Source organism: Curtobacterium sp. Arg-1, from assembly GCF_025643395.1.
GTDB classification, from domain to species: Bacteria; Actinomycetota; Actinomycetes; order Actinomycetales; family Microbacteriaceae; genus Curtobacterium; species Curtobacterium poinsettiae.
The window spans coordinates 2,956,892-3,012,352 of record NZ_CP095731.1; the positions used below are offsets into that span (position 1 = coordinate 2,956,892).

Consider the following 55,461-nt stretch of genomic DNA (forward strand, 5'->3'; position numbering starts at 1 on the left):
CGCGCCAACGCCCACCTCGGTTCCTCGCCCTTCGACGACCTGGTCTCCCTGCGGGTCGACGGCGTGGTGCTCGCCGCCGAGGGCTTCCCCGACGTCGTCGTCCCCGCGGACACCCCGGTCGTGGTCGCCGGTGCGCGTGAGGACGTCCCAGGCGGACTCGACGTGGTCGCCTCCGACGAAGCCGCCGGCGGACGGCTGGCAGCGGATCACCTGATCGGGCTGGGTCACCGCCGCATCGTCCACGTCACCGGCTCGGGAGGCCCGGCTGCGCTCCGCCGGGACGCCACCGTCGCGCAGCTGGTCACGTCCGGCATCGAGCCGCTGGTCTCCGGCTCCGGCCCCACCTCGGAAGCCACCGGCTACGAGGGCACGCGGCTCGCACTCCGGGAGCACCCCGACCTGACCGCGGTGTTCGCCGCGAACGACGTCATGGCGATGGGTGCGATCGCCGCCGTGCAGGAAGCCGGACTCCGCGTGCCGCAGGACGTCTCGGTGATCGGCAACGACGAGACCCCGCTCGCCGCGTCACCCCTGCTGCGCCTGACGACGGTCGACCCGCACAACGACGAGGTCGGGCGCCTGGCGGCTGCGCGGTTGGTGGAGCGGATCGGCGCGGCTGCGGGAGCCCCGGCGGGTCCCATCCGGACGCTCGTGCCACCGACGCTCGTGGTGCGGTCGACGACGGGGCCGCCGCGCGCCTGATCGCGCTCGAGCCGCGGAACCTGGTTCCGGCGGGGTCGACCGCCGTGCGGGGCGCCCGGGAACGACGAAACCCCGGTCCGATCGGACCGGGGTTTCGTCATGCTGTTCGTACAGTGCGGAGACGGAGGGATTTGAACCCTCGGTCCCCTCAAAGGGGACTCCACCTTAGCAGGGTGGTGCACTCGGCCGGACTATGCGACGTCTCCAAGCACTCTCGCGAGCGCTCCGACCACCATACAGGAGGACCGCGCCACTCTCGACCCGACGCACGCCCGCGCGTGGCTCGGGCCGGATAGCGCGGTCCCCCGAAGTGGGGACACATCGGGGTTGTCGGGGCGTACCCCACTGCATAGCATCGTCGGGACGCGGCAATCACGTTCCGGGGTTCGCCCCCGTCGTCGCGACACAGCACCCGACGTCGTTCTCCGCGCGGGCCCGGCGCGCCCGATCGCGTGGTGCCCGACGGGGAGCGACTTCCCCGGGGGCGCGGCGCACCACCGCGCCCCCGTTCCTGCGCTCGGGGGCAGGCAGCTACCGAGCCGAGACCCGTCCCCGCGGACAGTCCACGGGCGTTGAAGGCCGCAAAGAGTCCGCCCGACCGAGACTCGGGGCCAGCGAGGGCCCGCCCCGCGCCTCAGTACCCGAACGCCTTGGAGCAGGTCTGCTGGTCGGCTGACTGGCCCTCGAGTCCGTCGATGGTCTCGGGCGTCGCCGAGGGGGTGCGGGGCGCAGCCGACGACGGTGCTGCCGGGGTCGCGGGGGTCGCGGGCTTCGGCGCAGCCTCCGGAGACGACGGTGCAGCGGTCGGCTGCGCCGGACCCGTCTGCGTCGGACTCGTCTCCGACCCGATGCCCGTGCTGTCCGCCCCGAGCGAGAACGACTGGTCGGCCTTGATCTTCGCGAACAGCTGGTCGGCCAGGTACGTCGTCGGCTGGACCTTCCCGGCGTAGACCCCGGTGCCGCCCGTGGTGCCCGGGTACTGCACGAAGTTCACCTGCGCCAGCGGCAGGTCGCGGAGCGCCAGACCCATCTGCACCATCGTCCCGATGTCGTTCAGGCTCTGGGACAGCTGCATGTTCGACGCCGCCGCCCGGGCCAGCTTGTACAGGCGGGCGGGCGAACCGAGGGTGTCGTTCGACTTCACGGTGCGGAGCAGCGACGACAGGAACACCTGCTGGCTCGAGATCCGGGCGAGGTCCGACCCATCGCCCACGCTGTGCCGGGTGCGCAGGAACGCCAGGGCATCGTCACCCTGCAGCGTCGAGGTGCCGGCGGGCAGGTTCAGCCCCGTGTACGAGTCGGTGATCGGCTGGGCGACGCAGACCGGCACGCCGCCGATCGCGTTCGACATCTCGATGACACCCTTGAACGACACCGCCGCCGAGTACTGGATGTCGAGCCCGGTCAGCCCGGCGACCGTCTGGGTGACGCAGTTCAGGCCGCCCTCGCCGAACGAGGTGTTGATCGGCTGCGCCGCCATCGCCGGGGCGGTGCCCGTGCCGTCGGTCTTCTTGCAGGCCGGGATCGGTGTGACGAGGTCACGCGGGATGCTCACCGCGGTGGCGTTGGTGTGGTCCGCCGAGACGTGCAGCAGGATGTTGACGTCGTTGAGGGTCGCGTCGCGCTCCCCGAACGCAGCGCTCTGGTCGGGGTCGTTGTCGGTGCCGACGACGAGCATGTTGAAGCCGCCCTTGAAGGCGCTGAGGGGCTTGGGACCACCCTTCGCCTGCGGCGCGGGCTGGCCCTGGATCTCCACCCCGTCACCGAGGTCGTCCGTGACCTGCTTCGCCGCGATCGCCGTGACCGAGACCGAGCTCACGAGCGCCACCGCGACGACGGCGGAGACCGTCTTGGCCACGGTCGCGAAGGGGCTCGAGCGCCGGAGACGTCCGTGCCGTGCGATCCCGGACGCTCGGTTCAAGCGGTGGGATCGGTCGCGGACGTCGTTCACGGGCACTCCTGTCGTCGGTGGACACGCCGGGGACGGCAACCGGTCAAGGCTGCCACGACGTTTCCTGACGATCCGGTGCGAGGCGCACCGGCGATGCTCGGTGAACGGCATCGCGACCAGCGGATCCGCGGCGGTCGGCACGGACCTGAACGGATCCGCAGCCGACGCCGCGTCAGGCCGACACCACCACCCGGAAGCGGTCCGGCAGGGCGATCAGGGCGGTCGAGAGTTCGAGGAGTGCGGCGGCGCAGTCGTCGAGGGCATCGCGGCCGGCGGCGTCCACCGCTCGCTCCACGATCTCGACCCGTCGGCGCCGGTCGACCACGGCGTCGATCCCGTTCGCCAGGGCGACGTCATCGGTGAAGAACATGTCGAGCACGATGCGCTGCGACAGCAACCAGTCGCCGCTCACCGACGATCCGCGGCGCCGCAGGTACCAGGACCCGAGCTCGACGAAGGCACCGGCCTCGGTCCAGCACTCGCGGAGCCACGCCTTGTCGAACCGGCCCTGGTAGCCGACGGCGCTCGACGGAGGATCGGCGAGCATGGTCTGCGCGATCCGGAGGCGCTCGGTCATCTGGTCGACCGACCAGTGCGAGATCACGACCCCGACGTACCGCTGGACGGTCGCCAGCTGGAGCGATTCGAGGGTCACGAGGGCTTCGCGCACAGGCGTCCGCGACACCCGCATGTCCGATGCCAGGGTGTCGAGCCGCAGCCGCTGCCCACGGCGGTACTCGCCCCGCAGGACGTTGTCGAGCAGGCGCAGGAACACCGCGTCGCGCAGCAGGCTGCGGCGCAGGCCGTGGGGATCGAGGTCGCCGGCCGCGGCGCGCATCGGGGTGTGCTCCATCACCCCAGGGTCACGCACGGGCGGAGCCCCCGGGGAGCGGGCGGCCGCTGTCGTGGATGATCGTCGCCGGTGTCGGACTGTGGAGGAGTGCCATGCAGGCACAGTGACAGCGCTGCGGCGGCGGCGCTAAACACTCTGCATACAGAATGTCAGGCCGCCGCCACCGTGCTCACTTCCGGTCGGACTTCGCGTCCCCGGTGAGCACCGAGAGCGGTTGGGTGACGTCCTCCAGCCCCTTCCGCGCGGCGTCGACCCCGAAGATCAGGGCCACCACGCCGCCACCGATCATCACCGCGGATCCGAGCAGGTACCCCCAGAACAGCGGCTCCCGCGACGACCCGTCCCCGATGAAGGCACCGTAGATGGCCGGGGCGACCGCACCGAAGATCTGCGCCAGGGCGAAGAAGTACGAGATGGCCTGCGACCGCAGCTCGAGCGGGAAGATCTCGCTGACCGTCAGGTACGCACTCGACGCACCGGCCGAGGCGAAGAAGAACGAGACGCACCAGAAGGCGACCTGCACCGTGGCCGAGATCGCGTCGGCCCGGAACAGGAACGCCGACGTGGCGAGCACGAGCCCGGACACCAGGTACGTCAGGAAGATCATCTGGCGACGACCCCAGGTGTCGAAGAAGCGCCCGAGGATGATCGGCCCGAGCAGGTTGCCGATCGCGAACGGGAAGAAGTAGACCGCCGTCTCCGCTGTCTTCAGGCCGAAGAAGTTCGTCAGCACGAGCGCGTAGGTGAAGAAGATCGCGTTGTACAGGAACGCCTGCGTGATCATCATCGTCGCGCCGACGAGCGTCCGCGTCGGGTACTGCTTCAGCAGCACGCGCGCGATGGTGAGGAACCCGACGCGGTCGGTCGGTGTGACCGTCATCGCCTTCGACTGGTCGACCTCGGGCAGCGGCTTGCCGGTCGCCTGCTCCACCGACGCCTCGATGCGGGAGACGGTGGCCTCGGCTTCTTCCTGACGTCCGTGCGTCATCAGCCACCGCGGACTCTCCGGGATGTGCCGGCGCAGGAAGATGATCGCGATGCCGAGCACCGGGCCGAGGAAGAACCCGATGCGCCAGCCGATGTCCTCGGCGAAGTACGACGTGTCGAGCAGGTAGATGTTCGCGAAGGCGCCGAGTGCCGCGCCACCCCAGTACGTGCCGTTGATGGCGATGTCGACGTGCCCGCGGTACTTCGCGGGGATGAGTTCGTCGATCGCGGAGTTGATCGCCGCGTACTCGCCACCGATGCCCAACCCCGCCACGAACCGGAAGGCCGCCAGGAACCAGAAGTCCTGCGCGAGGCCCGCGATGCCGGAACCGATCAGGTAGATGGCCAGCGTCAGGATGAACAGCTTGCGGCGGCCCAGCCGGTCGGACATCCGCCCGAACACCAGGGCGCCGACGACCTGCCCGACCAGGTAGATCGTGCCGAGCAACGTCACCTGTTGCGTCGACAGGTTCAGGTCGGCCTGGAACCCGGCGTTCGAGACGATCTGGATCTCGAGACCGTCGAGGATCCAGGACACGCCGAGTCCGACGACGACGCTCCAGTGGAACCGGGTCCACGGCAAGCGGTCCATCCTGGCGGGCACCAGGCTCTTGATGGTTGCGTTCGCGCTGCTCACGAAAGGGGACCGTACGCCGAGATCGCCGATGTGGTTCAGATGCGGTACGAGCAACCGGGGGCGGAGCCGGATCCCCCTACTTCGAATCCGGCTCCGTCGCCGGGATCTCAATGATCGCAAGTGCGATGGAAACCCACAAGCGGACGGACGGGAGGCCCGTGGCGGGGCCCGCCACGGGCCTCCCGTCCGACAAGGCGTAACGTCCAGAACGTGACCCGACCTGACATCCGCACGGTCGGCGAGCTCCGCACCTCTGGTCACGTCCAGAAGACGGTCCGCGCCGAGATCCGCGACAACCTGCTCACCGCCCTGCGCCAGGGTACCGATCCGTGGCCCGGCCTGCACGGCTTCGAGACCACCGTCATCCCCCAGCTCGAACGCGCCCTGATCGCCGGGCACGACGTCGTCCTGCTCGGCGAGCGCGGCCAGGGCAAGACCCGCCTGCTCCGCACCCTGCAGGGCCTGCTCGACGAGTGGACGCCGGTCATCACCGGCTCCGAGCTCGGCGAGCACCCGTACGAACCGATCACGACGGCGAGCATCCGACGTGCCGACGAGCTCGGTGACGCCCTGCCGATCAGCTGGCGGCACCGCGACGACCGCTACGTCGAGAAGCTCGCGACGCCGGACACGAGCGTCGCCGACCTGATCGGCGACGTCGACCCGATGAAGGTCGCCGAGGGTCGCAGCCTGGGCGACCCGGAGACCATCCACTTCGGGCTGGTCCCGCGCGGCCACCGCGGCATCGTCGCGATCAACGAACTGCCCGACCTGGCCGAACGCATCCAGGTCGCGATGCTCAACGTGATGGAGGAACGCGACGTCCAGATCCGCGGCTACGTGCTGCGGCTGCCGCTCGACGTGCTCGTCGTGGCGAGTGCGAACCCCGAGGACTACACGAACCGCGGCCGGATCATCACACCGCTGAAGGACCGCTTCGGCGCCGAGATCCGCACGCACTACCCGATCGAGCTCGACGACGAGATCGCCGTCATCCGGCAGGAGGCGCAGCTGACGGCCGAGGTGCCCGACGCGCTGATCGAGATCCTCGCCCGCTTCACCCGGGCGCTCCGTTCGTCGAGCGCCGTCGACCAGCGCAGCGGCGTGAGCGCCCGGTTCGCGATCGCGGGTGCCGAGACGGTGTCCGCCGCCGCCGTGCACCGCGCAGCACGCCAGAGCGAGGACGAGGCGGTCGCCCGCCCGATCGACCTCGAGACCGCGGTGGACGTCCTCGGCGGCAAGATCGAGTTCGAGAACGGCGAAGAGGACCGGGCCGACGAGGTCCTCGAGCACCTGCTCCGCACCGCGACCGCCGAGACCGTGCGCGCCCGGTTCAGGGGTCTCGACTTCGCGGTGCTCGTGGACGCGCTCGACGGCGGCACGATGGTGACCACGGGCGAGCAGGTCAGCGCCCGGGCGTTCCTCGAGGGGCTGCCGTCGATCGGCGAGTCCGACCTGTACGACCAGGTGTGCGACCGGATGGGTGCCACGAACGACGGCGAACGCGCCGGCGCGATCGAGCTCGCCCTCGAGGGCCTGTTCCTCGCCCGACGCATCAGCAAGGAGTCCGGCGGGGGCGAAGCCGTCTATGGCTAGGCAGAACCGACGCCTGACGCGCGACACCCGCTACGGGGCCTACACCGACGGGCCGGACCCGCTCGCGGCCCCGGTCGACCTGGCCGAGGCGCTCGACGCCATCGGGCAGGACGTGATGGGCGGCACGTCGCCCGAGCGTGCGATGCGGGAGTTCCTGCGACGCGGTGGCCGGACGCAGCGCGGCCTCGACGACCTGGCCCGCCGGGTGGCCGAGCGGCGCCGTGAACTGACGAGCCGGAACAACCTCGACGGCACCCTGCAGCAGGTCCGCGAACTGCTCGGCCAGGCGCTCCGTGCCGAACGCGGCGAACTCGCCCGCAACGTCGACCTCGACGACGGCGACCGGGCGCTGGCCGAACTGCAGCTCGACAGCCTGTCGCCCTCCCCCGCCGCCGCGGTGCAGGAGCTCGGCGGCTACGACTGGACGAGCCCCGAGGCCCGGCAGAAGTACGACGAGATCAAGGACCTGCTCGGCCGCGAGGTGCTCGACCAGCGCTTCGCCGGCATGAAGCAGGCGCTCGAGGGCGCCACCGACCAGGACCGGGCCGCGGTCAGCGCGATGATGCAGGACCTCAACGCCCTGCTCGAGGCGCACGCCCGCGGTGAGGACACCCAGCAGCAGTTCGACGACTTCATGGACCAGCACGGCGAGTACTTCCCGTCGGACCCCGCGAACGTCGACGAGCTGCTCGACGACCTGGCAGCCCGCGCGGCCGCGGCGCAGCGCATGCGGAACTCGATGACCCAGGAGCAGCGGGACGAACTCGACTCCCTCGCCCAGCAGGCGTTCGGCTCCCCGGACCTGATGGGGCAGCTGTCCCAGCTCGACGGGAACCTGCGGTCCCTGCGGCCCGGCGAGGACTGGGGCGGGTCGGAGCGCATGGACGGCGAGCAGGGCCTCGGGCTCGGCGACGGCACCGGGGTGTTCCAGGACATCGCAGACCTCGACGCGCTCGCCGACCAGCTCGCCCAGTCCGGCCCCGGCTCGGAACTCGACGACCTGGACCTCGACGCGCTGTCCCGGCAGCTGGGCGACGAAGCGGCGGTCGACGCGAAGACCCTGCAGCGGCTCGAACAGGCGCTCCGGAACTCGGGGGCGATGCGCCGCGGTGCCGACGGGCAGCTCCGGCTGACCCCGAAGGCGATGCGGCAGCTCGGCAAGAGCCTGCTCAAGGACGTCGCCCAGCGGATGTCCGGTCGCCAGGGCGCCAGGGACCTCCGTCGCTCGGGCGCCGCGGGTGAACCGTCAGGGGCGTCACGGCAGTGGGCGTTCGGCGACACCGAGCCGTGGGACATCCCCCGCACGATCACGAACGCCGTGGTGCGGACGGCGGCCAGCGGTCGGCAGGGAGCCGGCGTGCACCTGAGCATCGACGACGTCGAGGTGCAGGAGACCGAGGCCCGCACCCAGGCCTGCGTCGCGCTGCTCGTCGACACGTCGTTCTCGATGGCGATGGAGGACCGCTGGGTCCCGATGAAGCGCACGGCCCTGGCGCTCCACACCCTGGTGTCGACCCGGTTCCGCGGCGACGACCTGCAGCTCATCGCCTTCGGTCGCGAGGCCGAGGTGATGGACGTCGAACAGCTCGTCGGTCTCGACGCGATGTGGGACAAGGGCACGAACCTGCACCACGCCCTGCTGCTCGCCAACCGGCACTTCCGCAAGCACCCCACGGCCCAACCGGTGCTCCTCATCGTCACGGACGGCGAGCCGACCTCGCACCTCGAGCCGAACGGGCAGGTCTGGTTCGACTACCCGCCCGACCCGGTGACGATCGCGTTGACCGTCCGGGAGCTCGAGAACGCCGGACGCCTCGGCGCCCAGACGACGTTCTTCCGGCTCGGCGAGGACCCGGGGCTCGCCCGGTTCATCGACGCGATGGCGAAGCGGGTGGACGGCAGCGTCGTGGCGCCGGAGAACGACGACCTCGGGGTCGCCGTGGTCGGCTCGTACCTCGGCTCGCGTCGCGGGGCCGGCGGCGCGCTCTTCCGCGACGACTGGGGGCTCTGAAGCCAGCCCCGGACAGCCGGGAGGCCCGTGGCGAGACCGCCACGGGCCTCCAGTCCGTACCTGGGTGCGTCTAGAACAGCGGCCAGGGCACGGCGGGGCCGTGACCCGGCGGCGGCGGGAAGATCCCGACGGCGCGCAGGGCCGCGCAGCGCGCCCGGAGCGTGTCGATCTCCTCGTCCGTCAGGTGCTCGGCGAGCTCGTCGCCGAGCCCGCCGCGCAGGGCTTCGGACACGCGGTCGAGGCCCTCGAGCTCGTCCGGCCCGAGGGGCTCGCCGATCCAACCCCACAGGACCGTCCGGAGCTTGTGCTCGACGTGGAAGGTGAGCCCGTGGTCCACGCCGAAGCGGTGGCCGTCGGGCATCGCGAGCACGTGCCCGCCCTTGCGGTCGGCGTTGTTCACGACGACGTCGAAGACGGCCATCCGGCGCAGGGCCTCGGAGTCCTCGTGCACGAGCGTGACGGGCTGGTCGCGCTCGTCGATGGCCTCGAGCACGGGCAGCCAGGGCGAACCGTCCGCCTCGGCGAGTTCGGGTGCCACCAGGTCGACGGCGTCCTGCTCGGGGTCGACGTCCTGCCAGCGCTGCACCATGCCGGGGCCGAACGGACCGTCGCCCATCCACGTGGGCGGGACGACGCCCCAGCCGAACGCCTCGGAGACCAGGTGTGCGGCGATCTCGCGGCCGGCGAGCGTGCCGTCCGGGAAGTCCCACAGCGGGCGCTCGCCCTCGACGGGCTTGTAGACGACGGTCGCGCCGTCGAGGTCGGCGAGGAAGGTGGCGTTGGACGCCTCACGGATGCGCGCCCGGACGGAGAGCGATCCGTCGCTCATGCGTCGCCGGGCGGACGACCGGCGGCGACGACCTCACGCGTGCGCTCGACGAATGCCCGGGCGGTGCCGACCGGGATCTTCACCTGGAACAGCTCGGCGGGTTCGGGGATCTCCACGACGGCCTCGATCTCGACGCCGTCCTCGCTCTCCTCGGACACGATCTCGACCTCGTCGTCGATCGGGTACGCCTCGATGACGACCTGGGCGGTGGACGGGTCGAAGCCCAAGCTCAGCGCTCCGGCGCGGAACTCGGCCTCGACCGGCTGGTCGAGGGGCTCCGGGTCGCGGAGTTCGGCGGGCACGGACGGCGGCACGCTGAAGCGGTTGTCGTCGACGGTCGCGACCTCGTCGAGGAGCTCGTCGATCTTGTCGGCGAGCACGGAGGTCTGCTCCTTCTCGAGCGCGACGCTGGTGACGCGTCGACCGGAGCGGGCCTGGATGTAGAAGGCGCGCTCACCCGGACGGCCGATGGTGCCGACGACGAGGCGGTCCGGCCAGTCGAAGCCGTGGACGATGGTGGGCATACCCGCATTGTAGGAGCGCTCGGCTCCGCCCGTTCAGGGTCGCGCAGGTCAGCCGGGCGCGTCGGGGGCCGGACGCCCGGTGCCGGTGTGCGCATCGGGTTCCGGATGTCCTGCGCCGCCGCCGACCGCGGCCTCCCCGCTGGGAGCCGGGGCGGTGCGCAGCCAGGACAGGTCGCCCGACTCGGTGTTCGTCGCGACGACCTCGGGGCGGTGCTCGCCGTACCGCACGACCGACACCGAGGCCGGCCCGACGCCGATGCGCTGGAACAGGTCCAGGTGCATGCCGAACGCGTCGGCCAGGACGCTCTTGATGATGTCGCCGTGGCTCACCGCGACCCAGACCGCGCCGGGTCCGTGCTCCGCCTCGACCTCGGCGTCGATGCGCCGGACGGCCGCGACGGCACGGGACTGCATCGTCTGCATGGACTCGCCGCCGGGGAACACGACGGCGCTCGGGTTCGCCTGCACCGTGCGCCAGAGGGGCTCCTTCGCCAGGTCGGCGAGCTTCCGGCCCTGCCACTGCCCGTAGTCGGCCTCGGTGATGGCCCGCTCGATCAGCAGATCGGACGCGCCGGACTGCCGGTCGGGCTGGCGGCCGGGCTGCCGGCCGGGCTGCCGGTCGAGGATCGCGCGGGCGGTCTGTCGGCAGCGCTCGAGCGGACTCGACACCACGGCGACCACGGGCACCGCGGCGATGCGCTCCGCGGTCCGCTCGGCCTGGGTCCGCCCGACGGCGTCGAGTCGCACGCCGGCGGTGCGTCCGGCCAGGACGCCGGTGGCGTTCGCGGTGGTGCGTCCGTGACGGACGAGGAGGACGGTCGCCATGCGCCCGATCCTAGGCGCGCGGACGTGCTGCCCTCGACGCGTTGCCCGTCAGAAGCGGCGCGGCGGCCCGCTGGTCGGTAGCGTCTGGCGCATGCCGTTCTTCCGCGACGCTCCGCGCCCGACCACCCCAGCCCCGCCGTCCAGGGTCCAGGCCGCATGGTCCGACTCCGCCGGGCACTTCGCGACCCGGTGCCTGCAGCTGATCATCGTCGTGGTGGTCGTCGCCGGGGTCGTCTGGGCGAGCAACATCCTGAGCGTCGTCACGATCCCCGTGCTCCTCGCGCTCATCATCGCGTCGGCGATGCACCCGGTCGTGTCGTGGCTGCGCAAGCACCGCGTGCCGTCGGTGCTCGCCACCCTCGCCGTCCTGATCGGCGTGCTCGCGATCCTGGGCCTGATCGGCTGGCTCATCGTCGTCGCGGTCGAGAACCAGTGGTCGCAGCTGCAGAAGTCGGCGGTCGACGGCTTCCAGCAGCTGCAGGAGTTCGCGAAGAACCTGCCGTTCTCGATCTCCGACAAGCAGATCGACGACGCGGTCGCGTCGGCGTCCGACTTCGTCACGAGCGCCCAGTTCGGCTCCGGTGCGCTGGCGGGTGCGTCGGCCACCGCGAACTTCCTGACCGGGCTCGTGCTGATGATCGTCGTGCTGTTCTTCTTCCTGAAGGACGGCCCGAGCATCTGGGAGTTCCTGCTCCGTCCCTTCACCGGTGAGCGCTACGCCCGTGCACGTCGTGTCGGTGACCGGGTCGTCTCGACCCTCGGCGGCTACGTCCGCGGCACCGCCACCGTCGCCGCGGTGGACGCGATCGGCATCGGGGTCAGCATCGCGATCCTCGGCGTGCCCCTGGCCCTGCCGTTGGCCGTCGTCGTCTTCATCACGGCGTTCATCCCGATCGTCGGTGCGACCGCTGCCGGCATCCTCGCCGCCCTCGTCGCGCTCGTCGCGCTCGGCCCGGTGCAGGCACTCATCGTGATCGGCATCGTGGTGCTGGTGAACCAGCTCGAGGGCAACCTGCTGCAGCCCGTCCTGATGGGGCGGACCCTCAAGCTGCACGGCCTCGTCATCCTGATCGGCCTGACCGCCGGCACCGTGCTCGCCGGCATCACGGGCGCGATCATCTCGGTGCCGCTGATCGCCGCGGCATGGGGCGCCATCCTGGTGTGGGACGGCCCGAACACCCCGGCTCGACCCTGGCGGAAGAAGCGCAACGAGGACGTCACCGCGCACGAGCTGCCGCAGGGCTGATCCGCGGCGCCGATCCGTGGGGCGCGTTGCGGACATCCACTTCGCGCAACGGCCTGCCACCCAGCAGTATGGAGGAGTGCTCGTCTCCATCGTCTACATGAGTCGTGCCGTCGTGCCCTTCGACGACCAGGCCATGGCGGTGCTGCTCGCTGAGTCCCGGCTGCGGAACGAAGCGCTCGGGGTCTCCGGGCTCCTGCTCGCCAAGGGTGGCCGGTTCATGCAGCTGCTCGAGGGGCCGGCGTGGAGCGTGCAGGACCGGTACGACGTCATCGCGAAGGACCGGCGGCACGGTGAGGTCAAGTCGCTCGTGCGCGAGGACATCGAGCGCCGGCGCTTCGACGGCTGGTCGATGGCGTACCGAGCACTCGACGACTCCGACATCCGGTCAGAAGCGGGCTTCAGTCCCTTCCTCTCCGGCACGATGGACTTCCCGCGCTCGTTCGACCGGACCAGTGCGGCCTGGCTGCTGAAGTGGTTCCGCGACCGCGAGCTGCACGACCTCTGACCCGTCGGCTGCGCCGCGCCGCCCGGCCAACGCACCGTGCGGGCTTCGCCACCCGGTGCGAGCTTGCCCGCACCGTGCGCACCGCCGGACGGGAGGCCCGTGGCCGGCCCGCACCGCGCCTCCCGGCCGCCGCACCGTGCGCCCACCGCCACCCGGTGCGAGCTTGCCCACACCGTGCGCGCTTACCGCGCCGCACCACGCCACCAACCCCGCACCCAGTCACCACACACGCACCGTGCACACCGCCGAACCGGAGGCCCGTGGCCGACCCGCACCGCGCCTCCCGGCCACCGCACCGTGCGCTCACCGCCACCCGGTGCGAGCTTGCCCGCACCGTGCGCGCTCACAGCGCCGCACCACGCAACCAACCCCGCACCCAGTCACCACACACGCACCGTGCACACCGCCGGACGGGAGGCCCGTGGCGGGCCCGCACCGCGCCTCCCGGCCGCCGCACCGTGCGGGCTTCGCCACCCGGTGCGAGCTTGCCCGCCCCGTGCGCGCTCACAGCGCCGCACCACGCAACCAACCCCGCACCCAGTCACCACACACGCACCGTGCGCCGCCGAACCGGAGGCCCGTGGCCGGCCCGCACCGCGCCTCCCGGCCGCCGCACCGTGCGCCCACCGCCACCCGGTGCGAGCTTGCCCACACCGTGCGCGCTTACCGCGCCGCACCACGCCACCAACCCCGCACCCAGTCACCACACACGCACCGTGCGCACCGCCGAACCGGAGGCCCGTGGCCGACCCGCACCGCGCGCGATCAGGTGAGGGCGAGCAGGTTGTTCACCTGCTCGTTCACCCCGGTCAGCGTCGAGATCGGCTTGCCGTTCGCGTAGACGTCGTCGAAGGCGGGCTGCAGCAGGGCCTGCACGTCGGCGGGGTTCTTCGTGACCGGGAACAGGAACGTCGTTTCCTCCTCGACCTGCCGGGTGAACGCGGAGACGTCCAGGCCGCGCTTCCGGAACGACGCCACGGCAGCCTCGGTGCCCGCGGGACGAGCGGGGAACACGATCCCGCTCCGACCGACGATCCGCTGCGCCTCGTCGCTGCCCAGGAACGCCACCCACTTCGCCGCGGCCTCGGGGTCCTTCGCCTGCTTCGTGATCGAGTCGCCGAGCCCGTTGAACATCGACGCGCGGTGTCCCGCCGGACCGATCGGGGTCGGGGCGACGGCGACGTCGAGGTCGTCCATGCCGAGGTACGAGCCGATCATCCACGAGCCGTTGAACGACAGCGCGCACTTGCCGGCGCCGAGCTGGACCTCGGGCCCGGTCGTGGTGGAGAACACCCCGTACTTCGCCATGTAGCCCTTCTCGGCCAGCCGGTAGTACCAGGCGAGGGTGTCCTGCACGACCCGCTCGTCGTAGCGGAACTTGTCGCCCCAGGGGTTCTCGTTCGTGTAGAACCAGTCGACCGACCCGGTGAACGGCGACCACTGGGTCTGTCCGAAGCCGTCGCCGCCCGACCCGTTCGACGAGATGCCGTAGACGGCGACGTCGTCCTTGTCGAAGCCGTCCTCGTCGCCGCGTCGGCCCTTGGAGTCCACCGTCAGCCGGGCGAGCATCCGCTCGAACGTGCCGCCGTCGTCCGGGTTCCACTCGAGCGACCCGAGTTCCTCAGCGGAGACCCCGGCCTTCGCCATCGCCTTCTTGTCGTAGAACATCGCGACGGTGTCCCAGTCCTTCGGGGAGCCGTAGCGGTGGCCGTCCTGGCCCTTCCACAGTTCGGCGAGCCCGGACTGGTAGTCGTCGTCGCGGATGCCCTTGGTCGCGTCGAGTTCGTCGAGCTTGTAGAGCACGTCGAGGTCGGCGTACTGCGGGAACTTCGTCAGGTGGTCGGTGAAGACGTCGGGCGCGGTGCCGGCGATGAATCCCGCGGTGAGCTTGGTCCAGTAGTCGTTCCACCCGAGCTGGGTGATCTTCACGGTGATGTCCGGGTTCGCGCGGTGGAAGGCGTCGGCGACGGCCTGGTAGGCGGGTTGCTGGTTCGCGTCCCACAACCAGTAGCTCACGGTCCGTGCACCCGATCGGCTGGTCGCGCGCCGACCGGGCGACGAGCAGGCGGCGAGCGCACCGAGGGCCAGGGCGGAGGCGCCGCCGGCGAAGAGGGTGCGGCGGGTCAGTTGGTTCGTCATGGTGTTCGTCCTGTCCGACAGCCGGGTCACTTGATCCCGGAGAAGCCGATGGAGTTGACGATCCGCTTGGCGAAGACGCCGAACAGCAGGATCATCGGGAGCGCCGCCACCAGGGTCGCGGCCATGAGCCCGGCCCAGTCGGTGCCGGACTGCGGGGTCTGCGACTTGAAGACGCCGAGCGCGACGGTCAGCACCCGCGAGCTGTCGGTGTACGACACCATGAGCGGCCAGAAGTAGTCGTTCCAGCTCGTGATGTACGTCAGCACGGCGAGGGTGGCGATCGGGGCCGCCGCCATCGGGATGACGAGCCGGAAGAACACGCGGACCTTGCCGGCGCCGTCGATGAGCGCCGCCTCTTCGACCTCCTTCGAGATGCCGAGGAAGAACTGGCGCAGGAAGAACACCGCGAACGGGGTCATGAACATCGTCGGCAGGGCGATGCCGAGCAGGTTGTCGACGAGCCCGAGCTGCTTGATGAGCGTGAAGTTCGGCAGCAGCGTGAAGATCGCGGGGACCATCAGCCCGGCCAGGAACACCCCGAACACCTTGTCGCGGCCGGGCCAGCGCAGCCGGGCGAAGGCGTAGGCCGCCGCTGCCGAGAAGAACACCTGGCCGACGGTGACGAGCGTCGACACCAGGATCGAGTTGAGCAGGTACCGCCAGAAGTTCAGCGCGGCGCCGGAGCCGCCCTGCGCCAACGCCTCTTCGGTGGACTGCAGGCCGAAGACCCGCTCGAACCCGCCCAGGCTGAACCCGACGGGCAGCAGCGAGGTGGGGTCGGAGTTGATCGCGGTGTTCGACGACAGCGCGGTGCGCAGGATCCAGTAGAACGGGAACAGGGTGACGACGATGACGAGGATCATCGCGACCCAGGCGAGCACCCGGCCGAGCGACGGGCGGCGACGGTGGCCGGCGCCCATCCGGGGCGGGCGGGACGTGGTGACGGAGCGGGTGAGGGTCGTGGTCATGGCGCTTCCGTTCAGTCCAGGTCGGACTCACCCGAGCGGGTGAGTCGGTACTGGATGATCGTGATGATGCTGAGGACGATGAGGAGCGCGACCGAGACCGCGGACGCGTAGCCGAACTGGAACCGACCGAACGCCAGGTTGTAGATGTAGTTCTGCACGACGTTCGTGGCGTTCGCGGGGCCGCCCTGCGTGGTGACGGCGACGGTGTCGAACACCTGGAACGACCCGATCACGGTGATGATGAGCACCAGGGACAGGATCGGGCGGAGCAGCGGCACCGTGATGCGCCAGAACATCTTCCACTCGCTCGCACCGTCGATGCGCCCGGCTTCGTACACGGTCTCGGGCAGGGACTGCAGGCCGGCGAAGATGAGCAGCGCCGTGTAGCCGACGTGCCGCCAGACGTTGATGAGCGCGATCGAGGGGATGCCCCAGACGTCGCTCTGCAGGAACGGGATGCGGTCGAGGCCGAGCGCTGCGAGCATCTCGTTGCCGATGCCGAGCTGGGTGTCGAGGATCCAGAGCCAGACCAGGGCGGCGACGACGTTCGACACCAGGTAGGGCGCGAGCACGATGCCACGCACGAACGTCGACTTGGTCAGCCGGTGCATCATCACGGCGATGAACAGCGCGACGACGGTCTGGATGACGATGTTGATGAGGACGTACTCGATCGTCACGACCATCGAGTGCCAGAAGATCGAGTCCTGCACCAGTCGGGCGTAGTTCTGCAGGCCGGTGAACTCGGGCTCGGTGAGCAGGTTGTACGAGGTGAAGCTCAGGTAGATGCCCCGCACGGTCGGCCAGGCGAGGAACACCGCGAACCCGACGGCTGCCGGTGCGATGAAGACGAGCGCGAGCCACAGGTCGTTCCTGGGGCGGCGCCGCGGGGCGGTGGTGCGGGCACGGGCGAGGTCGGCGGACCGACTCCTCCGTCTCGTGCTGGCGGTCGTCAAGGGTGACGACACAGGGCTCTCGGTTGCCATCGCGACTCCTTCGTCTGCGGTGGACTGACGTGCAGCAGTCCGTGAGCCGGGAATCTACACGTGGGGACCACGGCTCGCAAGAGGCTTTTTCCGGGCCGTGGACAGGGGTTGTCACGTGTAGACAGCGTGTGTCAGGATGGCGCTCGATCGCATCGGAGCGACCCGCTCGGCGACGCATCCCACACCCCTGGAAAGGTCACTGATGATCTCTGTCGGAATGGTCGGCGCGGGCCAGTTCGCCCCCCAGTTCGCCAAGCTGTTCAAGCTCCACCCCGACGTCGACCGGGTCTACGTCACGGACCTGGTCGACGAGCGGGCATCCGAACTCGTCGAGACGCAGCACCTCGACGGCACCTTCGACGACTTCGACGCCGTCCTCGCCTCGGACGTCGACGCCGTCGCGATCTTCACGCAGCGCTGGACCCACGGCCCGCTCGTGGTCAAGGCCCTGCGCGCTGGCAAGCACGTGTACTCCGCCGTGCCGATGGCGATCTCGGTCGACGAGATCCGCGACATCATCCAGGCGGTCCGCGAGACCGGCCTGACCTACATGATGGGCGAGACGAGCTACTACAACCCCGCGACGGTGTTCGCCCGCAAGCAGGTCGCCGCCGGCGCCTTCGGTCGGGTCTTCTACGCCGAGGGCGACTACGTGCACGACATGGACCTCGGCTTCTACGCCGCGTACCAGTACAGCGGGGGCGACGAGTGGAAGCGCACCGCCAGCTACCCGCCCATGCTCTACCCGACGCACTCCGTCGGCGGGGTCCTCGGCGCGATCCCCGGGCACGCGGTCAGCGTCAGCTGCATCGGCGTGAAGGACGACCGCGGCGACGGCGTCTTCGACAAGGACGTCAGCCAGTTCGACAACGACTTCTCGAACGCCACCGCCCTGTTCGAGCTCGACAACGGCGGGGTCATGCGCATCAACGAGATGCGTCGCGTCGGCTACCCGTCGCACATCCGCGAGTCGCGGTTCCGCTACTTCGGCACCGAGGCCAGCTTCGAGCAGCTCGCGAAGACGAGCGTGTGGCAGGACAAGGAGGACTCGTACGACATCAGCGACAAGATCGACACCCAGGCGACGATGTCCCTCGACGACCCGCGCCTGGCCGACGTCGACCCGTCCCTGCGTGACGCGTTCGTGTCCGGCTACGCCGAGGTGCACGACACCGACCGCCTGCCCGCCGAGTACGACGGCGTGCCGACCGGGCACGAGGGCAGCCACCAGTTCCTGGCCGACGACTTCGTCCGCGCCGTCGTCGACCGGACCCTGCCGCCGGTGAACGCCTGGACCGCCGCGCGCTTCACCCTGCCGGGCATCATCGCCCACCAGTCGGCGCTGCAGGGCGGCGCCCGGCTCGAGGTGCCGGACTTCGGCGACGCCCCGGAGACGACGAACGCCGGAGCGACGCCCGCGACGCCGACGAGCGCACCGACGTCAGCCGGCAGCACGTCGTCGGCTACGATCGCGTCCGAGTAACACGTGTCGTTCGGGTGCCGGTCCGTCGTGGCCTGCACCCGAACGACGCTCCCGGACCCGACGAAGGTGGCACCCGTGACCGTCCCGACGAACCCGAGGGCGGTCACCCGCGCGGACGTCGCCCGCTACGCCGGTGTCAGCACCTCCGTCGTCAGCTACGTCGTGCACGACGGCCCCCGCCCCGTCGCCGCCGCCACCGCCGCACGTGTCCGCGAGGCCATCCGCGTCCTCGGCTACCGCCCGAACGCGAGCGCCCAGGCCCTGCGCACCGGCTCGTCGAAGATGCTCGGCCTGATCGTTCCGGAGCTCGACAACCCCTTCTGGTCCGAGCTCGCCGTCGCCGTCACGCACGCCGCCGCAGCACGCGGCTACGACGTCCTGCTCGCCAACAGCGACGGCGATGCCGCCCAGGAGCGTGAGCGGCTCCGCAGCCTCTCCGCCCGCCAGGTCGACGGTGTCATCGTGACGAGCATCATGACCCACCCGGACCTGTCGACCGTCACCGACCCCGGCCTGCCGATGGTCCTGCTCAACACGTTCTTCGAGGTCCCCGAGTACGCGAGCATCGGTGTCGACGCCCTGCGCGGCGCCCTCGACGGGACCCGCCACCTGGTCGAGCACGGCTACCCCTCGATCGGCCTCGTGATGGGGCACACCGGATCGATGGAGCTCCGCGAGCAGGGCTGGATGCGTGCCCTGCGCCAGGCCGGCCTGCCCGACGGGCCCATCGTCCGTACCGACTTCACCCGCCGCGGTGGCTACGAAGCCGGACTCCGCATGTTCGCCGACGAGACCGGGCCCCGAGCCGTCTTCGTCAGCTCGGACATGCAGGCGATCGGCGTCATGCGGGCACTGTGGGAGCTCGGTCTGCGCGTCCCCGAGGACGTCGCGATCGTGTCGTTCGACGGCGCGGCCGAAGCGGACTACACGAACCCGCAGCTCACCACGGTCCGGCAGCCGATCGAGACGATGGCGGTCGCCGCGGTCGACCGCGTGCTCGGCCTCGACGCCGACAACCAGTGGCACCGTGACCTGGTCCCCGCCGAGTTGGTCCTCGGCGCGAGCTGCGGGTGCGACGTGCGTCGCTGACGCACCCAAAAGCGGACTGGAGGTTCGGGGGCGGGGCCGCAACGGGCCTCCCGTCCGTCAGCTGGTCGCGTTCAGGGCGCCGGCTCCATGACGGCACGCAGGCGCGCGGTCGGGATGCGCTGCTGCGCATCCACCGTCACGGCGGCGGCCTCGACCGCCTCGCCGCTGTCGGCGTCGACGAAGCGCAGGTCCGACGGCCGCTCGGACGGGCGGTGCCGGTCCGCCCAGCTGCCGAGGGCGAGCAGCACGAGCGACAGGTCGCGGCCGGCGCCGGTCAGGACGTACTCCTCGCGGGCACGGGCTCCCTCGGGCTTGTAGGTCGTGCGCTCGAGCACTCCCCCGTCGACGAGTGAGGCCAGGCGTGCGGTCAGGACCTCGCGCGGGATGCCGAGGCTCTGCTGGAACTGGCTGAAGCGGGTCGAGCCGCCGAGGGCGTCGCGGACGATCATGAGCGTCCACTTCTCACCGAGGACGTCGAGGGAGCGTGCGATGGGGCAGCGCTCGTCGCCGCCGAGGATGCCGAGCATGTGTTCATCCTAGCTGGGTTCGATTTCCGGACACAACGTGCTAGGTTCGATTTCCGTACTCAACTTCTCTTCTCTGGAGCACTCATGACCAACCTCACCAACGCCGTCGTCCTCGTCACCGGAGCGAACGGCGGCCTCGGCGCCGAGTTCGTCCGCCAGGCACTGGAGCGTGGCGCCACCAAGGTCTACGCGACCGCCCGCAACCCGCGCACCTGGGACGACGAGCGCATCGTCCCGCTCGCCCTCGACGTCACGAGCCAGGAGAGCGTCGACGCCGCAGCCCGCGCCGCGGCTGACGTGACCGTCGTCGTGAACAACGCCGGGATCGCCGGCTCCGACCCGCTCGTCGATGTCTCCGTCGAAGAGGTCGAGCGCATCTTCGCCACCAATGTCTTCGGCGCACTCCGCGTCGCCAAGACCTTCGCCCCCTCGATCGCGAACGGTGCACTGATCGACGTGCACTCCGCGCTGAGCTGGGTCGCCCTCGCCGGCGCGTACTCGGCGTCGAAGGCTGCGTTCTGGTCGATCACGAACTCCCTGCGCCTCGAGCTCGCACCCCAGGGCACCCAGGTCGTCGGCGCCCACCTCGGCTACACCGACACCGGCATGATCGCCGACCTCGACGTCGAGAAGTCCGACCCCGCCGACATCGTGCGTTCGATCTGGGACGCGGTCGAGGCCGGCGAGCACGAGGTCCTCGCCGACCAGGTCAGCCGCGACGTCCGTGCCGGCCTGAGCGCCCCGCTCACCGCGCTCTACCCGATGCTCACCAGCGCCTGAGACCTGTTCCCGTTCGGGCGCTGACGGTTCTGGTTCGCGAACACCCGTATTCGTGAACCAGAACCGTCACCCGCCCCGATCGCGTCAGCCGCCCGCGCCGCGGTCCGTGATCCGACGGTTCGTGGCGGTGATGGCGGCGCGCTCGTCGTCGGACAGGCCGCCGACGCGCAGGATCCGTCCCAGCACCTCGCTCTTGCGCTCGATGTAGTCGTCGATGTCCTCGGCCTCGGTGGCTGCCCGGCGCTTCACGGCGGCGTACTCGTCGCGGAGCGCCGGGTCGGCACGCAGCACGTCGCGGACGGCCAGGTGGTTCCGCAGCGCGAGCGACCCGGCCGCGACGACGTAGGTGTTCGTCGGGGCGAACCGCTCCGGTGCCCGGAACGCCTGCCTGTCCGGGACGCCGAGTTCACCACGCGGCTCGAAGTCCATCGTCGCCATCGCCGCCACTGCAGCCGGGACGTCGGCAGCGTCCACCACGACGTCGACGTCGAGCACGGGCTTCGCCGCCAAGCCGGGCACGGACGTGCTGCCCACGTGCTCGATGCTCCGGAACCGCACGTCAGCATCGTCGAGTGCGGCGGCGTACGCATCGCGCAGCTGCCGGAACCGCTCGGGCCAGGCAGGTCGGTACTCGACGACCTCGATCACGGGACCGGCGTGGGGGCGAGGAGCTGGAACATGACGTGGTCGCGCCAGACCCCGTCGATCTTGATGTACTCCGGCGCGAAGCCGTACCGGGTGAAGCCGGCCGACTCGAGCGCGCGCTGCGAGCCGACGTTCTCGGGCAGGGTCTCGGCCTGCACGCGGTGCAGACGGAGCACGTCGAACGCGTGATCGGCGGCCGCGCGGACAGCGCGGGACGCGTGGCCCTGGCGCGTGCGGTCGGCGCGGATCCAGTACCCCATCGCGCACGACTGCAGGGCGCCACGGACGACACCGCTCAGCGTGATGCGGCCGAGGAGTTCCCCGTCGGTCGACTCGATGACGAAGGGCACCGCGTTGCCGGACCGCTGCGCGGCGAGGGCCTGCGTGATGACGTCCCGCTGCCCGGACTCGGTGAAGTACGACGGCGCTCGGGACGGTTCCCACGGTCGCAGGTGGTCGGCGTTCTCGGTGATGACCGCAGCCAGGACGGCCGCGTCGTCGAGGCGGAGTGGTCGCAACCGTGTGTCCATCGCGGAGGGTGTGGGATTCGAACCCGCCCCACCGCCCCGCGGGTACGCGGCGGACGCCTCAGATCGGTGGAAAGACGGCAACGTAGGACACTCCTCGATCACAACAGTGTGGGTGAATCACGTGGTGGTGTGGGCAAAATGTGGGCAGGGACACGTTTCGACCCTGGGAGCTCTCCCGACAGTCTGACCCATACGGACAACAGCCCTGGTCCACGCTGCACGGCATGGACATTGACGACTCAACTCGCCTGGTGGCGAAGAGGCTGCGCGCCGCGCTCCGTGAGGCCGGCATGTCGGTGCCGAGCTTGTACCGAAAGCTCCGCGGCGAACGGCACATCACCTTCACCGAGCTCGTGCACATCGCCGTCCTCACGGAACGACACCCGAGCTCGTTCTTGCGGAACCTCGATGCTTGACGCGGTTCGGCTCGATGATGCCCGGCTGGCGTACTCGATCGCGGGGTTTGCCGCGGCCGTGGGGTTGTCGACCCAGACGATCCGGAACCTCGTGCGCGACCACTACCTGACGGTCGTATACCCGACTCCGAGTCGGTCGAAGGCACTCATCACCCGCGATGAAGGGTTGCGCTGGTTAGCGTCTCTCTCCCAGGGCTGAGTACACGCCGGCGCGGCTCGTCAGATCTGTCGATTGCCAGTCAGCGATCGTGCCGCGACGATCGATGCGTGGAAGACCAGGGGCAACTCGCGTACTGGATCGATCACTTCGCTGCAGTCTGCGACCTGTCCGGCTGGACGATCCGCCAGGCGATTCGGAGGGGCGAGCTGGTGCCGAAGTACCCGGGGAAGAAGAAGGCGCTCATCCTGCGCGAGGAGGGGGAACGCTGGCTGCAGTCGCTCCCGGATGAGCCGCGGCGGCTGTAGCTCTGCGTGTCGGAGGTCCCCCGCTACCGTCTCCGGGTGACCAGGCGACGTAGGGACAGGTGGGCGCTCGGCCCGGCGTTGAGTCTGCCCGAGGCGGCCTACGGTGGCCCCGTATACGACCTCGCAGATCCGGACCCGGTCCTCGCCTGGGTGACCTTCCCCGATCGCACTCTCGAGGTCGAGGCCCGCGTCATCGCGTACACAGACCGCGCCGCACTCGTCGAGTGGGGCTTCAGTCAGGCGGCCGAGTGCGGGTGGGTGTGGCGTGACGCGGTTGGCACCGCGCTACGGTGACGGGATGGACAGTGCGACAGCCGGACTACTTGGCGCAGCCATCGGTGGGGCGGCGTCGCTTCTCGGCTCAGCAGTAGCGCCTTGGCTCCGAGACATTGCCGACCGCAAGCATCAGGCGAAGCGGTCACAGGCGACACTAACGAGGGACGCGCTGACCCTGCTTTTGGCCGCAGCGACTCAGCAGACTCAGTCGCTCGAGCAGTACCGCGCCTCCACGGAACGAGAAGCGACCGTGGTCATGGAGATTCGGTTGCTCGACCGGAAGTACAGCAAAGAGGTCAGCGAGACGCTGATGTACGCGCTGACGTTGCTTCGCATGGATCCGAAACGGCTGACCGGCGTAACGTCCATCCTCACCGACGTCCTGCCCGCGTGGCACGCAGGGAGGATCGATGGCCTCGCGGTTCGCGATGCGGTCTGGAACGCTTACCCCTTCGAAGAGGTCCTCGATGATGACGCGATCCGCACCCTTTTCGAGAGCGAACGCGGCCACCCCCAAGCAACCGAGGACGAAGCACCGCCGAAACCATCGAACGAAGGCAGCTAGCCCAGCGTCAGGAAGTTGCCGACGGTGCCAGCGATGATGCCGGTCACGAGGAGTCCCACGGCCATCCCCTGACGTTCCATCGCCTCGAGCAGGAAGACCTCCGCCGAGTCGGAAGACTGGCGCGGTGGCCACACGTGGCCGTCTGCGGCTCCGCCGCCGTCGACGATGTGTTCGACAGGTGTGTCGAGCTTCTTCTTCGCTGACCTGATGCCGCGGACGACGAGGAGTACGCCCCCGAGCTCCGCGACGGCGGACACGGCGAACAAGATCCCGGCTGCGATGTTCATCGACTCAGCATGGCCGAGACGCGCGCGGATGGACCAGGGGCGTGCGGCTACGGTCGCAGTATGACGGACTACCAGAACATCGAGATCGGCTCGACAGTCAAGGTGGACTACACCGAGCCTGCACGCCTCCACCGGCACAGCGAGACCGAATACCGCGCGCACCGCCGCGACGAGCACGGTGACTGGGCCACCGTCGCCAACATCGACCGCGTCGACGATGACGAGCACCCCTGGTGGGTGTCGCCGCCGTTCGACGGCGGCCCTGATGGAGACGGATACTCCGGATTTCGTGCGGCGCTCTGGGCCGGACTTGCACTCGACGTCCCGAATGATCCGACCTACTTCGGCTGATCGCGCAAAAGACCCCCTCGAGCTCCTTCGGGAGCTCGAGGGGGTCTTGTCTGTGGTCGTCAGCCCCAGTTGCGGTCGCTGACCTTCTGCGCGGGGTTGCCGGCCCAGACCTCACCGGCGGGCACGTCCTTCGTGACGACGGAGTTCGCACCGATCACCGCGCCGGCACCGATGTGTCGGTCACTGGTTCCCGTGAGGATCACGGCACCGGTGCAGAGGATCGCTCCGTCCCCGATGTACGTGTCGCCCGGGTACGACCCGTCGAGGCGCGCTCGACCGATCGTGACGTGGTGGTAGATCCGCACGTCGTCGCCGATCTTCACTCGAGGGTGCAGGACCGTGCCGACACCGCGGTGCTCGATGGTCAGACGCTTCCCCACTTCGATCGACGCAGGGCAGTCGAACCCCATCGCATAGCCGACCTTGCGGAGCAGGCTGCCGAGCACGGGCACACGCCGGTAGTCGACGATCATCGAGGTCATCCCCATGATGGCGAGACTACTTCACCATGAGGGCGCGTTCAGGTCCTAGACATCCCGCCCGTCGCCTTGGCCCTGCCCGTGCACCAACCGTTCCAGCACGTGCAGGTCGTTCGGGGCGAGACCGAATTGGAGTCCACGACGGCCGCCACGTTGATCGACTGGTTCCTCGAGCGTCCGGGCCTGAACGACCGCCCGCGCCCCGCAGGTCCCGGCCGAACGCTCGTGCTTGCGATCCTCCGAGCGCTCGCCAGGTACCAGAACCAGTGGCGTCGCACCTACCTCGACTCTCGACACAGCGATGAACAGAAAGCCAGCAACCCGGCGCGGTACGAAGAGAACGAGCGAGAGCTGGCGCGTGACCGTCAGGAGCTGCTCGACCTCGGCGTCGAGATGCCCGAACGCGGCACCTTCAGCTGATGGGGTCGGTCGAGCCGTACACGACGAAGGCCGGTCGGCGGTACCGGGTCCGCTACCGCACGCCCGACCGAACGCAGACTGACAAGCGCGGGTTCACGACCAAGCGCGACGCCGAGCTGTTCCTCGCTTCGGTCGAGGTGTCGAAGGCTCGGGGCGAGTTCGTACGCCCGGAGGACGCCCGGGAGACGATCGGCGCGCTCGGCCCGGTCTGGCTGGCGAACCAGACACACCTCAAGCCGTCGTCGTTCCGTCCCCTCGAGATCGCCTGGCGACTCCACGTCGAGCCGGTGTGGGGCGCGAAGAAGGTGTCCGAGGTGAAGCACAGCGCGGTGCAGACGTGGGTCACGTCAATGAACTCGGCGAGCGCGACGACGGTGATCCGCAACTACGGGGTGCTCGCGAGCATCCTGGACACCGCGGTGAAGGATCGGCGGATCCTGAGCAACCCTGCGCGCGACGTCAACCTGCCGAGGAAGAAGCGCAAGGAGCACGTCTACCTGACGCATGAGCAGGTGTCTGACCTCGCGCTCGCTGCGGGTGACCGGGCGACGCTCGTCCTGGTGCTGGCGTACACCGGCCTGCGGTGGGGAGAGGCAGTCGGGCTCCGGGTGAAGGACGTCGACTTCGCGCGCCGGCGGCTCAACGTGACGGTGAACGCGGTCGAGATCGCGAACGTCATCACGGTCGGGACGCCGAAGACGCACAAGCGGCGCTCCGTGCCCTTCCCTGCCCTGCTGGCTGCGGCGCTCCGAGAGCGCTGCGTCGGAAAGAGCGACGACGAGCTCGTGTTCGCGACGAAGAACGGCACGCACGAGCGTCGCTGGCACAACGACCACGGTTGGTTCCCCGCGGCGGTGAGGAAGGCGGGCATCCCGTCGACGACACCTCACGGGCTCCGGCACACAGCCGCGAGCCTCGCCGTCAGCGCCGGCGCGAACGTGAAGGCCGTGCAGCGGATGCTCGGCCACGCCTCCGCAGCGATGACGCTCGACGTGTACGCCGACCTGTTCGAACACGACCTGGACATCGTTGCGGGCCGCCTCGATGACGGGCTCGCGCAGACGGTTGTGGGCAAGATGTGGGCAGAGGCCTCCCGGAACGAAGACGAGGCCCGCTAGATCCGCTTATTGCTGCGGATCAACGGACCTCGGTAGTGGCGGAGGGTGTGGGATTCGAACCCACGAGACATCTCTGCCCACCTGTTTTCAAGACAGGCTCCATCGGCCGCTCGGACAACCCTCCAGTGACGCGACCACGTGGCGAGACGTGATCGCGTCCCTGGAAGTCTAACGGGCCTCCAGGCAGGGGTGCGCGCGCAGGCGGACTAGCGCGGAAGCGAATCGAGCGCCGCTGCCAAGCCGTCGTCGGTGATGCCGCCGGTGAGCTCGTTGCCGGCGTCGACGACGTCGTCGGGGGCCTGGCCCATGACGATGCCGCGACCGGAGGTCGAGGCCCAGCGGAGCATGTCGATGTCGTTGCGGCCGTCTCCCGCGGCGAAGACGCGGGAACGCGGGATGTCGAGCCACTCGCGGACGCGTTCCATGGCGGTGGCCTTGGTGACGCCCTCGGGGGCGATGTCGAGCCACGAGGTCCAGCCGACGGAGTAGGAGACCTTGTGCAGGCCCATCTGCTCGACGATCTGCAGGAAGTCCTCGGTGTCGTGGCCGGGCGAGATGACGACGACGCGGGTGGCCTCGACGCCGAGCAGCTGCTCGAACGGCACGTGCTCACCTTCGACGGTCATCGTGTCGTCGGGGAAGTTGCCGGACAGCAGGAAGTGGCCGGTCTCGTCCTCGACGCCGAACGCGGCGTTCTCGAGCGCACCGTGGATGGTCTGCAGCACCTCGGACGGATCGAACCGCTCGACGTGTTCGCGCACGTAGGAGCCGTCGGCGCGACGGGCCAGGACGAGCGCACCGTTGGCGCAGACCAGGTACTTCGGCCGGATGCCGAGGGTCTCGAGCAGGGGCACGGTCATGCCCTCGCTGCGGCCGGTGGAGAGCATGACCTCGTGGCCGGCGGCCTCGGCGTTCCGGACGGCGGCGACCACCGCCTGTGTGATGACACCGTCCTCGCGCATGGTGGTGCCGTCGATGTCGAGCGCGACCAGCCAGCGCTTGGTGCGCGCGGGTGCCTCGGCGCCCGCGCCCTGCTCGGATCCGTCCACGAACCGCCCCTGGGTGCTCATCGGGGCTCGATCACCTCGACGCCGCCCAGGTAGGGGCGCAGGACCTCCGGCACGACGACGGAACCGTCGGCCTGCTGGTGCGTCTCGAGGATCGCGACGATCCAGCGGGTGGTGGCGAGGGTGCCGTTCAGGGTGGCGACCGGGGCGGTCTTGCCGCTCTCGGTGCGGTAGCGGATGTCGAGGCGGCGGGCCTGGAACGTCGTGCAGTTCGACGTCGAGGTGAGCTCGCGGAACGTGCCCTGCGTCGGGACCCAGGCCTCGATGTCGTACTTCTTCGCGGCGCTCGTGCCGAGGTCGCCGGCGGCGACGTCGATCACGCGGTAGTGGAGCCCGAGGTCCTGGAGCATCTGCTCCTGGTGGGAGACGAGACGCTCGTGCTCGGCCTCGGCCTGGTCGGGATGCACGTAGGTGAACATCTCGAGCTTGTTGAACTGGTGCACGCGGAGGATGCCGCGGTTGTCCTTGCCCGCCGATCCGGCCTCACGCCGGTAGCAGGTCGACCAGCCGGCGTAGCGGTGGGCCTGTCCTTCCTCGAGCGGCAGGATCTCGTCGGCGTGGAAGCCGGCCAGGGCGACCTCGCTCGTGCCCGTCAGGTACAGGTCGTCGGCCTCGAGCCGGTAGACCTCGGCAGCGTGCTCGCCGAGGAACCCGGTGCCGGCCATCGTCTCGGGGCGCACGAGCGTCGGGGTGATGAGCGGTTCGAAGCCCGCGGCGATCGCACGGTCGAGGCCGAGCGACATCAGCGCGATCTCGAGCCGGGCGCCCATGCCGCGCAGGAAGTAGAAGCGTGAGCCGGAGACCTTCACGCCGCGCGGGATGTCGATGATGCCGAGGTGCTCGCCGAGGTCGGCGTGGTCCTTCGGCTCGAAGTCGAACTCGGGCTTGGTGCCGACGGTGCGGAGCGTGACGAAGTCGTCCTCGCCGCCCTCGGGGACCCCGGGGAGCACGACGTTCGGGATGCCGCGGACGACGGTGTTGAAGGTGTCCTCGGCCGCGGTGACGGTGGCCTGCGCCTCCTTCACCTTGGCGGCGAGGGCCTGAGCCTGCTGCACGAGCGCGGCCTTCTCGTCCTTCGGGGCCTTGGCGACGGTCTTGCCGAACGCGTTCTGCTCGGCGCGGAGCGACTCGAACGAGGTGATCGCGCTGCGGCGGGCGGAATCGGCGGCCACGGCTTCGTCCACGACGGCCTCGGAGGCACGGCGTGCCCGCTGTGAAGCCTTGATGACGTCCGGGTTGTCGCGGAGCAGCTGTGGATCGATCACCGCTCCATCCTAGACAGGGGCAACCGCACGCAGCCTCGATCGGTAGCGTGGACGTATGTCGAGCCCTTCGGAGACCGCGCCCGCGGACCAGGACGCCCTCCCCACCGAGCAGCGGACGGCCGCGGTGGTCTACAACCCGGTCAAGGTGCACCTGCCGACCCTCAAGCGCACGGTCCAGGAACACCAGGAGCAGGCCGGTTGGGCCGAGACCCTGTGGTTCGAGACCTCGGAGGAAGACCCGGGCGGCGGCATGGCCCGCGAAGCGATCGAGGCCGGTGCCGACGTCGTCGCGGCGGCCGGTGGTGACGGTACGGTCCGTGCGGTCGCCGAGGTCGTGCACGAGGCCGGTTCGACCCTGGCCCTGCTGCCGAGCGGTACCGGCAACCTGCTCGCGCGCAACATGAAGCTGCCCCTCGACGACCTGGCTGCGAGCGTCCGGACGATCTTCCACGGCGACGACCGCAAGATCGACTTCGGCATGCTCAAGGTGGAGCGTCCCGGCGGCGAGCGCGAACGCTTCGGCTTCCTGGTGATGGCCGGCCTCGGGCTCGACGCCCGGATGCTCGTGAACACCCGGCCCGAGCTGAAGAAGAAGGTCGGCTGGCTCGCCTACGTCGACTCGCTGTTCCGCTCGGTGCGCGACGCGAACGCGTTCGAGTTCCGCTACCAGCTCGACGACGACGGCAACCACTCGCTCCGGGCGCACTCGCTCATCGTCGGCAACTGCGGCATGCTGCAGGCCGGCGCGATCCTGCTGCCCGACGCCGAGATCGACGACGGCGTGTTCGACATCGCCGTGATGCGTCCCCGCGGGTTCTTCGGCTGGGTCCGGATCGGGGCGCGGGTGTTCTGGGAGAACGGGATCCTGCGGGCGTTCCGCCGGTCGAACCTGGGCAAGACCGCGGTCGGCAAGAAGATCGTGTCGCGTTCGCGCGAGGAACGGCCCCTGCGCTACCTGCGTGGGCAGGAGTTCACGGCGCGGCTCGAGCGCCCCGACGAGTTCGAGATCGACGGCGACCCGGTGGGCGAGGTCATCGCCTTCCGCTCGCGGATCGATCCGATGGGGCTCTCCGTGCGCGTGCCGGACCCGGCGGACGACCGCCACGGCTCGCGACAGGTGCCCTGACCCGCAGCGCTACCGCGCCCCGGGCTCGCCCGACACGATCGCGCGCAGCCAGTCCCGCGCCTCGACGAACGCGGCGTCCGAGTAGCGCGCCGGGACCTCGGGGCGGGCACCGTCCGCACGCGGGTACGACCCGAGGAACGTCACGCGCGGGCTGAACCGGCGCAGGCCGAGCAGCGCGTCCGCCACCCGCTCGTCGCGCACGTGCCCGTCGAGGTCGATGACGAACCGGTAGCGGCCGAGCTCGTCACCGATCGGCCGCGACGACAGCAGCCCCATGTTGATGCCCCTCGTCGCGAACTGTTCGAGCATGTCGACCAGGGCGCCGGGGTGGTCGGCGGGCAGCTCGACGATGACGCTCGTCTTGTCGGCTCCGGTCGGTTCGGGCAGCGCGAGCGTCTTCGACACGAGCACGAACCGGGTGACCGCCGAGGCGTTGTCGCCGATGGATGATGCGAGCACGACGACGTCGTGGTGGTCGGTGATGCCGGGCGGTGCGACGGCGGCGTCGGCGGTGGGGTCCGCCTCGAGCAGGGCGAGCGCCGCGGCGACGTTCGACGACGCCGGGATGTGGCCGTGGCCGGGCAGGTTCGCCTCGAGCCAGTTGTGGGTCTGCGCGTAGGCGACCGGGTGTGCGTTCACGGTGCGGACGTCGGCCAGGGTCGTGCCGGGTCGGGCGACGAGCACGAAGTCGACCGGGACCAGGTACTCCCCCACGATCCGCACGCCGGGGATCCGGGCCAGGGCGTCCTGCGTGGCGCTGACTCCGCCGTCGACGCTGTTCTCGATCGCGATGACGGCCCCGACGGAGCGGCCGGACATGACGTCGTCCAGGGCCTCACCGACGTTGTTGACGCTCCGCCAGGGCTTGCCGGCGGCGGCCTCGACGAGCTTCAGGGCCGCCTCGGTGAAGGTGCCGGCGGGTCCGAGGTAGGAGTACGTGTCGGACGGCGCGGCGGGGTCGGTCATGGGGCGAGCCTATTGCAAGCACCACGACCGACGATCGGCCGCAGCGCACCGCGCAGGGCCGCTCAGTCCGTCGCCGCACCCGTCAGCCGCTGCTCGCAGATCGCGGTGTCGTCGTCCTCGCGCGGGTAGGTCAGCGCCGCGAACCGCCCCTCGGGGTCGAGGCGCGTCAGGAGCGACGCCGCGATGCCGTCGAGCTGCGCGACCTGCTCGTCGGAGAGCGCGTCGATGACCACCCGGCGGGCGGTGCGGACGTGGTCCGGAGCGGCGTCGACGATGGTGGCGTATCCGGCGTCGGTCAGCCGGACGTCGGTGGCCCGGCGGTCGGAGGTCGACGGGCACCGGGTGACGAGCCCGCGCTTCTCGAGCCGGGACACCACGTGCGACAGCCGCGGCAACGAGGCGTTCGTGGCCGAGGCGAGCGCGGACATCCGCAGGGTCCTGGTGTCGGTCTCGGAGAGCATCGCGATGACCATGTAGTCGAAGTGCGTCAGGTCGGCGTCACGCTGGAGCTGCTGGTCGAGCGCCGCCGGCAGGAGTTCCATGACCGCGACGAGCTTCATCCACGCGCGCAGCTGCTCGCGGGTGAGCCACGGGGTCTCCTCGGTCATGGCCTGATCATACCGAAAGGTTGTCCCTTTAACCAGTGCTGCGTACCGCGGACGAACCGGCCGAACCAGACGGCCCACCTGCGCGACGCGACCGCAGCACCCCGACCACGAGCACGACCACCACGACGACGACGAGCGCCCCCTCGACGAGCAGCAGCCGCGTGCCATAGTCGAACGGCAGCACAGTGGGGTTCTTCTGCCCGTGGTCCTTGGCCGCGATCTCCGGCAGCACCACCAGGGCGAGCACGCTGCCGAGCACGATCGCCGCCTGCACGACGACGAGCACCCAGGCCCGCAACGAGCGTCCGGCCCGACGCAGCAACAGCCCGGCACCGACCACGAACGGCGACAGGATCGCGTCGTGCAGCACCACCGCCGCGAGCAGCCACACCCCGAGCCCGCCGATGCGCTTCGGCGTGACGGACGTCACGAGCACGTACGCCCCGAACGCGATGACCAGCACACCGATCACCACGAGCACGATCCGCGCGGCCTTCACCGGAGCACCTCGATCTTCTCGATCCACTTGGTCTGCAGCACACCGGGCCGCCCCGGAGCGATGATCCGCGCCGGGAACCCGTGGTCCAGGTCGAGTGTCGCGCCGTTCAGTTCGAGGGCGACGAGCGTCGTCGGGTCCTCGGCGTACTCCGGCCCCATGTCCATGATCCGGTAGCCGCCGTGCCGTTCCAGGCTCGTCACCCGCACGTGCGATCCCTGCGGCGCCTGCACGGCGTCGAGCAGGTCGCGCATCCGCACGCCCTTCCAGGTACCCATCTGGCTCCAGCCCTCGACGCACGAGATCGGCAGGTCGACCTGCGCGGTGCCGAGCGCCACGAGTTCCGCCCGGACGAAGGTCCGGCTCACGTCGTGGCCGACGACGGTGAGCGTCCAGTCGGCTGCGGTCGCGCTGGCGAGCACGCCGGCGGCACGCGCGGTGCGGTTGACCGGCAGGCCGTTCGCGCCGATGCCACGCCCACGGGCGCCGAAGACGTTGAACGGCTCCGCGAGTTTCGAGGACTGCCCCGCCGTGAGCGCGACGACCCCCACGGTCGCCGCCGTCACACCGGCGAAGAACCCGCGTCGGGCGATGCGCTGGCGTCGTCCGGTGGCTGCTTCCGGCGTCGGCCGGGAGGCCCGGTCCGGCTCCGGCACGTCGGCCGTCGGCTGGGCGGGACTCGGCTCCTCGGACACCTCGCGGGTCTCCGGGGCCGTTTCCGGTCCGGTGGGACGGGACTCGGCGCCGCCGGCGGCGTCGACGCCGTCGACGCCATCGATCCAGCGGAACACGCGGCCCAACAGGCCGGGGGCGGTGGACCCGGCGGTCTCGGCGACCGCAGCGCTCGGGGCGGACGCACCACGATCCTCCAGGCCCGGTGGGAGCAGCTCACTGCCGGACGCGGGGTCCGCGATGAACCGGCCGTGCACGTCGTAGGAGTCGCGCTTCCGCCAGTAGCGGGCGATGACCCGCAGCTTGGCCGCGATGTGGATGGCCAGCGAGCCGATGATCACGTACGCCATCGCGTTGTGCACCTGGCGGAACGGGAACGGCCACGGGTACCACTGGTACGTGTTGAGCAGGCCGGTGACGACCTGGATGATCGACGCGGACACGAGCACCGCGATCGACAGCCGCTCGAGCAGGTGCAGCACGCCGCGCACCGGCGGTACCTGCACCAGGGCGGGCATCACGGTGTTGAGCTTGGCGAGCAGCAGCGGGATGATCGCGATCCCGGTCGTGATGTGCAGGCCCTGCGTGAACTGGTACAGCTGCGTCGGCCGTGTCGGGAACCGCATCCAGCCGAGCGGTTCCTGCAGCAGGTGGCTGTAGATCCCGGTACCGAAGCAGATCAGGAACGCGATGCCGAGCAGGCGTCCGAGCACCACCGCCGAGCGGGCGTTGCGGTTGGGGGACGCCAGAGCTGCTCGTCCGTCGTGCAGCAGACGCTGGACGCCGGATAGCCTCGACGCACCATGAGCGACCGACTGCGTGCCCTCCGACCGTCCCTGGCCGACGGCACCGCCGCGCGGATCGGCACCGTGCTGGCCGTCGTCGGAGTGCTGGCCCTGTCGGGCGTCATCGCCGTCGGCGTCACGCATCTGGGGTTCCTCCGATCGGGCCATCGTTCTGCATTCGTTGCGTGGACGCTGATCGCTTGGACCGTCTTCGTCATCGCCGTGCTCGCGGTGCGCTTCGTGCCCGTCCGGTGGATGACCACCATGGTCATCGGCGGAGCGGTGGTGATCGGCATCGCTGCCCTGGTCGGCCCGCCGAACACGAGCACCGACTCCGCTCGGTACGCGTGGGACGGCATCGTCCAGCATGCCGGTGTCTCACCGTACGCGCACACCCCCCAGTCCGCGGCACTGTCCGGTCTGCGACCCGACTGGTTGTTCCCCGACAAGGTGGACGGCACGTGCGACCCGCTGAAGCCCCGGTTCCGCGGACTCGGCGACGGCGCCGACGGACACTGCACCGCGATCAACCGGCCGGACGTCACGACGATCTACCCGCCGATGGCGCAGCTGTGGTTCGCGGCGGTGCGGTTCTTCGTGCCGGCGACGGCGCAGTACCTGCCGTTCCAGGTCGCCGGCCTGCTCGTGTCGCTCGGCGTGACCATCGGGCTCGTCGTGGTGCTCCGCCGGATCGGCCGTCCGACCTGGTGGGCGGCGCTCTGGGCCTGGTCGCCGCTCGTCGCGTCCGAGGCGGTCACCAATTCGCACGTCGACGTCGTCGGCGCCGCACTCGCCACGGCCGGTGTCGTGCTCGTCGCGTTCGGCCGGCCGATCTGGGGCGGGATCGCACTCGGGGCCGCGACCGCGACGAAGCTCATCCCGGCGATCGTGTACCCACCGTTGCTCGGCCGCGGGCGGGCGTGGTGGGCGATCCCGATCGGCATCGCGGTGTTCGGGCTGCTCTACGTGCCGTACGTGCTGACGACCGGACTCGACGTGCTCGGGTACCTGCCCGGCTACCTGAACGAGGAGGGCTACGAGGACGGCTCCCGCTTCGCGCTGGTGTCGCTCGTGGTCAAGGGCGACGCCGGGACCCTGGCGGTCGGGCTCCTGGTCCTGCTGGCGGCGTTCGTCGCGTGGCGGTTGTCGGACCCGGCGCGCCCCTGGTCCGGCGAGGTCCTGATGATCGGCGTGACGTTCCTCGCCGTGACCCCGCGCTACCCCTGGTACGCGCTGCTGCTCATCCCGTTCGTGGTGCTGTCCGGGCGGTGGGAGTGGTTGTCGATCGGTCTGGCCATCGCGCTGCGCGGGGTGTGGCCGTCGGCGGACGCCTACCGGTGGTGGCTGCTCGCGGCCGTGGCGGTCATCGTGGTCGTCACGCTGCTGCGGACGAGCCGGTCGGACTGGCGCCGGTGGTGGGAGCGGCTGACGTTCCGACGCGTGGAGCACGTACGCTGACGACCATGGCACCCGCGACCCTGCTCGGCACGACCGGCTCCGTGGACCCGGCTCCCACCGGGCTCGTCGACCGCTTCGGGCGTCGCGCCGTCGACCTTCGGGTGTCGCTCACCGAGCGCTGCAACCTGCGCTGCACGTACTGCATGCCCGCGGCAGGGCTGCCGTTCGCCCCCGACGAAGCCCTGATGACGGCGACCGAGATCGAGCGGCTGGTCCGGATCGGCTCGGCGCGGTTCGGTGTCCGCAAGGTCCGGTTCACCGGCGGCGAGCCGATGCTGCGGCACGACCTGGTCGACGTGATCGCCCGGTGCGCCGCACTGCCCGACGCCCCGGAGCTGTCGCTCACCACGAACGCGATCGGCCTGGCCCACCGCGCCCAGGGCCTGTACGACGCCGGACTGCGACGCGTGAACGTGTCGCTCGACACCGTCGACCCCGACGTCTTCACCACCGTGACCCGACGCCCGTTCCTCGACAAGGTCATCGCCGGGCTGTCGGCCGCGCACGACGCCGGGCTCGACATCAAGGTGAACGCGGTGCTGCTGCGCGGGATCAACGACGAGGCCGCCCCGGAGCTCCTCCGCTGGTGCCTGGAGCGTGGCTACGAGCTGCGGTTCATCGAGCAGATGCCGCTCGACCCCGACCACGCCTGGGACCGCACCTCGATGATCACCGCGGCCGAGACCCGCGCGCTGCTGGCGACGTCGTTCGTGCTCACGCCGGACGACGCCCCGCGCGACGGCGCCCCGGCCGAGCGGTACCGCGTGCACGATGCCGTCACCGGCGAACCGCTCGGCACCGTCGGGATCATCGCGAGCATCACCGAGTCGTTCTGCGCCGACTGCACCCGCACCCGGCTCACCGCCGACGGCCACGTGCGCAGCTGCCTGTTCTCCGACGAGGAGACCGACGTGCTCGGGCCGATGCGCTCCGGGGCGGACGACGACCAGGTCGCCGAGCTGTGGCGGCTCGCGATGTGGGCGAAGCCCCGCGACCACGGTGACGACAGCGACGAGCTCGTGCACCCGACCCGCGGCATGAGCGCGATCGGCGGCTGAGCCATGACCACGATCCGGTTCTTCGCCGCGGCCCGGGCTGCCGTGGGTGTCGACTCGCTGACCACGTCGGGCGCCACCATCGACGCGGCCCTCGGGGCGATCGATGCGGCTGCCGTGGCGGACCCTGCGCGCTGGAGTGCGTTGCAGGAGCGCTGCTCGTACCTGGTCGACGGTGTGACCACGCGCGACCGGGCGACCTCGCTGTCGGGCGTGGAGGTCGTCGACGTCATGCCGCCCTTCGCCGGGGGCTGAGTTCGGCGGCTGAGCGGCGCGCCCGTTCCTTCCCAGAACACCCGCGATGCCTGGTGCTTCCGCGCATACCGTGTCGGAACTTCCGACCAGGTACGCCCGATTCGACCAGGCACGCCCGGAACGACCAGGCGCCCGCCCCGCGCCCGCCCCGCCCGCGCCCTACGGCGAGACGGACAGCACGATGAACGCGGCGAAGATCACCAGGTGCACCCCACCCTGCAGTCGCGTCGCACGACCGGGCAGCACCGTGAGCACCGCCGCGACGATCGTCAACGCGAGCAACACGATCTGCGACGGCCCGAGCCCGAGCAGCAGGGTCCCCGGCATGAACAGCGACGCGACCGCGATCGACGGGATCGTCAGCCCGATCGACGCCATCGCGGACCCCATCGCCAGGTTCAGGCTCGTCTGGATCCGGTTCCGTGCGGCGGCCTTCGACGCCGCGATGCCCTCCGGCAGCAGGATGAGCAGCGCGATCACGACACCGACGAACGACGGCGGGAACCCGACGGCGGCGACCCCGGCCTCGATCGCGGGCGACTCCACCTTGGCGAGTCCGACCACGGCGACGAGCGCGACGACGAGCAACCCGAGCGACACCATCGTGGTGCGGCCGGACGGGCGTGCGGCGTGGGCGTCCTCGGACTCGACGAGCACCCCGCCGGCACGGTTGACCGGCAGGAAGAAGTCGCGGTGCGCCACGGTCTGCGTGACGACGAACAACCCGTAGAGCACGAGTGACGCGATGGCGACGAACACCAGCTGCGTGCCGGTGAAGGACGCGTCGTCGGTGCCGGTGGTGAACGTCGGCAGCACCAGGGTCAGCACGGCGAGCGCGGCCACCGTCATGGTCGCGGCGCTCGCACCCTCCTGGTTGAAGCGCACGGTGTTGTGCCGCAGGGTCCCGATCAGGATCGCGAGGCCGACGAGCCCGTTCATCGTGATCATCACCGCCGAGAACACGGTGTCGCGCGCCAGGGTCTCGGCCTGCGCACCGCCGGAGCTCGACAGCGAGATGATGAGCGCGACCTCGATGATCGTCACGGCGACGGCCAGCACGAGCGACCCGAACGGTTCCCCGACCCGGTGTGCAACGACCTCGGCGTGGTGGACGGCCGCGAGCACCGTGACCGCGAGCACGACGGCGACGACGACCACCACGGCGGTGCCGAGTCCGTAGCGGCCGTACGAGAACGCGAGCACGACGGCCGCCAGGATCGGCGTGGCCACGGGCCACACCTTGGGGAACCAGGAGGTCATCGGACCATTGTCTCAACCGCGGGGCGCGTACACCGCCACCTCGGCCGCGGGGACGTCGATGCACACCGCGTCGCCGGGGACGATGCCGAGCGCGGTCAGCCGGGCGAGCGTCAGGTCCGCCACCAGGTCGCCGGCGCGGACGCGGACCAGTCCGTCGCGCGGCTCGAGCGACGAGACGGTGCGCGCGGCTCCGGCGCCGTCCCGCGTCAGCACGGCGGCCGTCGGGTGGAAGGCGGCCAGGGCGGGCCGGCCGGGAGGCACGGCGTGCGTCCCCGACGCCAGCGCACCCCCGCCGTCGATCGCGATCCCACCCCCGGTGGCGGTCCCGCGCACCAGCGCGAGCCCGGAGAACGTCGCGGCGAACGCGCTGGTCGGACGGCCGAGCACGGCCGCGGGGGTGCCCTGCTCGACGACCCGGCCGCCCTGGAGCACGACGACGCGGTCGGCCAGGGCGACGACCTCGACCGGGTCGTGCGTGACGAGCACGGCGGGCCGGCCGGCGACCGCGGTCCGGAGCGCTGCGCGGACCTCGTCCTGCGAGCCGACGTCGAGCGCCGAGGTCGGTTCGTCGAGCAGCAGCACCGCGGGGTCGGTGGCGAGCGCGCGGGCGATCGCGACGCGCTGCGCCTGACCGCCGGAGAGCGTCCGGGGGTCGCGGGCGGCCAGGTCGGCGACCCCGACGGCGTCGAGCGCATCGCGGGCACGCTCCCGGGCGGCGGCGCGACCGGCTCCGGCGGCACGGGGTCCGAAGGCGACGTTCCCGACGACGTCGAGGAACGGGAACAGGTCGGACCGCTGTGCGACGAGCCCGGTCCGGCGGCGGTGTGCGGGGACGGTGTGCCGAGGGTCCGACACCCGGACGCCGTCGAGTTCGATCCGGCCGGCGTCGATCGGCAGCAGTCCGGCCAGGGCCTCGAGCACCGTGGACTTGCCGGCACCGTTCGGCCCGATGACCGCCACGCACTCCCCCGCACGGACCTCGATCGTGACGTCGACGTCCCGCGACCCGACGACGACGTGCGCCCGGACGGCCACGGTTTCCGCGCCCGTCACGCCAGTGCTCCGCGGGTGCGGATCGACGACGCCCCGATGACCACGACGGCGACCACCACGAGCACGACGGCCAGGGCCACCGCGGTGTCCGGGTCGACCTCGCGCTGCAGGTAGACCTCGAGCGGCAGGGTCCGGGTGACCCCCTGCAGGCTGCCGGCGAAGGTCAGGGTCGCGCCGAACTCGCCGAGTGCCCGGGCGAAGCAGAGCACGAGCCCGGACACGATCCCCGGCAGGACCCGCGGCGTCGTGACGGTCAGGAAGGTCCGGGTCGGCCCGGCGCCCAGGGTCGCGGCGACCCGCTCGTACCGGTCGCCCTCGACACGGAGCGCCCCCTCGACCGAGGACACCAGGAACGGCATCGCGACGAAGGTCTGGGCGATGACCACCGCGGTCGTGGTGAACGCGATGTGCAGCCCGTGGTCGTCGAGGAACGCTCCGACCACCCCGAGCCGACCGAAGGCCGCGAGCAGCGCGAGGCCACCGACCACCGGCGGCAGCACGAGCGGCAGGAGCACGACCGCCCGTGCGACACCGACCCAGCGTGAGCGTGACCGCGCGAACAGCACGGCGAGCGGGTACCCGAGGACGAACGCGACCCCGGTGGCCGCGAGCGCCGTGCCGAGGCTGAGCCCGAGCGCGGTCAGCGACGCGGTGGAGGTCACGAGCCCGACGAACGACGACCAGTCCACCCGACCGAGCATCGCGAGCACCGGCACGACGACGAACAGTCCGCCGAGCACCGCGGGCAGCGGGAGCCACCACGCGACCGGCGGCCGTCCGTCAGTGCGCGGCGCCACGGGTCAGGGCTTCCCGAAGCCCGCGGCGGACAGCACGCGCTGCCCGTCAGTGGAGCGGACGTACTCCGCGAACGCCTTCGCGAGCTCCGGGTCGGCGGACTGCTGGAGCACGCCGATCGGGTAGGTGTTGACGGCGTCCCCGGACTCGACGAAGGGCACGCCGTCGACCTTGCCGTCCGCGCCGCGCACGTCGGTCACGTAGACCAGCCCGGCGTCAGCCTGCCCGGACTCCACCTTGCCGAGGACGTCGGTGACGGACTGCTCCTCGCTGACCGGGCGCAGGTCGACATCGGCGGCTCGCTCGACCTTCGCGGCCGCGGTACCGCACGGCACGGGGGCGGCGCACGTGACGAGTTGCACCCCCCGGGCGCGCAGGTCGTCGAGCCCCGAGATGCCCTTCGGGTTGCCGGGTGCGACCGCGATCTCGAGCGTGTTCGTGGCGAAGTCCTGCGGCGATCCGCTCGCCAGGTCGTCCGACGACAGCTTCGCCATGTTCGCCTCGTCCGCCGACGCGAACACGTCGGCGGGAGCGCCGTTCTGGATCTGGCTCACGAGGTCACTCGACCCGGCGAACGAGAACCGGATCGAGGCGCCGGGGTGCGCCTGCTCGTACTCCTTGCCCAGGGTCGTGAAGGTCTGCTGGAGCGACGCCGCGGCGAAGACGGTGATCGAGCCGGTCGGTCCCTCGGTCCCGGAGCCCGACGGCGTCGACGCGCCCGGGCCCGTGTCCGCAGCGGTGCAGGCGGCGAGCCCGGTCGAGACGGCGACCGCGAGGGCCAGTGCGGCGGCGGACCGGAGGCGACGACGACTCATCGCTCGTCCTCGTGTCGGGTGGGCGCCTCGACCGCGACCATCGTGGCCTTCACGGACGCCACCGCGACGGACCCGATCTCGAGCCCCAGGTCGCGGACGGCCTCGGCGCTCATCAGGGACACCACCCGGTGCGGGCCGCACTGCAGTTCGACCTGCGCCATCACGGTGTCGACGACCAGGTCGGTGACGATCCCGACGAAGCGGTTGCGGGCCGAGCTCGTCACCGCCGCTGCCGGGTCGGTCAGCTCGGAGCTGCGTTCCCGGGCGTACGCAGCGACCTCGCGCCCGTCGACCACCGCCCGCCCCGCGTCGTCCGTGGCACGGGTGAAGGTGCCGCCGTCGACGAGCCGGCGCACGGTGTCGTCACTGATCCCGAGGAAGGCCGCAGCGTCCCGTACCCGCAGTTGCGTCATGGTCCACCGATCCTAGCCGCGGATGCGGCGACCGGGCAGTGCTGGTGACCGGGCTGGGTCAGGACCGGTGCTCGATCGCCACGGGCAGCCCCTCGCGACGCCAGGCCTCGAACCCGCCGTCGAGCACCGCCACGCGCCTCCCGGCCGGCTGTCTGGCCGCCCACGCGTCCGCACGGGGTCCGCGTGCGCAGTAGACGACGACCTCGTCCCCGCCGGTGTCGTCGGTGACGGCACCGGCGACCACGCCGGCCGCGCGTTCCTCGGCGGTCCGGACGTCGACGACGACCAGCGGGTCCGCCGGGTCCGCCACCCGGGCGGCCAGGGCGGACGGCGCGATGCGCGGCGGTGTGGCGGCGGCCGCGGGTGCCGGGCGACGCGAGGCGGGGCCGCGACGGACGGGGCTCTCGGTCCAGCGCCAGCGGCGGGCGTCGACGGTCAGGACGCGGCCGAGCAGGGGGTCGCCGGTGCCGGTGACCAGCGCGAGGACCTGCCCGGCCATCACCGCACCGACCGCGCCGCACAGGGCGGGGACGACCCCGTCGAGGGCACACGACCCCTCGTCCGGCAGGGCGTCGGGGTGCAGGTCGTGGAAGTCGACACCGTCTCGTCCGGCGTCGCGGAAGACGCTGACCTGCCCGTCGTGGCCGAGCACGGTGCCCCACACGAAGGGCACACCGGCTGCGGCGCAGGCGTCCGAGACGGCGCGGGTGACCACGACCGAGTCGGCGGCGTCGACCACGACGTCGTGCCCGGCGACCAGGTCCGGCGTGAACGACCCGACCACCGCGACCGCGTCGAGTTCCGGGTCGACGGCGACGGCCCGGGCGACCGCGACCCGCGCCTTCGGCGAGCCGACGTCGGCCGCCGTGAAGAGCGTCTGCCTGGCCAGGTTCGAGGCGTCGACGACGTCCGGGTCGACGACCGTGAGCCGACCGATCCCGGCGAGGTACGCGACCACCGGCGCCCCGAGCCCGCCGGCCCCGACGACGAGGATGCGCGATGTGGCCAGGCGTCGCAGCCCGGTCGTCCCGACGTCGGCGAGCGCCGCGGTGCGCGAACCGAGCTGCGCCCGCCCCGGGGACAGCGCGGAGACAGGGGCGACGAGGGGTTCCATCCCGTCATTCTGGCCCGTCGCACCGAACTCGTGCATGTGAGAGTTCAGCGCCCGGACGCGGCGGATCCCCAGAGCAGATCGGTACGGTCGCGGGCGTGAGTTCCCCGCGTACCGGCACCGTCCCGATCCGACGCACGACGTCGGCTTCGTCGGTGCGCGCACGCGCCTGGGCGCTCGTCGTCGCCGCTGTCCGGGCCCTCGCACGGACGCCCGAGATCACCGTCGGCGCGCTCGGTGTCGTCGTCGTGGCCGCGTTCGCCTGGGTGCCGTCGGTCTGGTACGACGAGGCCGCGACCGTCGCGAGCGCACAGCGGAGCTGGCCGGCGCTCTGGGCCGAGCTGCAGAACGTCGACGCGGTGCACGGTCTGTACTACGCGGTGATGCACGTGTGGTTCACCCTGGTCGGGTACTCCCCCTTCACCCTGCGGTTCCCGAGCGCACTCGCCATCGGGGTGTCCGCCGGACTCGTCGTCGCCCTGGGCCGGCGGCTCGGTGGCGTCCGCCTGGGCGTCGTCTCCGGCATCGTGTTCCTGCTGCTGCCCCGCGTCGCCTGGGCCGGCGGCGAAGGACGCCCGTACGCCACCGTCACGACCTTCGCCGTCGCGCTGACCCTGGTCGGCATCACCGCGGTCCGACGCAGCCGGTCCGGGCACCACGCGACCCGGTGGTGGGTCGTCTACGGGCTGCTCGCCGTGCTGGCCGTGCTGTTCAACGTGTACCTGGCCCTGGCCGTCGTCGCGCACGGGGTCGTGCTGCTCTGGACGGCCGTCGCCGACCGTGCCGCGCGGCGCGACGCCGTGCTGTCCGAGCGCACCGGTCCGGTGCCGGCGCCGATGGTGGACCGCGCGGCGTTCGTCCGCTGGGGCGTCGCCGCCGTCGGGGCCGCGCTCGTGGTGTCACCGTTCATCGTCCTGGCGGCCGGGCAGGCCAAGCAGGTCGGCTGGATCACCGGCGTCGGCTGGGCGACGGTGCGACAGGTCGTCGCGACCGCCTGGTTCGGGGCCGTGTGGCCGTACGCGGCGCTCGGGTGGGTCCTGATGGGCGTCGCCGTCGTGCTCGCCGTCCGCGCGTCCCGGGGCCCCGCCCCCGCGGCCCGTGAAGCGCTGCGCATGCAGGCGGTCCGCGTCGCAGTCCCGCTGACGATCCTGCCCACCGCGCTGCTGGTCGGCGCGACCGCGGCCGGCGAGCACCTGTACACGCCGAAGTACGCCAGCCTGAGCCTGCCGTTCGTCGCGCTGCTCATCGGCCTGGCGATCACCGCGATCCGTCCCCGCCGGTGGGTGGCGCTCGCGGTCGTCGGCATGCTGCTGGTGTCGGCGCCGACGAGCACGACCGTCCGCCTGCCCCACGCCAAGCAGGACTCGCACTGGGCGAACGCGGCGGCGATCATCGATCGTGAGCGGGACTGGCGCACGGACCAGGAAGAGGGCGTCGTCTTCGGCAGCGTCTGGGGGCACCCGACCACCACCGCGCAGGTCATCGCCGACACCTACCCCGACGCGTTCACCGGCATGCGGGACCTCGCCGTCACGGAGACCGGCGCCGCACGCGGGCAGCTCTGGGACGTCAACGGCGACGTCGCGGAGACGGTACCCGCGCGGCTCTCCGGCATCGACACCGTGTGGTTCGTCGGCGGCAAGTCACGGAACATCCGGCCGCAGGTCACCGAGACGCTCGTGGCTCAGGGCTTCCACGTCGTGCGCTACTGGCACACCGGCACGGTCATCCTCTGGAAGTACAGCCGCTGACGGTGGGACGCCGACCGTCGGCCGACCGGGTCGAGCGTCGGGTCAGTGCACCACGCGTGCGCCGTGCACCGGTCCGGTGGCACGGAGTGCGACGAGGCCGGCGGCGCTGAGCTCGACCTGCAGCTCGAGCGCGGCGTCGCGGTCACCGACCAGGAACGCCACGGTCGGGCCGCTGCCGGACACCAGGCCGGCCAGGGCACCGGACTTCTCACCGAGCTCCAGCGTCGCCGCGAGCCGCGGTTGCAGCCGCATGGCGGGCGCCTGCAGGTCGTTGTGCACGCAGTCCGCGAGCAGGTCGGGGTCGCCGGCGCGCAGGGCCTGCAGCACGTTCGCCTCGACCACGGGGTGCGAGGGCGCCGGGGAGATGTCGGCGCGGTACCGCTCCCGGTGCTCGTCGAGCGCACGGTAGACGGCGGGGGTCGACAGGCCGTCGTCGCTCAGGGCGAGGACCCAGTGGAACTCGCCCTTGGCCAGCGCCGGGCTCAGCTCGTCACCGCGCCCGGTGCCCACGGCGGTGCCGCCGGCGAAGGCGAACGGCACGTCGGCGCCGAGCTGCGCGGCGAGCCGGAGCAGCTCCTCGCGACCGAGCGCGGTGCCCCAGAGCGTGTCGACCGCGAGCAGGGTCGCGGCCGCGTCTGCGGAGCCACCGCCCATGCCGCCGGCGACGGGCACCTGCTTGTCGATGGTCAGCCGCACCCCACCGCGGTGTCCGGCCGCGTCGGCCACGAGCCGGGCCGCACGGATCGCCAGGTTCGACTCGTCGACCGGCACGGCACGCGTGTCGATCGGGCCGGTGAAGGTGACCGAGAAGTCGTCGGCGGCCTCGGCGGTGACGTCCTCGTACAGGGACACGGCCTGGTACGCCGTGGCGACGTCGTGGTAGCCGTCGTCCTGCAGCGCCCCGACGGACAGGAACACGTTGATCTTGCCGGGGGCGCGCGTCCGCACGCGGGTCGGGGCGGCCAACGTGGTCATGCCCCCAACCTATCCCGCTGCAGCTGCCGTGAAGCCCCGCGCCAGGTCGGCGGTGATGTCGTCGATGTGCTCCAGGCCGATCGACAGGCGGATGAGTCCGTCCCCCACCCCGGCGGCCGCCCGCTCGGCGGAGGTCATCTGCACGTGGGTGGTCGATGCCGGGTGCACGACGAGCGAGCGGACGTCCCCGAGGTTCGAGACGTGGTCGAACAGCTCGAGCGCCGCGACGAACCGCCGGCCTGCAGCGACCCCGCCGGCCAGGTCGAACGACAGCACCGCCGACGGCCCCTTCGGCACGTAGCGCTGCTGCAGGTGGTGCCACGGCGAGTCCGGCAGGCCGGCGTAGTGCACGTGCTCGACCTGGTCGTGCGCGTCCAACCAGGTGGCCACGGCGGCGGCGTTCGACACGTGCCGGTCCATGCGGAGCGACAGGGTCTGGACGCCCTGCAGCACCAGGAACGCGTTGAACGGTGCGATCGCGGGCCCGAGGTCGGCGGAGAGCTTCGAGCGGGTGCGCTGGATGAACGCCCGCCGCCCGAACTTCTCGGCGAAGTTCGTGTTCGCGAACCCGGACTGCTCGGCCGTGGCCAGCTGCGGGTAGGCGTCCGCGTGGGCCGCCCAGTCGAAGTTCCCGCTGTCGACGATGAGCCCGGCGATGGCGCTGCCGTGTCCGGCCAGGTACTTCGTCGCCGAGTGCACGACGATGTCGGCACCGTGCTCGATCGGGCGGACCAGGTACGGCGTCGCGATGGTGTTGTCGACGATGAGCGGGACACCTGCCCGGTGCGCGACGCCGGAGACCCCGGCGAAGTCCAGGACGTCCCCGCGGGGGTTCGGGATGGACTCGCCGAAGAACGCCTTCGTCTCCGGACGCACCGCCGCCGCCCACTCGGACAGGTCGGTCGGGTCCTGCACGAACGTGAAGGTGAGGCCGAGGTCCCGCAGCGTCGACGCGAACAGCGTGTAGGTCGCGCCGTACAGCGAGGCGCTCGACACCACGTGGTCGCCGGCGCGTGCGACACCGAGCACGGCCAGCGAGGTCGCCGCCTGCCCGGACGCCAGCGCCAGCGCGCCGATCCCGCCCTCGAGGTCGGCGATCCGGCGCTCGAGCGCTGCCGCCGACGGGTTGTTGACCCGCGTGTAGGTGTGGCCGGGGGCGTCGAGCATGAAGCGCGCGGCCGCGTCCTCGCCCGAGGGGTACACGTACGCGGCGCTCTGTGCGATCGGCGGCACGTTCGCGCCCCAGCCCGGGTCGGCCTTGAAGCCGGCGCGGATCTGGCGGGTCTCGAAGGCCCAGCCGTCCTCGGTGCTCACGAGACCGGCTCCGAGACACCCGCGGCGGTCGGGGTGGTCGGGGCCGTCGTCGGCGTCGGGGCCGTCGGCCGGACGAGTGGGATGACCTGCTCGCCGAACCGGTCCATCTCCTCGAGCTGTGGCGAGAACTGCAGCAGGAGCGTGTCGACGCCGGCGTCCTCGAACTCCTTGATGCGGTCGGCCACCTGCGAGGGGGTGCCGACGAACCCGGGGCGCAGGCCGCGGTTCGACACCGAGTAGTCCTCGAGCGAGGGCACGTGCTCGAGCTGCGACTTCGAGATGAAGTCCTGGTACGACTCGTACGCCGTGCCGTGCTGCACGTCGGTGATCCGGGCGAGCTCGGCCTGCGCCTCTTCCTCGGTCTCCCGGACGATGACGTAGGCGGCCATGCCGAACGCCTCGAACGGCGGCAGCCCGGCGTCGACGCGGCGGCGCTTCATCTCGTCGATCTTCGCGCGGAGCTCCGGGGCCGTGCCGCCGTGGGTCAGGTAGGCGTCGGCGTACCCGGTGATCGCGGCCTTGCCGGCCTCGCTCTCACCACCGGCGTAGATGCGCGGCGTCACGCGGGGCTTCGGCTCGAGGTGGGCGTTCTCGATGTCGTAGTACTCACCCGAGAACGAGTACGGGGTCTCGCACCACAGGCCCTTCATGACCTCGACGAACTCCGCGGTGCGCTTGTACCGGTCGTCGTGCTCCGAGAAGATCCCGCCGTACTGCTTCGCCTCCTCCGCCCACCAGGCGCTCACGACGTTGAAGGTGAACCGGCCGCACGAGATGTCGTCGATCGTCGCCGCCTGCTTCGCCGTCACCGCGGGCAGGTGGTAGCCGGGACGCATCGCCGCCATGATCTCCAGGCGCTCGGTCGTCGCCGCGATCGCCGCCGCGAGGGACCACGCCTCGAGCGAGGGCGCCGCCGTGCCCTTGATGTCGTTGAGGTTGAGCTCCGGCACGAGCGTCAGGTCGAAGCCGATCCGCTCGGCGCGCTGCGCCAGGCGCTTCACGTAGTCGAAGGTGACCGGCATGTTCTCGTTGTCGACGTTGCGCAGCCAGCCGCCGAAGAGCGGGGTCCAGTATCCGAATCGCACGTGGGTTCCTTGGGGGGTGTGGGAAAGGTGACTGGAGGCCCGTGGCGGGCCCGCCACGGGCCTCCAGTCCGGTGGTCCTTGCGGTCTCAGGCCGTGAGCTCTGCGGCGTACTCGGCCGCCAGCAGGCCGCCGAGGTACTTCGCGATGGAGCGCGGGCCGGAGGCCGGCGCGGACTCCTCGACAGCAGGGTTGTAGTTCGTGTTCGTGTTGATGTCGTAGACGACGGTGCGGCCGTCCGTCGTCTCCATGAACTCGACGCCCGCGATGGTGATGCGCTGGTCGGCGAGGAACGTGCGGAGTTGCTGGACCAGCGGGTGGCCAGCGGTGATCTCGGTCCGGACGGCGAACGCCGGGGGCGCACCGGCGGTCTCGGTACCGGGCACGTCGCAGACGGCGCCGGCGATGACCTGGGGCACCTCGCACGCGTCGGCGGGGCAGAGTTCGAAGCTGCCGGCGCTGGTGTCGACACGGACGGCGTAGATGAACTCGCCGCCGACGAACTCGACGCGGGTGATGAAGGGTTCGCGCGCCGTCAGGTACTCCTGCAGCAGCGTGATGCCGTCGACCGGGGCCTCGAACTCGGGGCTGTCGACGTAGGCGTCGAACTCGGCGAGCGAGTCGAAGCGCCGCACGCCCAGGCCCTTGCCGCCCTGGTTGTGCTTCGTGATGAACGGGACGTCCTGGCCGTTCGTGAAGTCCTTCGCCGCCTGCTTGAGCGTCGTCGTGCCGAACACGGCGGTGGTGCGGGGCACGTCGAAGCCGGCCTGCTGCAGGAGGCCGTGCTGGGCGACCTTCGACACCTCGAGCTCGAGCACGTGACTGCCGCCGACGACCTGGCGACCCGCTCGCTCGAGCCACCCGAGGACGGCGCGGGTGTACTCCTTGCTGTGCTCGTGGCCGCGGGTGTGGGAGCTCGCGGACATGCGGCTCCAGTACACGCCGGGTGCCGGCTCGGCCGCGAGGTCGATCTGCCCCTCGGTCAGCAGGATCTCCTCGACCGGGACGCCCTCGGCCTCGAAGGCGGCGGCGAGCGGCGGGAACCACTCGGGGTTCTCGTGGATGACGTACACGCGCGGAGTGCTCACGCCCCCACCCTAGGCACGGTATACCGCACGCGGCCAAGTGTGTGACGCGGCGTTGCTTCTCGGTGGCGGGGCGGTGCGGGTCGGGCGGGCGGGGCGGGTCGCACGGTGCGCGCTTGTCCGGTCGGTGCGAGGTTGGTCGCTCGGTGGCGGACTGTAGGGCGGCACCAAGCGGTCGACGATGCACGGGCTCACCAACCTCGCACCGTGCGGGGTCGACCAAACTCGCACGAGCCGAGCGAACGCGCACCGTGCGAGGTCGTCAGCCGGCGAAGGTCTGCTGTCCGACGACGCCGAGGAGCTCGAGCTTCTGCGCGTCCTCTGATCCTGGAGGCGCGGTGAACAACAGCAGTGCCTGCGCCTGGTCGTCGGTGTGCAGCACCTGGCAGTCAACGGTGATGCGCCCGAGCTCCGGCTGCACGATGGTCTTGTTGTCCGACCAGCGGGTGGCCACCTCGTGCTTGGCCCAGAGGTCGCGGAACTCGGGGCTGCGCGTCTGCAACTCGGCGACGAGTTCGGTCGCCCGACGATCGCCCGGGCCCGCGAGCCCCACCGCCGCCCGCAGCGACGCCACCACGACCCGGGCCAGTCGCTCGTGTTGCTCCGGCGCGTACTTCGCGAGCTCCTTCCCAGTCACGAACCACCGCCACGCCTGGTAGCGCTCGTTGCCGGGCAGGCTGACGGACGACCCGAGCAGTGCCGCCGCGAGCCGGTTCTCGACCAGGGTCTCGCCCAGATGGCTGACGACGATCGCCGGGGTGTCCTCGAGCCGGTCGAGCACCCGCAGGATCGCCGGGTCGACGTGGTCGGCGCGGTGCATCCGGGTCGGGGCGTTCTGCCCGGCCAGGTGGAACAGGTGGTCGCGCTCGTCGAGGCTGCACCGCAGGGCGCGGGCGATCGCGGCGATCATCTGCTCGGACGGCTGCGGGCCACGCTGCTGCTCGAGTCGCGTGTAGTAGTCCACGGACATGCCGGCGAGGGCAGCGACCTCTTCACGGCGGAGCCCCGGGGTCCTGCGTCGCGGCCCCTGCCCGAGGCCGACGTCCTCGGGGCGCAGCAGCTCGCGGCGACGGCGGAGGAAGTCGGCGAGTGCGGCACGGTCCATGGGTCGATCATGGTCCGGTTCGTGGCGAGGTGCCAGGGATCGCCGATCCCCCGATGACTGCGCTCTGGTTGTGACCCCGTCCGCGGAGCATCGTGGTGGTCATGGACATCACGAACTCCACCGTCTTCATCCCCGGCGCGACCTCGGGCATCGGTCTCGCGCTCGCCCAGCGCCTGCAGGCCGACGGCAGCACCGTCGTCATCGGCGGCCGTCGCCAGGCTCTCCTCGACTCCCTCGCCGCCGAGCACGGCTTTGGCACCGTGCAGATCGACGTCGCCGATGCGTCGTCGATCGAAGCCGCTGCCACCTCGGTGCTCGAGGCCTACCCGTCGCTCGATGCCCTGATCACCATGTCGGGGATCATGCGCGACGAAGACCTCCGCGACCCCGGGCACATCCACGATGCCCTCGAACTCGTCCAGACGAACCTGGTCGGCACGATCCGGCTCATCGACGCGTTCCTGCCGCACCTGCTCGCTCAGCCCTCGGCCACCCTGATGACCGTGACGTCCGGTCTCGCGTTCGTCCCGCTCACCGCGTCGCCGACGTACAGCGCGACGAAGGCCGGTGTGCACGCCTACACGCAGGCCCTGCGCCAGCAGCTCGTCGGTTCGTCGCTCGAGGTGCTCGAGCTCGCCCCGCCGGCCGTCATGACCGACCTGATGGGCGGCGCCGACTTCGGTGGGATGCCGCTCGACGCCTTCGCCGACGAGGTCATGGCGCTCATCGAGTCCGGTGCTGCACCGGAGATCCTGGTGCAGAACGTGCACCCGCTGCGCTTCGCCGAGCGGAACGGCAACCACCAGCAGATCCTCGAGATGATGGCGTCCCGCGAGCACTGACCCGGGTGCCTCGAATGGTGCGAGGTTCTGTGGTCCGGTGCGAGCCACTTCGGCTCGCACCGGACCACGGAACCTCGCACCATCGCGGTCAGCTGGTACGCAGGCGTCGCGCCAAGAGAGCGCCCTCGACGTCGATCATCAGCGGGAGGCGTGCCCGGTCCACCACACCGAACGAAGGATCGACGGTCACGAAGCCGTCGACCTCCCAGTGCTCAGCCGTGGCAACAAGCGCGGCACCTGCAGCGGTCAGGCCGAACTCTTCCATGAGGCCGGGGACGTCATCGGCGACCGCGTCGACACTGGCCCAGTGCATCTGGGTCGAACTCAGCAGGTCCCGCCAGGCCGATTTGTGCTGACGTGCCGCCCGCGGTCCCTTGCGATGCGCTGATTCGAAGATCTCGAACTCGGCGAACCCGCTGTCCACGATGCTCGTGTCGGCCAGGTCGAGGTGATCCCAGAACGCCGCAGCTCGGGCATGTTGTGGCTCCGCACGGTGGAGAACGCACTCGATGAAACTCGTCTCCACGAGGACCGCGGCGGGTCGGCCGGAGCATCTGTGGAACTCCAGGACCCGGTGCTCGTCGAAGTCATCGGAACCGAGCGACTCGAACACGGTCAGGGCACCCGGCGCAGACGCTCGATCGGCTCGACGCGGCAGTCCGGATCGATCGCCTCGATCGCACGCCGCCGACGCTCGCGGCGCTCTTCGAACGTGCCCTCAGGCCGAGGCGTCCGTGCGAACAACGCTCGGCGCTCGGCTGCTGTGGACGGGCTCGGCACCCGGCGGGGCGAGAGGGGCGACTCGGTGGATCCCATGATGCCTCCTTGGTTGATGCGATCAACCGTAGGAGCACCGACCGGACACCCCGAAACATTCCGTATTTCGCTCGCGGGGAGGGACGGACTACTCCGCAGCCGCCAGGACCGTCCGCCCGAGCCGCACGAAGTCGTCCACACCGATCGCCTCGCCCCGGGCGGTCGGGTCGATGCCCGCCGCCGTCAGCACCTCGGACGCGTGCGCACTGCCGCCGAGCACCCCGGACAGGCTCTGCCGCAGCATCTTGCGCCGCTGCTGGAACGCGGCGTCCACCAGCGTGAACACCCGCGACCGCAGACGCTCGTCACCCGGGGGCTCGTGCCGGTCGAAGGCCACCAGGACGCTGTCGACGTTCGGCACCGGCCAGAAGACCTGCCGGCTGACGAGCCCGGCGGTGCTCCACGACCCGTACCAGGCGGCCTTGACGCTCGGCGAACCGTAGACCTTGCTGCCGGGGCCGGCGGCGAGCCGGTACCCGACCTCGGCCTGCACCATCACGAGCGACCGCTCGATCGACGGGAAGGTCGCGAGCAGGTGCAGGAGCACGGGCACCGAGATGTTGTACGGCAGGTTCGCGACGAGGTGCGTCGGCTCGACGTGGAGGTCCGTGGCGGCGACGGTCATGGCGTCCTGCTGCACGACCGTCAGCCTGGCGTCCGGCTGCATCGACGACACCGTCGACGGCAGCTTGGCGGCCAGGCGCTTGTCGATCTCGACCGCGGTGACGGGGGCGCCGGTCTCGGTCAACCCGAGTGTCAGCGACCCGAGCCCCGGGCCGATCTCGAGCACCTGCGCCGACGGGGTGACGCCGGCGACGGACACGATGCGCCGCACGGTGTTGGCGTCGTGCACGAAGTTCTGGCCGAGCTTCTTCGTCGGGGTGACGTCGAGTTCGGCCGCGAGTTCCCGGATCTCCGCCGGGCCGAGCAGGGCACCCACGACTACTCGTCCACCGTCACGGGCTCGGCGTCCCACGCACCGTAGACGAGCTCGGTGTTCGAGGCGATCTGGGCCGCGAGCATCGAGGCATCGGTGCCCAGGGTCTCTGCCATCGACCGCAGGGTGAGCGGGATGAGGTACGGCGCGTTCGGACGACCACGGAACGGGGTGGGCGTCAGGAACGGCGCGTCGGTCTCGACCATGATCAGGTGCCGCGGGGCAACGACCAGGGCTTCACGCAGCATTGCGGCGTTCTTGAACGTCACGGTGCCGGCGAAGGACATGTACCAGCCGCGCTCGGCGCAGAGCCGGGCCAGGTCCGGGCCGCCGGAGAAGCAGTGGAAGACGGTGCGTTCCGGGGCACCCACGCGGTCGAGGACCTCGACCACGGCGTCGTGCGCATCGCGGTCGTGGATCGTCAGCGCGAGGTCGTGCTCCTTCGCGATGCGGATGTGCTCCTCGAACGAACGGACCTGGGCGTCGCGACCGTCCTCGCCGGTGCGGAAGAAGTCGAGGCCGGTCTCACCGATCGCCCGGACCCGCGGCAGCGCGGCGAGCCGTTCGATGCCGGCGAGGTGCTCGTCGAGCAGCCCCTGTTCCTGCAGTACGGGCGCTTCGTTCGGGTGCAGCGCGACGGCCGCCAGGACCCGGGGCTCCCGAGCGGCGATCGACGCGGACCACTCCGAGGTGGCGAGGTCCGTGCCGACCTGCACGACACCGCGGACGCCGACGCTGGAAGCACGGTCGAGGTGCTCGCGGTACTCGAGCGGACCGTCACCCCCGTCGCCGACACCGTCGGCGATCTCCATGTGGGTGTGGTTGTCGTACACCGGCACGACGAGCGCCTGGGGAAGCGGCGGGTACGTCAGGTCGCGCTTCGAGGCCCCGGACGCCCCGTCACTGCGGGACCGGACGTGCGACTCGGCGTCGGTCACTCGGAGACCTGCTCGATCCGGGGGAACAGCCCGCTCTCCAGTGGCACCACGTGCGACGCACCCTGCCACTCGTACGCGCGGTCGACCCGCTGCTCGGCGACGGACCCGCCGGCGCCGATCGAGGCCCAGAGCTTCTCGGTCGCCTTCGGCATGACCGGGGACAGCAGGACGGTGACGGTGCCGAGGCCGCGGAGCGCGGTGGTCAGGACCGTGCCGAGGCGCTCGCGCTCGGCGTCGTCCTTCGCCAGGGCCCAGGGCGCCTGCTCGGTGATGTACCCGTTCAGGGCGTCGACGAGCTCCCAGACGCTGGCGATCGCCTCGTGCGGGGCGAAGGCGGCGATCGCGGCGTCGGCACGCTCGGTGACCGACACGGCCAGGGCATCGATCGCCCGGTCGGACTCGGTCAGCGCACCGCGCGCCGGGACCTCGCCGTCGAAGTAACTTCTGCAGCATCGCGACCAGCCGGGACGCCAGGTTGCCGTAGCCGTTCGCGAGTTCGGCCTGGTAGCGCGCCGAGATGTCTTCCCAGCTGAAGTTGCCGTCCTGCCCGAAGGTGATGGCGCGCAGGAAGTAGTAGCGGAACGCGTCGGACCCGAACGTGTCGGTGATCTCGGACGGCGCGATGCCGGTCAGCTTCGACTTGGACATCTTCTCGCCGCCGACGAGCAGCCAGCCGTGGCCGAAGACGCGCTCCGGCACGGGCAGCCCCGCGGCCATGAGCATCGCCGGCCAGATGACGGCGTGGAACCGGGCGATGTCCTTGCCGACGATGTGCACGCTCGGCCAGAGGCGCTGGAAGGCCTCGTCGTCGTCGGTGCCGTAGCCGAGCGCCGTGACGTAGTTGAGCAGGGCGTCGAACCACACGTACAGCACGTGGTCGCTGTCCCAGGGGATCGTGATGCCCCAGTCGAAGCTGGAGCGCGAGATCGACAGGTCGCGCAGCCCCTGCTTGACGAACGAGATGATCTCGTTGCGGACGCTCTCGGGCTGGATGAACAGCGGGTTCGACTCGTACAGGTCGAGCAGGCGCTGCTCGAAGTCGGACATCCGGAAGAAGTAGTTGCGCTCGGCCAGGACCTCGACCGGGATCGAGTGGATCGCACAGACCTGCTGGCCCTCGTACGCACCGGTGCCGGCCACCAGGTCGCTCGGCTGCTTGTACTCTTCGCAACCCACGCAGTAGAAGCCCTCGAACTCACCGGCGTAGATGAAGCCGTCGTCGTAGAGCTTCTGCAGGAACGCCGTCACGCCACGCTCGTGGCGCTCGTCGGTGGTGCGGATGAAGTCGTCGTTCGCCACGTCGACCGTGTCGAGCAGTGGCTTCCAGGCGTCGTTGACCAGGCGGTCGGCCCATTCCTTGGGCGAGACGTCGTTCGCCGAGGCGGTGCGCAGGATCTTCTGCCCGTGCTCGTCGGTGCCGGTGAGCAGCCAGGTGTCGTCACCACGCTGCCGGTGCCAGCGCGCGAGGAAGTCCGCGGCGACCTCGGTGTAGGCGTGCCCGATGTGGGGCACGTCGTTCACGTAGAAGATCGGCGTGGTGATGCTGAACGAGGACCCGGCGGACATGCGGACCATCCTACGGGCGCTCCGAACCCTGATGACGCGTGCTGCGGTGGACTGTGGAGAACCGGGTCCGGGAGGCCCGTGACGGACCCGCCCCGCGCCTCCAGACCGGCGGACGCGAACGTGACGAGCCCCGCTCAGCGCGCCGCGAGCGCCCCTTCGTACAGGTCGCGCTTCGACAGCCCGGTCGCGTCCGCGACCGCCGCGGCGGCCTCCTTCATGCGCATGCCGGCGGCCACCCGCTCGAGCACCAGGCGCACCCCGTCGTCGAGCGTTGCCTCTTCGGTGGCCTCGGCGGCCCCGGCGACGACGATGCAGATCTCGCCCCGCACGCCCTCGGACGCCCACGTGACGAGTTCGTCGAGCGGCCCGCGGCGGACCTCCTCGTAGAGCTTGGTGAGCTCACGGCAGACCGCGGCGCGGCGGTCGCCCCCGAACCCGATCGCCATGTCGGCCAGGGTCTCGGCCAGCCGGTGCGGCGACTCGAAGAACACCATGGTCCGCTGCTCCCCTGCCAGCGCCTGGAAGACGCGGCGGCGTTCCCCGCCCTTGCGGGTCGGGAACCCCTCGAACGTGAAGCGGTCCGTCGGCAGCCCGGACACGGCGAGCGCCATCAGCACGGCCGACGGCCCGGGCAGCGCGGTGACGGTGACCCCGGCTGCGGCTGCGGCCTCGACGAGCGGGAAGCCCGGGTCGCTGATCGCGGGCATGCCGGCGTCGGTGAGGACGACGACGTCCTCGTCACGGGCGAGCTCGACGACCTCGGACGCCTTCGCCCGTTCGTTGTGCTCGTGCAGGGCGATGAGCCGCGGACGGTTCTCGATGCCCAGGGCGCGCATCAGGTGGATGGCGGTCCTGGTGTCCTCCGCCGCGACGACCGTGGCGTTGGAGAGGGTCTCGACGAGACGGCGCGAGGCGTCCCCGAGGTTGCCGATGGGCGTTGCTGCGAGGACGATCACGCACCCATTGTCCCCGCACGGTGACGCCGGCGCGGCCCGGCGCAGCCACACCGGCGTCGTCCAGCGCGGCCGCGCGGCGCGTGCACGCCCGTCGCAGCGGGGACAGAGGTCGATCCGTAGGATGCTCAGCGATGACCAGCGAGCTGACCGACGACCGCACGGCCGTGCCCGACCGGCCGGTCGGCTCGCGCCTGGACGACTGGTGGGGGCGGGTGCTCTCCACGTCGCAGCGGGTCGCCGTGTGGCGGTGGACGGGTCCGCTCGCCGTGACGCTCCTCGCCGCCGTGCTGCGGCTGGTGAACCTCGGCAACCCGCACTCGCTCGTGTTCGACGAGACGTACTACGTCAAGGACGGCTGGTCGATCGTGCACCTGGGGTACGAGGGCACCTGGCCCGCGAACCCGAGCGGTGACGGCGCCCCGACGACCGACGACCGGTTCGTCCGCGGCGAGACGGACGTCTTCACGAGTGCCGCTGAGTTCATCGCGCACCCGCCGCTCGGCAAGTACCTGATCGGCCTCGGGATGCTGCTGTTCGGGGCGGACAACTCGTTCGGTTGGCGCTTCACGGTGGCCGTGCTCGGCATCGCGACGGTGTTCCTCACCGCGGTGATCGCCCGGTCGCTGTTCCGCTCGACGATGATCGGCACGCTCGCCGGCTTCCTGCTCGCGATCGACGGGCAGGCCATCGTGATGTCGCGGGTG

Annotated in this window: 57 protein-coding genes, 2 tRNA genes and 1 pseudogene (2 of these 60 only partly in view); 21 read left to right on the forward strand and 39 right to left on the reverse strand. The window is 71.0% G+C overall.

Translation table 11 applies throughout. The features are described from left to right. Positions 1–702, forward strand: partial view of a LacI family DNA-binding transcriptional regulator gene (locus MXD64_RS14115; RefSeq protein WP_263136654.1) — the 3' portion only. 303 nt of this gene lie to the left of the window's left edge; 702 of the gene's 1,005 nt are visible here — the last part of the coding sequence; its start codon lies beyond the left edge, outside the window; the stop codon is at positions 700–702. A gap of 116 nt (positions 703–818) precedes the next feature. Here MXD64_RS14115 and MXD64_RS14120 read toward each other — a convergent pair. The 4 genes from MXD64_RS14120 to MXD64_RS14135 form a co-directional block, all read right to left on the reverse strand. Continuing rightward, positions 819–908, reverse strand: a tRNA-Ser gene (locus MXD64_RS14120). A gap of 428 nt (positions 909–1,336) precedes the next feature. Beyond that, positions 1,337–2,560: an LCP family protein gene (locus MXD64_RS14125; RefSeq protein ID WP_263136655.1), complete on the reverse strand. Its 1,224-nt coding sequence runs from the start codon at positions 2,558–2,560 to the stop codon at positions 1,337–1,339. 265 nt (positions 2,561–2,825) lie between these two features. Continuing rightward, positions 2,826–3,506, reverse strand: coding sequence for a GntR family transcriptional regulator (locus MXD64_RS14130; protein WP_263136656.1), 681 nt, complete (start codon positions 3,504–3,506; stop codon positions 2,826–2,828). A gap of 169 nt (positions 3,507–3,675) precedes the next feature. After that, on the reverse strand, positions 3,676–5,130 hold the full coding sequence (locus MXD64_RS14135; RefSeq protein WP_040420052.1) for an MFS transporter: 1,455 nt from the start codon (positions 5,128–5,130) through the stop codon (positions 3,676–3,678). A 210-nt stretch (positions 5,131–5,340) separates the two neighbouring features. Between MXD64_RS14135 and MXD64_RS14140 the strand changes: the two genes are divergently transcribed. Together MXD64_RS14140 and MXD64_RS14145 are read left to right on the forward strand one after the other, a co-directional pair. Beyond that, a complete protein-coding gene (locus MXD64_RS14140; protein ID WP_262117933.1) occupies positions 5,341–6,726 on the forward strand; it encodes an AAA family ATPase in 1,386 nt (461 codons plus the stop codon). Next, the gene (locus MXD64_RS14145) at positions 6,719–8,737 is read left to right on the forward strand and encodes a vWA domain-containing protein (RefSeq protein WP_263136657.1); all 2,019 of its coding nucleotides are present in this window, start codon (positions 6,719–6,721) and stop codon (positions 8,735–8,737) included. The genes MXD64_RS14140 and MXD64_RS14145 overlap by 8 nt, the downstream gene beginning before the upstream one ends. Positions 8,738–8,807: 70 nt before the next feature. Here MXD64_RS14145 and MXD64_RS14150 read toward each other — a convergent pair whose 3' ends face one another. From MXD64_RS14150 to MXD64_RS14160, 3 genes are read right to left on the reverse strand one after another with little or no spacing between them, the layout of a single operon-like run. Further along, on the reverse strand, positions 8,808–9,566 hold the full coding sequence (locus MXD64_RS14150) for an SCO1664 family protein (protein ID WP_056070262.1): 759 nt from the start codon (positions 9,564–9,566) through the stop codon (positions 8,808–8,810). Further along, positions 9,563–10,090 carry a DUF3090 domain-containing protein gene (locus MXD64_RS14155; protein WP_017888309.1) on the reverse strand — a complete coding sequence of 176 codons (528 nt, stop codon included), beginning with the start codon at positions 10,088–10,090 and terminating at the stop codon, positions 9,563–9,565. The genes MXD64_RS14150 and MXD64_RS14155 overlap by 4 nt, the downstream gene beginning before the upstream one ends. Before the next feature lie 48 nt (positions 10,091–10,138). Further along, positions 10,139–10,915 (reverse strand): MSMEG_4193 family putative phosphomutase, encoded by a 777-nt coding sequence (locus MXD64_RS14160; protein WP_056070259.1) that lies wholly within the window; start codon positions 10,913–10,915, stop codon positions 10,139–10,141. A gap of 91 nt (positions 10,916–11,006) precedes the next feature. Here MXD64_RS14160 and MXD64_RS14165 point away from each other — a divergent pair, with 91 nt between their 5' ends. Together MXD64_RS14165 and MXD64_RS14170 are read left to right on the forward strand one after the other, a co-directional pair. Then, positions 11,007–12,161, forward strand: coding sequence for an AI-2E family transporter (locus MXD64_RS14165; RefSeq protein WP_056070256.1), 1,155 nt, complete (start codon positions 11,007–11,009; stop codon positions 12,159–12,161). Positions 12,162–12,237: 76 nt separating this feature from the next. Beyond that, a complete protein-coding gene (locus tag MXD64_RS14170; protein ID WP_017888306.1) occupies positions 12,238–12,666 on the forward strand; it encodes a BLUF domain-containing protein in 429 nt (142 codons plus the stop codon). Between the two features lie 765 nt (positions 12,667–13,431). On the opposite strand, the gene MXD64_RS14175 is transcribed toward MXD64_RS14170, so the two are convergent. The 3 genes from MXD64_RS14175 to MXD64_RS14185 are packed head-to-tail and all read right to left on the reverse strand — an operon-like array spanning position 13,432 to position 16,759. After that, positions 13,432–14,805, reverse strand: coding sequence for an ABC transporter substrate-binding protein (locus tag MXD64_RS14175; RefSeq protein WP_262117937.1), 1,374 nt, complete (start codon positions 14,803–14,805; stop codon positions 13,432–13,434). A 26-nt stretch (positions 14,806–14,831) separates the two neighbouring features. Beyond that, on the reverse strand, positions 14,832–15,773 hold the full coding sequence (locus MXD64_RS14180) for a carbohydrate ABC transporter permease (RefSeq protein ID WP_027466099.1): 942 nt from the start codon (positions 15,771–15,773) through the stop codon (positions 14,832–14,834). Positions 15,774–15,784: 11 nt separating this feature from the next. Beyond that, the gene (locus tag MXD64_RS14185) at positions 15,785–16,759 is read right to left on the reverse strand and encodes a carbohydrate ABC transporter permease (protein ID WP_081612346.1); all 975 of its coding nucleotides are present in this window, start codon (positions 16,757–16,759) and stop codon (positions 15,785–15,787) included. A gap of 202 nt (positions 16,760–16,961) precedes the next feature. On the opposite strand from MXD64_RS14185, the gene MXD64_RS14190 reads away from it, so the two are divergent. Next, the gene (locus MXD64_RS14190; RefSeq protein ID WP_081612345.1) at positions 16,962–18,242 is read left to right on the forward strand and encodes a Gfo/Idh/MocA family protein; all 1,281 of its coding nucleotides are present in this window, start codon (positions 16,962–16,964) and stop codon (positions 18,240–18,242) included. A gap of 66 nt (positions 18,243–18,308) precedes the next feature. After that, positions 18,309–19,331: a LacI family DNA-binding transcriptional regulator gene (locus MXD64_RS14195; RefSeq protein WP_042540619.1), complete on the forward strand. Its 1,023-nt coding sequence runs from the start codon at positions 18,309–18,311 to the stop codon at positions 19,329–19,331. 71 nt (positions 19,332–19,402) lie between these two features. On the opposite strand, the gene MXD64_RS14200 is transcribed toward MXD64_RS14195, so the two are convergent. After that, positions 19,403–19,858, reverse strand: coding sequence for a winged helix-turn-helix transcriptional regulator (locus MXD64_RS14200; protein ID WP_263136658.1), 456 nt, complete (start codon positions 19,856–19,858; stop codon positions 19,403–19,405). 84 nt (positions 19,859–19,942) lie between these two features. On the opposite strand from MXD64_RS14200, the gene MXD64_RS14205 reads away from it, so the two are divergent. Then, a complete protein-coding gene (locus MXD64_RS14205; RefSeq protein ID WP_056070240.1) occupies positions 19,943–20,638 on the forward strand; it encodes an SDR family oxidoreductase in 696 nt (231 codons plus the stop codon). 84 nt (positions 20,639–20,722) lie between these two features. Here MXD64_RS14205 and MXD64_RS14210 read toward each other — a convergent pair whose 3' ends face one another. Together MXD64_RS14210 and MXD64_RS14215 are read right to left on the reverse strand one after the other, a co-directional pair. After that, on the reverse strand, positions 20,723–21,286 hold the full coding sequence (locus tag MXD64_RS14210; RefSeq protein ID WP_263136659.1) for a GrpB family protein: 564 nt from the start codon (positions 21,284–21,286) through the stop codon (positions 20,723–20,725). Next, entirely contained in the window at positions 21,283–21,813 is a 531-nt protein-coding gene (locus MXD64_RS14215) for a GNAT family N-acetyltransferase (RefSeq protein ID WP_071250642.1), read from the reverse strand. Before MXD64_RS14215 ends, MXD64_RS14210 begins: the two co-directional genes overlap by 4 nt. Positions 21,814–22,037: 224 nt before the next feature. On the opposite strand from MXD64_RS14215, the gene MXD64_RS14220 reads away from it, so the two are divergent. The 3 genes from MXD64_RS14220 (at position 22,038) to MXD64_RS14230 (ending at position 23,535) form a co-directional block, all read left to right on the forward strand. Beyond that, the gene (locus MXD64_RS14220; protein WP_263136660.1) at positions 22,038–22,229 is read left to right on the forward strand and encodes a hypothetical protein; all 192 of its coding nucleotides are present in this window, start codon (positions 22,038–22,040) and stop codon (positions 22,227–22,229) included. A gap of 267 nt (positions 22,230–22,496) precedes the next feature. Next, positions 22,497–22,694: a hypothetical protein gene (locus tag MXD64_RS14225; RefSeq protein WP_263136661.1), complete on the forward strand. Its 198-nt coding sequence runs from the start codon at positions 22,497–22,499 to the stop codon at positions 22,692–22,694. 298 nt (positions 22,695–22,992) lie between these two features. Then, positions 22,993–23,535, forward strand: a complete 543-nt coding sequence (locus MXD64_RS14230) for a hypothetical protein (protein WP_263136662.1) — start codon at positions 22,993–22,995, stop codon at positions 23,533–23,535. On the opposite strand, the gene MXD64_RS14235 is transcribed toward MXD64_RS14230, so the two are convergent. Continuing rightward, a complete protein-coding gene (locus MXD64_RS14235) occupies positions 23,532–23,822 on the reverse strand; it encodes a hypothetical protein (protein ID WP_263136663.1) in 291 nt (96 codons plus the stop codon). The genes MXD64_RS14230 and MXD64_RS14235 overlap by 4 nt on opposite strands. Positions 23,823–23,882: 60 nt before the next feature. Here MXD64_RS14235 and MXD64_RS14240 point away from each other — a divergent pair, with 60 nt between their 5' ends. Further along, entirely contained in the window at positions 23,883–24,173 is a 291-nt protein-coding gene (locus MXD64_RS14240) for a hypothetical protein (RefSeq protein ID WP_263136664.1), read from the forward strand. Between the two features lie 59 nt (positions 24,174–24,232). Here MXD64_RS14240 and MXD64_RS14245 read toward each other — a convergent pair whose 3' ends face one another. Next, complete coding sequence (locus tag MXD64_RS14245) at positions 24,233–24,661, reverse strand: hypothetical protein (RefSeq protein WP_263136665.1); 429 nt, start codon at positions 24,659–24,661, stop codon at positions 24,233–24,235. A gap of 60 nt (positions 24,662–24,721) precedes the next feature. On the opposite strand from MXD64_RS14245, the gene MXD64_RS14250 reads away from it, so the two are divergent. Together MXD64_RS14250 and MXD64_RS14255 are read left to right on the forward strand one after the other, a co-directional pair. Then, positions 24,722–25,072, forward strand: a complete 351-nt coding sequence (locus MXD64_RS14250) for a hypothetical protein (protein WP_263136666.1) — start codon at positions 24,722–24,724, stop codon at positions 25,070–25,072. Next, the gene (locus MXD64_RS14255) at positions 25,072–26,190 is read left to right on the forward strand and encodes a tyrosine-type recombinase/integrase (protein WP_263136668.1); all 1,119 of its coding nucleotides are present in this window, start codon (positions 25,072–25,074) and stop codon (positions 26,188–26,190) included. Before MXD64_RS14250 ends, MXD64_RS14255 begins: the two co-directional genes overlap by 1 nt. Positions 26,191–26,226: 36 nt before the next feature. Here MXD64_RS14255 and MXD64_RS14260 read toward each other — a convergent pair. The 3 genes from MXD64_RS14260 to serS all read right to left on the reverse strand — a co-directional run bounded on the left by MXD64_RS14260 (position 26,227) and on the right by serS (position 28,522). Then, a tRNA-Ser gene (locus MXD64_RS14260) sits at positions 26,227–26,314 on the reverse strand. An 82-nt stretch (positions 26,315–26,396) separates the two neighbouring features. Beyond that, entirely contained in the window at positions 26,397–27,260 is an 864-nt protein-coding gene (locus tag MXD64_RS14265) for an HAD family hydrolase (protein WP_175470721.1), read from the reverse strand. Next, positions 27,257–28,522 carry a serine--tRNA ligase gene (gene serS, locus MXD64_RS14270; protein ID WP_263136669.1) on the reverse strand — a complete coding sequence of 422 codons (1,266 nt, stop codon included), beginning with the start codon at positions 28,520–28,522 and terminating at the stop codon, positions 27,257–27,259. The genes MXD64_RS14265 and serS overlap by 4 nt, the downstream gene beginning before the upstream one ends. A 55-nt stretch (positions 28,523–28,577) precedes the next feature. Here serS and MXD64_RS14275 point away from each other — a divergent pair, with 55 nt between their 5' ends. Continuing rightward, positions 28,578–29,648 carry a diacylglycerol/lipid kinase family protein gene (locus MXD64_RS14275; RefSeq protein ID WP_052481911.1) on the forward strand — a complete coding sequence of 357 codons (1,071 nt, stop codon included), beginning with the start codon at positions 28,578–28,580 and terminating at the stop codon, positions 29,646–29,648. A gap of 9 nt (positions 29,649–29,657) precedes the next feature. On the opposite strand, the gene pheA is transcribed toward MXD64_RS14275, so the two are convergent. The 4 genes from pheA to MXD64_RS14295 all read right to left on the reverse strand — a co-directional run bounded on the left by pheA (position 29,658) and on the right by MXD64_RS14295 (position 33,106). Further along, entirely contained in the window at positions 29,658–30,614 is a 957-nt protein-coding gene (gene pheA / locus MXD64_RS14280; RefSeq protein WP_017888294.1) for a prephenate dehydratase, read from the reverse strand. Positions 30,615–30,676: 62 nt separating this feature from the next. Then, on the reverse strand, positions 30,677–31,222 hold the full coding sequence (locus tag MXD64_RS14285) for a MarR family winged helix-turn-helix transcriptional regulator (protein ID WP_042540579.1): 546 nt from the start codon (positions 31,220–31,222) through the stop codon (positions 30,677–30,679). A 28-nt stretch (positions 31,223–31,250) separates the two neighbouring features. Continuing rightward, entirely contained in the window at positions 31,251–31,721 is a 471-nt protein-coding gene (locus tag MXD64_RS14290; protein ID WP_017888292.1) for a hypothetical protein, read from the reverse strand. Beyond that, a complete protein-coding gene (locus MXD64_RS14295) occupies positions 31,718–33,106 on the reverse strand; it encodes a molybdopterin-dependent oxidoreductase (protein ID WP_071250652.1) in 1,389 nt (462 codons plus the stop codon). The genes MXD64_RS14290 and MXD64_RS14295 overlap by 4 nt, the downstream gene beginning before the upstream one ends. Before the next feature lie 87 nt (positions 33,107–33,193). On the opposite strand from MXD64_RS14295, the gene MXD64_RS14300 reads away from it, so the two are divergent. The 3 genes from MXD64_RS14300 to MXD64_RS14310 are packed head-to-tail and all read left to right on the forward strand — an operon-like array spanning position 33,194 to position 35,943. Then, positions 33,194–34,633: a glycosyltransferase 87 family protein gene (locus tag MXD64_RS14300; RefSeq protein ID WP_071250655.1), complete on the forward strand. Its 1,440-nt coding sequence runs from the start codon at positions 33,194–33,196 to the stop codon at positions 34,631–34,633. 5 nt (positions 34,634–34,638) lie between these two features. Continuing rightward, on the forward strand, positions 34,639–35,691 hold the full coding sequence (moaA, locus tag MXD64_RS14305; RefSeq protein ID WP_042540576.1) for a GTP 3',8-cyclase MoaA: 1,053 nt from the start codon (positions 34,639–34,641) through the stop codon (positions 35,689–35,691). A 3-nt stretch (positions 35,692–35,694) separates the two neighbouring features. Continuing rightward, positions 35,695–35,943 (forward strand): MoaD/ThiS family protein, encoded by a 249-nt coding sequence (locus MXD64_RS14310; protein ID WP_263136670.1) that lies wholly within the window; start codon positions 35,695–35,697, stop codon positions 35,941–35,943. Positions 35,944–36,102: 159 nt separating this feature from the next. On the opposite strand, the gene MXD64_RS14315 is transcribed toward MXD64_RS14310, so the two are convergent. The 6 genes from MXD64_RS14315 to MXD64_RS14340 are packed head-to-tail and all read right to left on the reverse strand — an operon-like array spanning position 36,103 to position 41,393. Then, entirely contained in the window at positions 36,103–37,203 is a 1,101-nt protein-coding gene (locus tag MXD64_RS14315; RefSeq protein WP_017888287.1) for a calcium:proton antiporter, read from the reverse strand. Positions 37,204–37,215: 12 nt separating this feature from the next. Beyond that, entirely contained in the window at positions 37,216–38,256 is a 1,041-nt protein-coding gene (locus tag MXD64_RS14320) for an ABC transporter ATP-binding protein (RefSeq protein WP_263136671.1), read from the reverse strand. Then, complete coding sequence (locus tag MXD64_RS14325; protein ID WP_017888284.1) at positions 38,253–39,053, reverse strand: ABC transporter permease; 801 nt, start codon at positions 39,051–39,053, stop codon at positions 38,253–38,255. Before MXD64_RS14325 ends, MXD64_RS14320 begins: the two co-directional genes overlap by 4 nt. A gap of 3 nt (positions 39,054–39,056) precedes the next feature. Beyond that, positions 39,057–39,866: a molybdate ABC transporter substrate-binding protein gene (gene modA / locus MXD64_RS14330; protein WP_262159372.1), complete on the reverse strand. Its 810-nt coding sequence runs from the start codon at positions 39,864–39,866 to the stop codon at positions 39,057–39,059. Continuing rightward, positions 39,863–40,279, reverse strand: a complete 417-nt coding sequence (locus MXD64_RS14335; RefSeq protein ID WP_017888282.1) for a TOBE domain-containing protein — start codon at positions 40,277–40,279, stop codon at positions 39,863–39,865. Before MXD64_RS14335 ends, modA begins: the two co-directional genes overlap by 4 nt. 58 nt (positions 40,280–40,337) lie before the next feature. Next, a complete protein-coding gene (locus tag MXD64_RS14340; protein WP_214562864.1) occupies positions 40,338–41,393 on the reverse strand; it encodes a ThiF family adenylyltransferase in 1,056 nt (351 codons plus the stop codon). A 95-nt stretch (positions 41,394–41,488) separates the two neighbouring features. Between MXD64_RS14340 and MXD64_RS14345 the strand changes: the two genes are divergently transcribed. Further along, positions 41,489–43,141 carry a glycosyltransferase family 39 protein gene (locus tag MXD64_RS14345; RefSeq protein WP_262117948.1) on the forward strand — a complete coding sequence of 551 codons (1,653 nt, stop codon included), beginning with the start codon at positions 41,489–41,491 and terminating at the stop codon, positions 43,139–43,141. A 42-nt stretch (positions 43,142–43,183) separates the two neighbouring features. Here MXD64_RS14345 and MXD64_RS14350 read toward each other — a convergent pair whose 3' ends face one another. From MXD64_RS14350 to MXD64_RS14370, 5 genes are all read right to left on the reverse strand, one after another. Further along, positions 43,184–44,116: a 4-(cytidine 5'-diphospho)-2-C-methyl-D-erythritol kinase gene (locus tag MXD64_RS14350; protein WP_042540561.1), complete on the reverse strand. Its 933-nt coding sequence runs from the start codon at positions 44,114–44,116 to the stop codon at positions 43,184–43,186. A 9-nt stretch (positions 44,117–44,125) separates the two neighbouring features. Further along, positions 44,126–45,430, reverse strand: a complete 1,305-nt coding sequence (locus MXD64_RS14355) for an O-acetylhomoserine aminocarboxypropyltransferase/cysteine synthase family protein (RefSeq protein WP_042540559.1) — start codon at positions 45,428–45,430, stop codon at positions 44,126–44,128. After that, on the reverse strand, positions 45,427–46,515 hold the full coding sequence (locus MXD64_RS14360; RefSeq protein ID WP_042540557.1) for an LLM class flavin-dependent oxidoreductase: 1,089 nt from the start codon (positions 46,513–46,515) through the stop codon (positions 45,427–45,429). Before MXD64_RS14360 ends, MXD64_RS14355 begins: the two co-directional genes overlap by 4 nt. Before the next feature lie 86 nt (positions 46,516–46,601). Beyond that, the gene (locus MXD64_RS14365) at positions 46,602–47,600 is read right to left on the reverse strand and encodes an ATP-grasp domain-containing protein (protein ID WP_263136672.1); all 999 of its coding nucleotides are present in this window, start codon (positions 47,598–47,600) and stop codon (positions 46,602–46,604) included. Positions 47,601–47,859: 259 nt separating this feature from the next. Continuing rightward, positions 47,860–48,702, reverse strand: a complete 843-nt coding sequence (locus MXD64_RS14370; protein WP_071250668.1) for a helix-turn-helix transcriptional regulator — start codon at positions 48,700–48,702, stop codon at positions 47,860–47,862. A 101-nt stretch (positions 48,703–48,803) separates the two neighbouring features. Between MXD64_RS14370 and MXD64_RS14375 the strand changes: the two genes are divergently transcribed. Next, positions 48,804–49,544: an SDR family oxidoreductase gene (locus tag MXD64_RS14375; RefSeq protein ID WP_263136673.1), complete on the forward strand. Its 741-nt coding sequence runs from the start codon at positions 48,804–48,806 to the stop codon at positions 49,542–49,544. An 88-nt stretch (positions 49,545–49,632) separates the two neighbouring features. On the opposite strand, the gene MXD64_RS14380 is transcribed toward MXD64_RS14375, so the two are convergent. The 6 genes and pseudogenes from MXD64_RS14380 to rsmI all read right to left on the reverse strand — a co-directional run bounded on the left by MXD64_RS14380 (position 49,633) and on the right by rsmI (position 54,757). Continuing rightward, positions 49,633–50,157 (reverse strand): hypothetical protein, encoded by a 525-nt coding sequence (locus tag MXD64_RS14380; protein ID WP_263136674.1) that lies wholly within the window; start codon positions 50,155–50,157, stop codon positions 49,633–49,635. A gap of 2 nt (positions 50,158–50,159) precedes the next feature. Continuing rightward, on the reverse strand, positions 50,160–50,360 hold the full coding sequence (locus MXD64_RS14385; protein WP_042541216.1) for a hypothetical protein: 201 nt from the start codon (positions 50,358–50,360) through the stop codon (positions 50,160–50,162). A gap of 88 nt (positions 50,361–50,448) precedes the next feature. After that, positions 50,449–51,300 (reverse strand): 16S rRNA (adenine(1518)-N(6)/adenine(1519)-N(6))-dimethyltransferase RsmA, encoded by an 852-nt coding sequence (gene rsmA / locus MXD64_RS14390; RefSeq protein WP_259576192.1) that lies wholly within the window; start codon positions 51,298–51,300, stop codon positions 50,449–50,451. A 2-nt stretch (positions 51,301–51,302) separates the two neighbouring features. After that, the gene (locus MXD64_RS14395; protein WP_140448828.1) at positions 51,303–52,235 is read right to left on the reverse strand and encodes a TatD family hydrolase; all 933 of its coding nucleotides are present in this window, start codon (positions 52,233–52,235) and stop codon (positions 51,303–51,305) included. After that, a pseudogene (gene metG, locus MXD64_RS14400) lies at positions 52,232–53,801 on the reverse strand (methionine--tRNA ligase). Before metG ends, MXD64_RS14395 begins: the two are co-directional and overlap by 4 nt. A gap of 134 nt (positions 53,802–53,935) precedes the next feature. Continuing rightward, positions 53,936–54,757, reverse strand: a complete 822-nt coding sequence (gene rsmI, locus MXD64_RS14405; RefSeq protein WP_263136675.1) for a 16S rRNA (cytidine(1402)-2'-O)-methyltransferase — start codon at positions 54,755–54,757, stop codon at positions 53,936–53,938. A 131-nt stretch (positions 54,758–54,888) separates the two neighbouring features. Between rsmI and MXD64_RS14410 the strand changes: the two genes are divergently transcribed. Continuing rightward, positions 54,889–55,461, forward strand: the 5' portion of a protein-coding gene (locus MXD64_RS14410; protein WP_263136676.1) for a dolichyl-phosphate-mannose--protein mannosyltransferase. Its footprint extends 1,059 nt past the window's final position; the window shows 573 of its 1,632 coding nt (coding positions 1–573); the start codon lies at positions 54,889–54,891; the stop codon falls past the right edge of the window.

Excerpts from the sequence above, each read along its gene's own strand:
- MXD64_RS14130 (WP_263136656.1), bottom strand. The coding sequence starts at position 3,506 with ATGGAGCACACCCCGATGCGCGCCGCGGCCGGCGACCTCGATCCCCAC.
- MXD64_RS14145 (WP_263136657.1), top strand. The coding sequence starts at position 6,719 with ATGGCTAGGCAGAACCGACGCCTGACGCGCGACACCCGCTACGGGGCC.
- MXD64_RS14150 (WP_056070262.1), bottom strand. The coding sequence starts at position 9,566 with ATGAGCGACGGATCGCTCTCCGTCCGGGCGCGCATCCGTGAGGCGTCC.
- MXD64_RS14155 (WP_017888309.1), bottom strand. The coding sequence starts at position 10,090 with ATGCCCACCATCGTCCACGGCTTCGACTGGCCGGACCGCCTCGTCGTC.
- MXD64_RS14160 (WP_056070259.1), bottom strand. The coding sequence starts at position 10,915 with ATGGCGACCGTCCTCCTCGTCCGTCACGGACGCACCACCGCGAACGCC.
- MXD64_RS14165 (WP_056070256.1), top strand. The coding sequence starts at position 11,007 with ATGCCGTTCTTCCGCGACGCTCCGCGCCCGACCACCCCAGCCCCGCCG.
- MXD64_RS14175 (WP_262117937.1), bottom strand. The coding sequence starts at position 14,805 with ATGACGAACCAACTGACCCGCCGCACCCTCTTCGCCGGCGGCGCCTCC.
- MXD64_RS14180 (WP_027466099.1), bottom strand. The coding sequence starts at position 15,773 with ATGACCACGACCCTCACCCGCTCCGTCACCACGTCCCGCCCGCCCCGG.
- MXD64_RS14185 (WP_081612346.1), bottom strand. The coding sequence starts at position 16,759 with ATGGCAACCGAGAGCCCTGTGTCGTCACCCTTGACGACCGCCAGCACG.
- MXD64_RS14190 (WP_081612345.1), top strand. The coding sequence starts at position 16,962 with ATGATCTCTGTCGGAATGGTCGGCGCGGGCCAGTTCGCCCCCCAGTTC.
- MXD64_RS14200 (WP_263136658.1), bottom strand. The coding sequence starts at position 19,858 with ATGCTCGGCATCCTCGGCGGCGACGAGCGCTGCCCCATCGCACGCTCC.
- MXD64_RS14205 (WP_056070240.1), top strand. The coding sequence starts at position 19,943 with ATGACCAACCTCACCAACGCCGTCGTCCTCGTCACCGGAGCGAACGGC.
- MXD64_RS14215 (WP_071250642.1), bottom strand. The coding sequence starts at position 21,813 with ATGGACACACGGTTGCGACCACTCCGCCTCGACGACGCGGCCGTCCTG.
- MXD64_RS14220 (WP_263136660.1), top strand. The coding sequence starts at position 22,038 with ATGGACATTGACGACTCAACTCGCCTGGTGGCGAAGAGGCTGCGCGCC.
- MXD64_RS14230 (WP_263136662.1), top strand. The coding sequence starts at position 22,993 with ATGGACAGTGCGACAGCCGGACTACTTGGCGCAGCCATCGGTGGGGCG.
- MXD64_RS14235 (WP_263136663.1), bottom strand. The coding sequence starts at position 23,822 with ATGAACATCGCAGCCGGGATCTTGTTCGCCGTGTCCGCCGTCGCGGAG.
- MXD64_RS14240 (WP_263136664.1), top strand. The coding sequence starts at position 23,883 with ATGACGGACTACCAGAACATCGAGATCGGCTCGACAGTCAAGGTGGAC.
- MXD64_RS14245 (WP_263136665.1), bottom strand. The coding sequence starts at position 24,661 with ATGGGGATGACCTCGATGATCGTCGACTACCGGCGTGTGCCCGTGCTC.
- MXD64_RS14255 (WP_263136668.1), top strand. The coding sequence starts at position 25,072 with ATGGGGTCGGTCGAGCCGTACACGACGAAGGCCGGTCGGCGGTACCGG.
- MXD64_RS14265 (WP_175470721.1), bottom strand. The coding sequence starts at position 27,260 with ATGAGCACCCAGGGGCGGTTCGTGGACGGATCCGAGCAGGGCGCGGGC.
- MXD64_RS14275 (WP_052481911.1), top strand. The coding sequence starts at position 28,578 with ATGTCGAGCCCTTCGGAGACCGCGCCCGCGGACCAGGACGCCCTCCCC.
- pheA (WP_017888294.1), bottom strand. The coding sequence starts at position 30,614 with ATGACCGACCCCGCCGCGCCGTCCGACACGTACTCCTACCTCGGACCC.
- MXD64_RS14285 (WP_042540579.1), bottom strand. The coding sequence starts at position 31,222 with ATGACCGAGGAGACCCCGTGGCTCACCCGCGAGCAGCTGCGCGCGTGG.
- MXD64_RS14300 (WP_071250655.1), top strand. The coding sequence starts at position 33,194 with ATGAGCGACCGACTGCGTGCCCTCCGACCGTCCCTGGCCGACGGCACC.
- moaA (WP_042540576.1), top strand. The coding sequence starts at position 34,639 with ATGGCACCCGCGACCCTGCTCGGCACGACCGGCTCCGTGGACCCGGCT.
- MXD64_RS14310 (WP_263136670.1), top strand. The coding sequence starts at position 35,695 with ATGACCACGATCCGGTTCTTCGCCGCGGCCCGGGCTGCCGTGGGTGTC.
- MXD64_RS14315 (WP_017888287.1), bottom strand. The coding sequence starts at position 37,203 with ATGACCTCCTGGTTCCCCAAGGTGTGGCCCGTGGCCACGCCGATCCTG.
- modA (WP_262159372.1), bottom strand. The coding sequence starts at position 39,866 with ATGAGTCGTCGTCGCCTCCGGTCCGCCGCCGCACTGGCCCTCGCGGTC.
- MXD64_RS14335 (WP_017888282.1), bottom strand. The coding sequence starts at position 40,279 with ATGACGCAACTGCGGGTACGGGACGCTGCGGCCTTCCTCGGGATCAGT.
- MXD64_RS14340 (WP_214562864.1), bottom strand. The coding sequence starts at position 41,393 with ATGGAACCCCTCGTCGCCCCTGTCTCCGCGCTGTCCCCGGGGCGGGCG.
- MXD64_RS14350 (WP_042540561.1), bottom strand. The coding sequence starts at position 44,116 with ATGACCACGTTGGCCGCCCCGACCCGCGTGCGGACGCGCGCCCCCGGC.
- MXD64_RS14370 (WP_071250668.1), bottom strand. The coding sequence starts at position 48,702 with ATGGACCGTGCCGCACTCGCCGACTTCCTCCGCCGTCGCCGCGAGCTG.
- MXD64_RS14375 (WP_263136673.1), top strand. The coding sequence starts at position 48,804 with ATGGACATCACGAACTCCACCGTCTTCATCCCCGGCGCGACCTCGGGC.
- MXD64_RS14385 (WP_042541216.1), bottom strand. The coding sequence starts at position 50,360 with ATGGGATCCACCGAGTCGCCCCTCTCGCCCCGCCGGGTGCCGAGCCCG.